At 34.9% G+C, this 57493-nt stretch carries 58 protein-coding genes and 1 pseudogene (2 of these 59 only partly in view); 23 read left to right on the top strand and 36 right to left on the bottom strand.

Features of this window, described 5'->3' with window-relative positions:
* The 8 genes from ADHAQ_RS0123470 to ADHAQ_RS0123425 form a co-directional block, all read right to left on the bottom strand.
* Positions 1-709: the 5' portion of a hypothetical protein gene (locus ADHAQ_RS0123470; protein ID WP_026465008.1), read on the bottom strand. 122 nt of this gene lie to the left of the window's left edge; the window shows 709 of its 831 coding nt (coding positions 1-709); the start codon lies at positions 707-709; its stop codon lies beyond the left edge, outside the window.
* Positions 706-1554, bottom strand: a complete 849-nt coding sequence (locus ADHAQ_RS0123465; protein ID WP_071781148.1) for an agmatine deiminase family protein — start codon at positions 1552-1554, stop codon at positions 706-708. Before ADHAQ_RS0123465 ends, ADHAQ_RS0123470 begins: the two co-directional genes overlap by 4 nt.
* 16 nt (positions 1555-1570) lie before the next feature.
* Positions 1571-2233, bottom strand: a complete 663-nt coding sequence (locus tag ADHAQ_RS0123455) for a hypothetical protein (protein WP_157433499.1) — start codon at positions 2231-2233, stop codon at positions 1571-1573.
* Between the two features lie 7 nt (positions 2234-2240).
* The gene (locus ADHAQ_RS27895; RefSeq protein ID WP_084523966.1) at positions 2241-3821 is read right to left on the bottom strand and encodes a GIY-YIG nuclease family protein; all 1581 of its coding nucleotides are present in this window, start codon (positions 3819-3821) and stop codon (positions 2241-2243) included.
* A 27-nt stretch (positions 3822-3848) separates the two neighbouring features.
* Positions 3849-5540: a DUF262 domain-containing protein gene (locus ADHAQ_RS0123445; protein WP_026465004.1), complete on the bottom strand. Its 1692-nt coding sequence runs from the start codon at positions 5538-5540 to the stop codon at positions 3849-3851.
* A gap of 70 nt (positions 5541-5610) precedes the next feature.
* Positions 5611-6264 carry an 8-oxoguanine DNA glycosylase OGG fold protein gene (locus tag ADHAQ_RS0123440; protein ID WP_026465003.1) on the bottom strand — a complete coding sequence of 218 codons (654 nt, stop codon included), beginning with the start codon at positions 6262-6264 and terminating at the stop codon, positions 5611-5613.
* Between the two features lie 33 nt (positions 6265-6297).
* Entirely contained in the window at positions 6298-6816 is a 519-nt protein-coding gene (locus tag ADHAQ_RS0123435) for a L,D-transpeptidase family protein (RefSeq protein ID WP_026465002.1), read from the bottom strand.
* Between the two features lie 673 nt (positions 6817-7489).
* Positions 7490-8041, bottom strand: a complete 552-nt coding sequence (locus ADHAQ_RS0123425; RefSeq protein ID WP_026465000.1) for a recombinase family protein — start codon at positions 8039-8041, stop codon at positions 7490-7492.
* A gap of 420 nt (positions 8042-8461) precedes the next feature.
* Between ADHAQ_RS0123425 and ADHAQ_RS0123420 the strand changes: the two genes are divergently transcribed.
* From ADHAQ_RS0123420 to ADHAQ_RS0123410, 3 genes are all read left to right on the top strand, one after another.
* Positions 8462-9070 (top strand): SLATT domain-containing protein, encoded by a 609-nt coding sequence (locus ADHAQ_RS0123420; protein WP_026464999.1) that lies wholly within the window; start codon positions 8462-8464, stop codon positions 9068-9070.
* Entirely contained in the window at positions 9033-10319 is a 1287-nt protein-coding gene (locus ADHAQ_RS0123415) for an SMODS domain-containing nucleotidyltransferase (protein WP_026464998.1), read from the top strand. The genes ADHAQ_RS0123420 and ADHAQ_RS0123415 overlap by 38 nt, the downstream gene beginning before the upstream one ends.
* Before the next feature lie 449 nt (positions 10320-10768).
* Positions 10769-11281 carry a hypothetical protein gene (locus tag ADHAQ_RS0123410; RefSeq protein ID WP_034257044.1) on the top strand — a complete coding sequence of 171 codons (513 nt, stop codon included), beginning with the start codon at positions 10769-10771 and terminating at the stop codon, positions 11279-11281.
* Positions 11282-11362: 81 nt separating this feature from the next.
* On the opposite strand, the gene ADHAQ_RS0123405 is transcribed toward ADHAQ_RS0123410, so the two are convergent.
* Positions 11363-11875 (bottom strand): hypothetical protein, encoded by a 513-nt coding sequence (locus tag ADHAQ_RS0123405; RefSeq protein ID WP_026464996.1) that lies wholly within the window; start codon positions 11873-11875, stop codon positions 11363-11365.
* Between the two features lie 362 nt (positions 11876-12237).
* Between ADHAQ_RS0123405 and ADHAQ_RS0123400 the strand changes: the two genes are divergently transcribed.
* The 3 genes from ADHAQ_RS0123400 to ADHAQ_RS27890 all read left to right on the top strand — a co-directional run bounded on the left by ADHAQ_RS0123400 (position 12238) and on the right by ADHAQ_RS27890 (position 15828).
* Positions 12238-12588: a hypothetical protein gene (locus ADHAQ_RS0123400; protein WP_026464995.1), complete on the top strand. Its 351-nt coding sequence runs from the start codon at positions 12238-12240 to the stop codon at positions 12586-12588.
* A gap of 167 nt (positions 12589-12755) precedes the next feature.
* Positions 12756-15305 carry a PAS domain-containing sensor histidine kinase gene (locus ADHAQ_RS0123395; RefSeq protein ID WP_026464994.1) on the top strand — a complete coding sequence of 850 codons (2550 nt, stop codon included), beginning with the start codon at positions 12756-12758 and terminating at the stop codon, positions 15303-15305.
* Positions 15306-15645: 340 nt separating this feature from the next.
* Positions 15646-15828 carry a hypothetical protein gene (locus tag ADHAQ_RS27890; protein WP_026464993.1) on the top strand — a complete coding sequence of 61 codons (183 nt, stop codon included), beginning with the start codon at positions 15646-15648 and terminating at the stop codon, positions 15826-15828.
* Between the two features lie 27 nt (positions 15829-15855).
* On the opposite strand, the gene ADHAQ_RS0123385 is transcribed toward ADHAQ_RS27890, so the two are convergent.
* From ADHAQ_RS0123385 to ADHAQ_RS0123375, 3 genes are all read right to left on the bottom strand, one after another.
* Positions 15856-17334, bottom strand: a complete 1479-nt coding sequence (locus ADHAQ_RS0123385) for a site-specific integrase (protein WP_026464992.1) — start codon at positions 17332-17334, stop codon at positions 15856-15858.
* A gap of 289 nt (positions 17335-17623) precedes the next feature.
* Positions 17624-18121, bottom strand: coding sequence for a DNA/RNA non-specific endonuclease (locus ADHAQ_RS26905; RefSeq protein ID WP_084523964.1), 498 nt, complete (start codon positions 18119-18121; stop codon positions 17624-17626).
* A gap of 196 nt (positions 18122-18317) precedes the next feature.
* Positions 18318-18740, bottom strand: coding sequence for a hypothetical protein (locus ADHAQ_RS0123375; RefSeq protein WP_026464991.1), 423 nt, complete (start codon positions 18738-18740; stop codon positions 18318-18320).
* 187 nt (positions 18741-18927) lie between these two features.
* Here ADHAQ_RS0123375 and ADHAQ_RS0123370 point away from each other — a divergent pair, with 187 nt between their 5' ends.
* Positions 18928-19383 (top strand): hypothetical protein, encoded by a 456-nt coding sequence (locus tag ADHAQ_RS0123370; RefSeq protein ID WP_026464990.1) that lies wholly within the window; start codon positions 18928-18930, stop codon positions 19381-19383.
* Between the two features lie 102 nt (positions 19384-19485).
* On the opposite strand, the gene ADHAQ_RS0123365 is transcribed toward ADHAQ_RS0123370, so the two are convergent.
* The 8 genes and pseudogenes from ADHAQ_RS0123365 to ADHAQ_RS28930 all read right to left on the bottom strand — a co-directional run.
* Entirely contained in the window at positions 19486-19848 is a 363-nt protein-coding gene (locus tag ADHAQ_RS0123365; RefSeq protein WP_026464989.1) for a DUF2200 domain-containing protein, read from the bottom strand.
* Between the two features lie 49 nt (positions 19849-19897).
* Positions 19898-20230, bottom strand: coding sequence for an iron chaperone (locus ADHAQ_RS0123360; protein WP_026464988.1), 333 nt, complete (start codon positions 20228-20230; stop codon positions 19898-19900).
* A gap of 48 nt (positions 20231-20278) precedes the next feature.
* Positions 20279-21400, bottom strand: a complete 1122-nt coding sequence (locus ADHAQ_RS0123355) for an alpha/beta hydrolase family protein (RefSeq protein ID WP_026464987.1) — start codon at positions 21398-21400, stop codon at positions 20279-20281.
* Positions 21401-21577: 177 nt separating this feature from the next.
* Positions 21578-21955, bottom strand: coding sequence for a hypothetical protein (locus ADHAQ_RS0123350; RefSeq protein ID WP_026464986.1), 378 nt, complete (start codon positions 21953-21955; stop codon positions 21578-21580).
* A gap of 337 nt (positions 21956-22292) precedes the next feature.
* Positions 22293-22592, bottom strand: coding sequence for a DUF2185 domain-containing protein (locus ADHAQ_RS26900; RefSeq protein WP_034257596.1), 300 nt, complete (start codon positions 22590-22592; stop codon positions 22293-22295).
* A 91-nt stretch (positions 22593-22683) separates the two neighbouring features.
* Entirely contained in the window at positions 22684-23205 is a 522-nt protein-coding gene (locus ADHAQ_RS0123335; protein ID WP_026464985.1) for a GNAT family N-acetyltransferase, read from the bottom strand.
* A gap of 185 nt (positions 23206-23390) precedes the next feature.
* A complete protein-coding gene (locus ADHAQ_RS0123330; RefSeq protein ID WP_026464984.1) occupies positions 23391-23813 on the bottom strand; it encodes a VOC family protein in 423 nt (140 codons plus the stop codon).
* A gap of 249 nt (positions 23814-24062) precedes the next feature.
* Positions 24063-24272, bottom strand: a pseudogene (locus tag ADHAQ_RS28930) (DNA/RNA non-specific endonuclease); the annotation flags it as partial.
* Positions 24273-24291: 19 nt separating this feature from the next.
* Between ADHAQ_RS28930 and ADHAQ_RS28925 the strand changes: the two are divergent.
* Positions 24292-24537, top strand: a complete 246-nt coding sequence (locus ADHAQ_RS28925; RefSeq protein WP_281172383.1) for a hypothetical protein — start codon at positions 24292-24294, stop codon at positions 24535-24537.
* Here the strand turns inward: ADHAQ_RS28925 and ADHAQ_RS27490 are convergent.
* From ADHAQ_RS27490 to ADHAQ_RS0123285, 5 genes are all read right to left on the bottom strand, one after another.
* On the bottom strand, positions 24529-24720 hold the full coding sequence (locus ADHAQ_RS27490; protein WP_026464982.1) for a hypothetical protein: 192 nt from the start codon (positions 24718-24720) through the stop codon (positions 24529-24531). The genes ADHAQ_RS28925 and ADHAQ_RS27490 overlap by 9 nt on opposite strands.
* 434 nt (positions 24721-25154) lie before the next feature.
* Positions 25155-27773 carry a S41 family peptidase gene (locus ADHAQ_RS0123305; protein WP_026464981.1) on the bottom strand — a complete coding sequence of 873 codons (2619 nt, stop codon included), beginning with the start codon at positions 27771-27773 and terminating at the stop codon, positions 25155-25157.
* 615 nt (positions 27774-28388) lie between these two features.
* The gene (locus tag ADHAQ_RS0123295) at positions 28389-28763 is read right to left on the bottom strand and encodes a hypothetical protein (RefSeq protein WP_026464980.1); all 375 of its coding nucleotides are present in this window, start codon (positions 28761-28763) and stop codon (positions 28389-28391) included.
* 188 nt (positions 28764-28951) lie between these two features.
* Positions 28952-29101 carry a hypothetical protein gene (locus ADHAQ_RS28255; RefSeq protein ID WP_157433498.1) on the bottom strand — a complete coding sequence of 50 codons (150 nt, stop codon included), beginning with the start codon at positions 29099-29101 and terminating at the stop codon, positions 28952-28954.
* Between the two features lie 29 nt (positions 29102-29130).
* Positions 29131-30291: a T9SS type A sorting domain-containing protein gene (locus ADHAQ_RS0123285; protein ID WP_026464979.1), complete on the bottom strand. Its 1161-nt coding sequence runs from the start codon at positions 30289-30291 to the stop codon at positions 29131-29133.
* Positions 30292-30728: 437 nt separating this feature from the next.
* Between ADHAQ_RS0123285 and ADHAQ_RS0123280 the strand changes: the two genes are divergently transcribed.
* The 4 genes from ADHAQ_RS0123280 (at position 30729) to ADHAQ_RS0123265 (ending at position 34527) form a co-directional block, all read left to right on the top strand.
* Positions 30729-31991, top strand: a complete 1263-nt coding sequence (locus tag ADHAQ_RS0123280) for a S8 family serine peptidase (protein ID WP_051360122.1) — start codon at positions 30729-30731, stop codon at positions 31989-31991.
* A gap of 576 nt (positions 31992-32567) precedes the next feature.
* Positions 32568-32798 (top strand): hypothetical protein, encoded by a 231-nt coding sequence (locus ADHAQ_RS0123275; protein ID WP_026464977.1) that lies wholly within the window; start codon positions 32568-32570, stop codon positions 32796-32798.
* 245 nt (positions 32799-33043) lie between these two features.
* On the top strand, positions 33044-33907 hold the full coding sequence (locus tag ADHAQ_RS0123270) for a chromate resistance protein ChrB domain-containing protein (protein WP_026464976.1): 864 nt from the start codon (positions 33044-33046) through the stop codon (positions 33905-33907).
* Positions 33908-33972: 65 nt separating this feature from the next.
* Positions 33973-34527, top strand: a complete 555-nt coding sequence (locus ADHAQ_RS0123265) for a hypothetical protein (protein ID WP_051360121.1) — start codon at positions 33973-33975, stop codon at positions 34525-34527.
* Between the two features lie 108 nt (positions 34528-34635).
* Here ADHAQ_RS0123265 and ADHAQ_RS0123260 read toward each other — a convergent pair whose 3' ends face one another.
* The gene (locus ADHAQ_RS0123260; protein ID WP_026464974.1) at positions 34636-34899 is read right to left on the bottom strand and encodes a hypothetical protein; all 264 of its coding nucleotides are present in this window, start codon (positions 34897-34899) and stop codon (positions 34636-34638) included.
* Positions 34900-35063: 164 nt separating this feature from the next.
* Here ADHAQ_RS0123260 and ADHAQ_RS0123255 point away from each other — a divergent pair, with 164 nt between their 5' ends.
* Positions 35064-35957 (top strand): dienelactone hydrolase family protein, encoded by an 894-nt coding sequence (locus tag ADHAQ_RS0123255; RefSeq protein ID WP_026464973.1) that lies wholly within the window; start codon positions 35064-35066, stop codon positions 35955-35957.
* 74 nt (positions 35958-36031) lie between these two features.
* Here the strand turns inward: ADHAQ_RS0123255 and ADHAQ_RS0123250 are convergent, their stop codons facing one another.
* Positions 36032-36412, bottom strand: coding sequence for a hypothetical protein (locus ADHAQ_RS0123250; protein ID WP_157433497.1), 381 nt, complete (start codon positions 36410-36412; stop codon positions 36032-36034).
* Between the two features lie 690 nt (positions 36413-37102).
* On the opposite strand from ADHAQ_RS0123250, the gene ADHAQ_RS0123245 reads away from it, so the two are divergent.
* A complete protein-coding gene (locus ADHAQ_RS0123245) occupies positions 37103-37366 on the top strand; it encodes a hypothetical protein (protein WP_026464971.1) in 264 nt (87 codons plus the stop codon).
* Between the two features lie 303 nt (positions 37367-37669).
* Here ADHAQ_RS0123245 and ADHAQ_RS28250 read toward each other — a convergent pair whose 3' ends face one another.
* Positions 37670-37837, bottom strand: a complete 168-nt coding sequence (locus ADHAQ_RS28250) for a hypothetical protein (RefSeq protein WP_157433496.1) — start codon at positions 37835-37837, stop codon at positions 37670-37672.
* A gap of 206 nt (positions 37838-38043) precedes the next feature.
* The gene (locus ADHAQ_RS0123235) at positions 38044-39651 is read right to left on the bottom strand and encodes an alpha-amylase family glycosyl hydrolase (protein ID WP_026464970.1); all 1608 of its coding nucleotides are present in this window, start codon (positions 39649-39651) and stop codon (positions 38044-38046) included.
* Positions 39652-40130: 479 nt separating this feature from the next.
* Between ADHAQ_RS0123235 and ADHAQ_RS28245 the strand changes: the two genes are divergently transcribed.
* Complete coding sequence (locus tag ADHAQ_RS28245) at positions 40131-40292, top strand: hypothetical protein (protein ID WP_157433495.1); 162 nt, start codon at positions 40131-40133, stop codon at positions 40290-40292.
* A 1304-nt stretch (positions 40293-41596) separates the two neighbouring features.
* A complete protein-coding gene (locus ADHAQ_RS0123225; protein WP_157433494.1) occupies positions 41597-41770 on the top strand; it encodes a hypothetical protein in 174 nt (57 codons plus the stop codon).
* An 80-nt stretch (positions 41771-41850) separates the two neighbouring features.
* Here ADHAQ_RS0123225 and ADHAQ_RS0123220 read toward each other — a convergent pair whose 3' ends face one another.
* On the bottom strand, positions 41851-42315 hold the full coding sequence (locus ADHAQ_RS0123220) for a hypothetical protein (protein ID WP_026464968.1): 465 nt from the start codon (positions 42313-42315) through the stop codon (positions 41851-41853).
* A gap of 553 nt (positions 42316-42868) precedes the next feature.
* Positions 42869-43996, bottom strand: a complete 1128-nt coding sequence (locus tag ADHAQ_RS27485; RefSeq protein WP_051360120.1) for a T9SS type A sorting domain-containing protein — start codon at positions 43994-43996, stop codon at positions 42869-42871.
* Between the two features lie 544 nt (positions 43997-44540).
* On the opposite strand from ADHAQ_RS27485, the gene ADHAQ_RS0123210 reads away from it, so the two are divergent.
* Positions 44541-44936, top strand: a complete 396-nt coding sequence (locus ADHAQ_RS0123210) for a response regulator (RefSeq protein ID WP_026464967.1) — start codon at positions 44541-44543, stop codon at positions 44934-44936.
* Between the two features lie 355 nt (positions 44937-45291).
* Complete coding sequence (locus tag ADHAQ_RS0123205; RefSeq protein WP_026464966.1) at positions 45292-45582, top strand: hypothetical protein; 291 nt, start codon at positions 45292-45294, stop codon at positions 45580-45582.
* 347 nt (positions 45583-45929) lie between these two features.
* On the opposite strand, the gene ADHAQ_RS0123195 is transcribed toward ADHAQ_RS0123205, so the two are convergent.
* The 5 genes from ADHAQ_RS0123195 to ADHAQ_RS26885 all read right to left on the bottom strand — a co-directional run bounded on the left by ADHAQ_RS0123195 (position 45930) and on the right by ADHAQ_RS26885 (position 50164).
* Positions 45930-46307, bottom strand: coding sequence for a hypothetical protein (locus ADHAQ_RS0123195; protein ID WP_026464964.1), 378 nt, complete (start codon positions 46305-46307; stop codon positions 45930-45932).
* Positions 46308-46707: 400 nt separating this feature from the next.
* Positions 46708-47922: a GAF domain-containing sensor histidine kinase gene (locus ADHAQ_RS0123190; protein ID WP_026464963.1), complete on the bottom strand. Its 1215-nt coding sequence runs from the start codon at positions 47920-47922 to the stop codon at positions 46708-46710.
* Positions 47923-48178: 256 nt separating this feature from the next.
* On the bottom strand, positions 48179-48745 hold the full coding sequence (locus ADHAQ_RS0123185) for a pseudouridine synthase (protein WP_026464962.1): 567 nt from the start codon (positions 48743-48745) through the stop codon (positions 48179-48181).
* A 249-nt stretch (positions 48746-48994) separates the two neighbouring features.
* Positions 48995-49591 (bottom strand): porin family protein, encoded by a 597-nt coding sequence (locus tag ADHAQ_RS0123180; RefSeq protein ID WP_026464961.1) that lies wholly within the window; start codon positions 49589-49591, stop codon positions 48995-48997.
* Between the two features lie 285 nt (positions 49592-49876).
* Positions 49877-50164: a hypothetical protein gene (locus ADHAQ_RS26885; protein WP_051360119.1), complete on the bottom strand. Its 288-nt coding sequence runs from the start codon at positions 50162-50164 to the stop codon at positions 49877-49879.
* Between the two features lie 329 nt (positions 50165-50493).
* On the opposite strand from ADHAQ_RS26885, the gene ADHAQ_RS0123165 reads away from it, so the two are divergent.
* From ADHAQ_RS0123165 to ADHAQ_RS0123145, 5 genes are all read left to right on the top strand, one after another.
* Complete coding sequence (locus ADHAQ_RS0123165) at positions 50494-52953, top strand: TonB-dependent receptor plug domain-containing protein (protein WP_026464960.1); 2460 nt, start codon at positions 50494-50496, stop codon at positions 52951-52953.
* 148 nt (positions 52954-53101) lie between these two features.
* On the top strand, positions 53102-53665 hold the full coding sequence (locus tag ADHAQ_RS0123160; RefSeq protein ID WP_026464959.1) for a hypothetical protein: 564 nt from the start codon (positions 53102-53104) through the stop codon (positions 53663-53665).
* Positions 53666-54085: 420 nt separating this feature from the next.
* On the top strand, positions 54086-54829 hold the full coding sequence (locus ADHAQ_RS0123155; RefSeq protein WP_084523958.1) for a fasciclin domain-containing protein: 744 nt from the start codon (positions 54086-54088) through the stop codon (positions 54827-54829).
* 513 nt (positions 54830-55342) lie between these two features.
* Positions 55343-57214 carry a PAS domain S-box protein gene (locus ADHAQ_RS26880; RefSeq protein ID WP_051360118.1) on the top strand — a complete coding sequence of 624 codons (1872 nt, stop codon included), beginning with the start codon at positions 55343-55345 and terminating at the stop codon, positions 57212-57214.
* Positions 57215-57232: 18 nt separating this feature from the next.
* On the top strand, positions 57233-57493 hold the 5' portion of the coding sequence (locus ADHAQ_RS0123145; protein WP_211240608.1) for a response regulator. 123 nt of this gene lie beyond the right edge of the window; 261 of the gene's 384 nt are visible here — the first part of the coding sequence; it begins with the start codon at positions 57233-57235; the stop codon falls past the right edge of the window.

Below are 57493 nucleotides of genomic sequence, written 5' to 3'. Positions count from 1 at the left end.
TCATTTCCAATAAATAATATTGGTTTTCCTCTTTAAATGAAAAATATAAAACCAGTATCTCCTTTTGGTGTGGTGTAAAGTGTGCCTTTTCCTTGTCTATTTTAAATAATGAATGAGTAATGGCATGTCTTACTTGAGTTATTACTTGGTACCATTCAGATATGTTATGCTTAACTGGCATTTCAGAAGCATTGAAGGATGGTGATAAACCTTTTATAAGTTTTAAGATTTCTTTGTTATTCCTACCCCTAAAGTTTTTCCTAAGGTATTCCTTAAAAAAATTAAGATTAATGTCGGGCGTAAAGTTGGATTTCTTAATTACCTGAGCGAAATCTTGAGGATTTTTAAAAGCATATATTGCTGAAATATCAAAAAGAAAGGATTCCAGTACTTCATAACAATTTGCTACACATCTCATCCCATCCCTTTTAACTAAAAGGTTGATACTTTCTTCTATTTCCTTAACCTTAATCTGTTGGTATTTACCAGTTGGGTAAATAAGCTTGTATCCATTATCGGTTGGGCCAGTTAAATCACCTATATTCAAGGCATAACCCATAATCATTTGCTCTGGGTTTTGACCTTGAAAATTTTTAATTAGATATTTTTTTTGATTATTAAGATGGGTTGAAGTTTGGTAAAACATTGAACTGGTTAAGGCAATATTTTCTAAAAAGATATCTAATTCTTCTTCTAATGGATTTGTCATAAAGGAGCAATTTTAACCAAATTCCAAGATACACAATTTAAAATGCCACCTTCATTGGCAATATCATTACAATCAATATTTGACACCTTATAATTTGGGAAAAGTTGTTTAAATTTACTTAATGTCTGAATATCTTTTTCTATTCCAAAAGATGGTATAATAACAACATTTTCCACCTGAAGGTAATTAATATAACTACCATTAGCCTGAATTAGCTTTTTATTACCATATGGATTGTATGGAATTTCTATCCAATCTAAACCCGCATTATGAAGTGCTAATCTGAATGTCCGCTGAAATTGTGGATTTTCTTTGGAGTAATTATTTATTAAAACAGTTTTATCATCCAAAAATCTAACCATGCCATCGGCATGGCCAATAGTGTCGGATGAATCAGTTGGAATAAAGATTAAATGTTCTACCTCAAGAAGTTCTTCTAAATCTTTTATCAATTGTTTTTCTGGTATCTGAGGGTTCTCTCTAAACACCTTGTCGCACATAATTATCTTATTAGCAGACCGAACTAAATTTCCACCATCAAATTTAATGTTTGATTTTAATGGCCTAATACCAATAGCTTCACAAATGGCATCTACATCAGAAATCGTTTTCTGCCACTTTTTGCTTTGCAGATAATCTGGATTATAAATAAACTGTACATACTTATCAGCATTTACCTGAATAGGCATATAATCCCGACACCATATATCTTTAGTGCCAAGAAGCGATGAAAAATGGATGTTATTATCAGTTAATATTTTTTCAAACCGTTGGTAAAAATCAGGATACTTTTTTGGTAAACTATCAGCAAGAAATAGGAAGTTTGTTTGGTTGTCTGTTACCAAAATATGATGTTGATATCTAATTTAAAAGCTGAAACTTGCTCTGGTAATAGTCAATTTTAAACTGCTTGACTGGCGTTTGAAACTGCTGATAGTATTCGATGTTATTAAGATAAGGTATAGAACGAGATATACCAATATTGGCTGCGTTTGATGGAGAATACAATACGATGCATCTTATTTCTCTTCCGAACTGATTCTCAGGAATAGTAAACTCATTTATAGCTGCATTATAATTTTCTAAGTAATTTATCCCAAAAGCTTGTGTAAACAGTTGAGCAGCATTATTTATACCAAAACCAGAGGTGAAGTATATAGTATTTATTTCTGTATTCTCAAGGGCGAGTTCAATTTGCTCTATGTTAAGAACTATATTATATAATAAGGCATCCTTCGTGATGGTTTCATTTTCTCTTTCACACTGTCTAATTATATCAGTAATCCATATATTATTTAATTCAAGCATTGCTAAGATATTACCCAGGACTAAATCATCATGTTGTAAAATACTATAATGGGGGAATGCATGATGAAGTATATTCCAAAAGCTACCAACATTGCCATAAAAGAAAGGAATGCGGAAGTTTTCGATTAAGTGTGGATGAATTGTTCCCACAATCATTTTTGTATCCGTTGTTTTAACAGGATAAAGGTCAAGGAATTGATGGTCTGTTATTGGCATAATCATTTTAATTTAATCCGTTGGCTCTTGTTCCAAGCTTTTGCATATACAGGTACTCAATAGCTACTATCTCTTTTTTTGTAATGTTACTTGGAAGTGATTGCAGGATGGAGAAGCGGAAGTTCTTATAATATTCAGATTCTTTTTGACAAAGCTCAATAAGTTTCTTATTGCCACCATGAAAGGTTTTTGCATAGTCGCTCCACCTTTGCCATATGCCATTTTCTCCGCAGGCTGAACCTATATACTGCTCACCTGTTCTGGAATCCAGTATGACATAAATGCCATTCACAGCAGAAAGATGGTTTTTCCAGTCTTGATTTGCATCAGGGTTCTGAACAAGTTTCACAAGCTCTTCAAAGTCCAACACGAAGTTTAGCAGACCAGGGAAAGAGCCTAAATAGCCTTTTGGGAGAATCTGCACGATTTCTTTTGGTTGTTTGTGATACCATTGGTGCCAAGCGATGGCGTTGTCTCCCCAGTCTATAACCACTCGGTCTACTAGAGAATCTATATCATGCACCTGCTCTAAATTATAGTAGAAGCTATCTTCGAGCTTTTCTACCCCATTAACTTTAAAGATGCCAAACAAGAGCGACTTGGTTCCTTCCTGACCTATGAATGAAATGATATAATCACAGTCTTTGAACACCTCCTTGCTCTGTTCACGTTGATATTCAAGCAGTTTTGCTTTATCTTTTATAAGTTCACGGTATTCTTTCCTGCTATCCTTATGCCGTACAAGCTTCACCTTAGCATTATTAAACAGGTTTGTCTTAAGGTTTAAAATTTCTTGAAGTGTAAGTATTTGCTCAGCATAAGAGGTTACAGCGGTATCTTTTGATAGTTGATTGAATGAAGTGGAAATCTGCTTACCACAGTAAATGATTTCAATTAGGTCAACTATAAAATTTAAGAGTCTTGGCTTTATTATATCTTTGTCAATTATATGAGTAATTGGCTCAGGTGCATTATGAAGATGCTTATTGCAAAGCGCAACCTGGTTCTGGCTCATGCCCATTTCTGGTAGCCAATCAATGTTGCCATTGTAATAGTGTTGGAATAATTTGACCAATAGGCTGTACAAATGTGTGTAGGACTGTTGAAACAGCATACCTTCTTCTGCATCCCGCTTTTCAAGTTTTCTTAAAATGCTTTGGTTCTCAAAATCTATTTTGAAGTTCTTGGACTGCCGTTTAAAAGGTAAGTATGAACCACCACCATACTTGAAATTAATGTATGTGATTGCTAGGTTTTCCAGACTTAATTTTAAATTAGGCTCAACCTCATTTAGTAGGTAGTTTTTAAAATCATCCAGTGAGTTAAAGAAAGATTCACTTGGCAAAATTGAATCACCCTCAGTCCGAGAAAGGACTGCACCGCAAATTTCGTCTGTGCCATAGATAGGAGTATCTTTAAACTTTCCTGTTCCTCGGAATTTTAATATGGCTGCATCAACTCCATAGCCTGCAAGTTGAAGGTTTGATTTTGGGCATTCCCAAAAATCATCCTTGTTGAGCATAAGCCTAACATCCTCATTGTTTAACTGACATTCTGGACAGTAGCCATCGTTTAGTACAATTGACATATATTAAAAGAAGCTTTTACTCAATAATTAAATATTCTCCAGTATAAAGTTTGTGATTTTATCCTTACGCTTTTCTATTAACTCTTTAGACCATATTAGATTATCTGCTGTCATTTTTTGTATTTCCCGCTGCTGAGCAAGGTGTTCGTATGTATTTCGTTTAACTACAAATGGCTCATTACCTACTGAACAGTTGTGGGATTTAGATAATAATAAATAGTTTCCTAAGCAGTCTATATATTGATTTTTAAATTCTTCATCGTAGGCACAATAACCAGCCGCAGGATTTTCAGTTTGTGGTGCAATATGCTCTAATTCTGGCTTTTCGATTGCGTCATATCGTTTAGGTGTATAACCATTTTTCCCCTGGCTCTCTAAGTGATTCTCGTATTTCCAGAGAAGGTATTTAGCAGATGAATGTGAGACTTTACCTTGAATAGCTTTCTTAAGCTCAGACTTGTTCCAGTATGCCCACCACCAAGAATCGTTAGGTGCGTTTTTCATCCCATCTATTCTATGTAGAATTGGGTTAATGTCAAAGTTCTCTTGGGTAAAATTTTTATAAACTTCATTCAAACGTGCAGTTATGTCTGCTCTTGTTCCTATTAGGCGGTGTCTTAATACAATGGTTTCAAGTGCAGTGCAAAGACTACAGATTTGTTTTGTACTCAATCCAAAGCTATAAGCTTTTATAATAAAAGGAATAGCTATAGCAATACCTCCAAGTGTTACAAGAGAGTGAATTTCAATATTTTCCCTTTCGTCTTTTCCAAAAAAACATTTTAAATGTCCAAAGCTTACAGCCAAAGAACGTGTAAAATCCTGGATAAACCTTATTGGATTTCCTTCTGATAATATATTGCTGATTTTATCAATGGCATTGGTTTCCCATAAAGAATTAAAATAAACTCTAAGCGTATATACTAAAACATCATCTTCATTAACTTTATACTCGATAGAAGAAATTGATTCATATATTTCTCTAAATCTATCTTTTATCTCTTCTATAATGTCATATTTCTCTTCACCACCATATAAGTGGACATTGAACATAAATTCAGCTTTTAATATTTCTAAATTAGATGGCTTTTTACCTCTATTGTTCTGGAAGATAAACATCTGAATAGCTTCAGCTTCATCTTTTACATTGTGGGTAGTGCAGGATGCATTCTGAATGGCATCAAGCATTTTAATAAGGTAATTTTCATCCTTTGTTTCAAGATGCTGAACAAAGTAATCATAGGCTGTTACAATACGTTTAGCAGATTCAGTTGCCAGCCCACTTTTGTTTACTCGATTATGGTCTATTACATAGTCCTTAAATACTTGCTTATCATAATCAACTGTAGTGAATCTGTAAGTTGACCTTCTTTTTATCATATCCTCATAACTTTCTTCTTCTGAATCAGTTAAATTCCTCAAGGCTTTTAGATGTGTAAAGAGTGCTGATAAGAAAATAGCAATAGTAGTTAATCTTTGCTGCCCATCAATTACACCATATTCCCCTTCCTGTTTTTCCTGAAACAGAAAATGACCAAAGTAATAAGGGGTAGTAGTTGAACTCCTAATATAGTCATCTAAGTCAGACACAAAATCATTTACTTGTTTTTTCTTTTCTGTTGGTTTTTTTTCTGTATCCCATGAATAAGCTCGCTGATATGAAGGAACGAAGATTTTATTACCTGCAAGAACTTTCTTAATAGTAGATGATGCTTCCATATAAATAAGAATTTATTTTTTAGACCAACTTGATGATATATTGTCGGTACTAATCTGTGAGTTGGTATTTTTAATTAATTTTTAAATTGTTTCCGAATATAAATAAAAACTGCTCAATACTCTCACCGCTTGTACCAAGCCTTGCAGCTAATTCGTTCATAGTTCGGATGTAGTTAAGATAATGCTTTCTGGTATTGTCGTATCGGATACATTCTAGTTCAACAAAATCGGCAAATTTGGCACATTGAAACACATCTATGAGCCTGAGGTCAAGAATCAGCGATGGGTTGCCATTAAACCTAATGCCCATGAAATATAAAATTTTGCTGAATGTGGACATACCTAAACCTTCAATGCCATCAAAAGCTTTAATTAAGGATTTATAGTCTGTTTGATTAAGGTTAGTTTTTATTTTGATGCTGTTGAGGGCATCTTCCAGTACCTCAATATTTTTCATAATATTGACAAAGTTGTTGCCACGCATGCCATTGGGGTATCCCCAATATATAATTTTAACAATTAGTTCTCGAATAGAGCCAATATAAGAAAAGAGGTCTTGTCTACTCAGTTCAAGGTAAGGTTGCTTTTGAAACAATTGGTTATTAAGCTCTTGTAACCAATCAATTTGTTTTTCAGCATAAATCCAGTTATTGCGCTTCGTGGTGAAGCTTTGTTGCATTACTGGCAAACTTTGTAAAAGAGATTGGTAAGCATCTAATGTCATACGGTTTATTTTCTTGGAATTGAATTCCTTAACCTAAGGTTTAATATTTATTGGAGTTCCTAATCTCACAGCTCCATAAAGTTCATCAATCTCAGAATTTGTTAAAGCAATGCAGCCTAATGTCCAATCTTTCCATCGGTGAAATTTACCTATATATCCTCTGCCATTTTTTAAACCATGTATTTTAATGGCTCCACCAACAGATTTACTCAATTTCTTGGCTTGTGCTATATCATCAGCATTAGGGTAGGAGATACCTAGATTCTTATGATACCCGCTGTTAGGGTTCTTATCATTTATGTAGTAGATACCTTCTGGCGTTTTTTTATCGCCCTCCACCTTTTTATCACCAATAGGATTTCTTCCTAAAGCTACCTTGTAAGTCTTAATCAGCTTTTTATTATCATATACTAATAATTTTCTTTCTGATTTTAGCACAACCAATTTGGTAATTCTTGTTTCATTTGGAAGTTTTCTATCAGGAAAAAAGTAGTAAATAGTAAGTCCAACAAAGAAAATGGCTGCAAATAGTTTTATAATCTTCTTGGTCATAAAGCCATTTTAAAAGGAAATTATAGGAGTTCTATTGTATTGAACATTTAATATATAATAATAAAGTTTTAAATAAAAGTTAGATTAGTATTTAAAATAAAATTCAATTTTCAGCTTTTTATTATTTAAAGACTAAAAAGGCTAAAAGAATCTAAGTAAAGCTTAAACAAGGACGAAAAATTTCTAAACTGGAAGGCAATTATAAGGTGGATTAATATGAGCAATATAATATTGTTCGTATTAATTCACCTTATAAAATCTAATAATCAAAATGGATAGTAAGCTTGTTTGTGATAGTCCTTCATTTAGGGTTCAAATCCCATTTTGTTTTTTTAATATTTGGAGGAAGGTAGAAAAGTAGAGTAGTTTTAAAAATTAGGAGGTGGTTATTTAATATATAAGTAAAATAATTGCTTAAAAAATGCGAAGTGTTAAAATAGCCGAGGATACTAATGTAACCATAGAAACTATACAGCTAATTCTGCTAAAACAATTAAGGAGAAAGATGACTAAGAACGACATTATAAAAACGTCCTTAAAATTGTTAACAGAAAAACTAGATTTGATAACAAACCCAAATTATAATAAATCTGAAAACTAACTAAACTGGATTTTAGTTAATGTTCGGATTTATTAAAGGTTAAGAAAAATGTAAGAAGGTTTAATTTTCAATTCATCTTTCTTTGACATAGCTATACAAGGTAGGTTTTGATATGCCCATCATTTGACAGATAGCATCAATTGAATGTTGTTTTTCCTTATATAACCTCACAGCCAGATTTCTTTTCTCATTGTTCATCTTTTTGGGGCGACCACCCTCACGACCTCTGGCTCTGGCAGCAGAAAGACCCGCCATGGTTCTTTCCTTTATCAGATTTTTTTCAAACTCTGCCATTGAAGCAAAAATATGAAAGATAAGTTTTCCTGTGGCAGTTGAGGTATCAATATTTTCCTGTAAGCTTTTTAGGGCTATCCCTTCTTGTTCAAAATAATACATCCAGTCAATTAGGTCTTTCAATGACCGCCCAAGCCTGTCTAAACGCCATATTAATAAAGTATCTCCACGCCTAAGTATCTCCTTAACTTTGGTTAGAGCAGGTCTTTCCGATACAGTTCCAGAAATTTTATCAGTATAGATTTTTTCACAACCTGCTTGGAGTAAAGCATCATTTTGTAAATCTAGGTTTTGGATTAATGTGGAGACTCTAGCGTACCCTATCTTCATAAAGTAAATTTGGTTAAATATCTCGTTATGTAAATATATTGTTTTACTTTGAATATTTAACTAAGTTTCTTTACTTTTTTAATGTTGTTTGTGATAAAATGAGGCGGACTTAAAAAGTGGTAGAAGAAAGTAAAGAAAACATTCGTTTTCTTTACTACTTTGTAACCTAGTAAAATTCTATAATTGATTTTATTAATGTTCTAATTTTCATTTTAAAATTAGAGAATTCACCGATTTGTATGATTTTACTGAAAATTTGGGAAAACACATTTGTTATCTATGTTTAAAATTTTGAAATATTCAATGTGTAGAAATAAACCTAGTTAAATTTTTTATTAATGAGAAGTAGTGCTAGTATCTACAATTTTAAATAATTTATTTCACTTAGAGGTTCTAACATTAAATTGTTAAATCAAGAATATGACAAAAGAGGTTTTTTTAAAAACACTAGCAACTAAAGGATATGATATTGGATTTGGTGCTAAAAAGAACTTTGCATCATTTGACATTATAAATAAATTGCCAAGTTGGATAGGATTTATCTCGCTAGCTATTGGTATTCTCCAAATAGCTTATGAAAATATAATCTATAATAAAGAATTATCAATTATTTTAATATTTGCGGGTATTGCGATAATTTATCTAGAAGTATATAAAAATAAAACTGATGATTACGAGAAAGAAGGTATCAGACTAACTCGTCTTTTTAATAATATGAGAGATTTATACTATAAGGCTAAATCAGATTCAAGCTTTAGGTTAGAGACCTATGAAAATGAATACCAAAATTTACTATATGAATTTTATTCCAAATCAATAAGTAAGCAGGTTTTTACTTCTCAGTGGTATGCTCATTTTAAATTTTTTTATGAAATGCAAATTGAATGGATAGATGAACAGTTGAAGTTCTCATTTATTAAAGATAAATTACCTAACTCATTAAAAATAATAATTTTAATCTTACTCTTAATTTTAATAATTCAATTTGTTAATGGATATAGCCAAAATCTTTGGTGGATTTGTAAATAATTTAGTCATTGAAAACCAAACTAATATTGAGTCCCGATTTGCAACTATAACAAAAAGGCTAAATTTAGATTTCTATGGCTTGAATTCGAATACAGAGAATGGAATTTATATCGGTAGCTATGGTAGAAATACCGCCATAAATGGGGTTAGTGATTTAGATATAATCTTTGAACTTCCTTCTGAGTTATATTATCAATACAATAATAGGGTTGGAAATAAGCAAAGTCAGCTATTACAAGATGTAAGAAATTCTATCTCAAAAACTTATTCTCAATCTAAGGTTAGGGGTGATGGGCAAGTAGTAGTGGTCGAATTTAAAAGTGATTTCATTGAGGTTTGCCCTGCATTTAAAGAAACTGATAATAGTTTTACCTATCCTGATTCCAATTATGGTGGTAGTTGGAAAAAGACAAATCCTCTTCCTGAAGCTAAGGCAATTTTAGAATTGGATAAAACATCTAAGAGTAATCTAGTAAATCTATGTAGGATAGCAAGAGCTTGGAAAAACAAAAATGGTGTAAAAATTAATGGGTTATTGATTGATACATTTGCCTACAACTTTATTAAACAAAATTCATACTATGCAACCTTGGGCTTTGATAAGTATGATGAATTTGTTCAAGGTTTTTTCTATTATTTAAAAGAGCTGGATAGTAATAGAAAGTTTTGGTTTGCTCCTGGAAGCAATCAAAAGGTGTATAAGAAAAAGTCGAACTTTAGTTCAAAAGCTAAGAAAGCATATAACCTAATATCTGAGGCAATAAAAAATAATGAAAGTAAAACAGTTTATGAAATTTGGCGAAGAGTTTTTGGTAGCCAGTTTCCTTATCCAAGAGAAATCAAAGAATTAAGCTTAAATTTCACTAATAAAGAAGAGTTTATAGAAGATAAATATCCGATTAATATAAAAAATTTCTTAAGTATAGATTGCGAGGTAACACAGGCAGGTTTTAGAGTTGGGCTTTTAAAAGAAATGGTACTGCTTAAGAAGAATAAAAACCTTCGGTTTTTTATTAAACAAACAGATGTATCCCAACCCTATGAAATTCTTTGGAAAGTTAAGAATGAAGGAAAGTTGGCATATGAAAGAGGTGTACATAGAGGTCAAATAATTAGTAGTAATCTAAATGGAACAGATAGAACGGAGAACTCTACCTTTGAAGGCTCTCATTTTGTGGAATGTTATTTAATTAAAGATGGCTTTTGTGTAGCCCGTGACAGAATTGATGTTCCAATATTAAATGGGTGATGGTTCGTTTGGGTTTAAATTATTAAGTAAAATATTGGTAATTCATCGTATATAAAGACTTTTGAGCAGGTTATATAAGAATCTATTCATTTTATCAATCTTCTTAAAGATTAATAAATTGTTATTCATATTAATTTGTAAATGCTTACTTTCTTAATGAGGTAAGCATTTTTGTTTTTAAAAAAAAACCAAATAATAGTCCTCCCAAATAATTAGCTATTCCAAAAATGTAGTCTAAATGCTTTTTGGACTAGGCAACCTCCCCTGTAATTTGGTATCAAACAACCGAACGATTATTTGTATAAAAAATTGATAATTAAGGATATTTAGAAAAGTTTTAATATATTTATTATAAACAATATTGTTTTTTAGTAACCACATTTAGAATAATAATATAAACGGTGTTAACTACAATTATTTAGTCTTTATCGTTAATTGAAATTAAGCCAATGGAAGAAGAAAGGTTATTTACTGAACGCCAACGATTCAATCAAATTTGGCTTTGGCTACTACTTTTGGGTATTAATATTCGTTTCCTTTTTAATTTATATCAACAATTGATATATGGACAACATGGAAGTAGTGAAGGTTTAAATACCAATGACTTATGCATTGCTGCGGGTATAAGCCTTTTGGTTACGGCAATATTTTTAAGTTCTCGTCTGGAAACTGTAATAACAAGTGATGGAATCAATGTGCGCTTTTTCCCTTTTCAATTAACCTTTAAAAACTATACCTGGGATAAAATATCAAAATCATTTGTAAGGCACTATCACCCACTTACTGAATATGGTGGTTGGGGATTAAGGTTTGGTGTATTTGGGAGCGGAAAAGCCTATAATGTTTCTGGGAACAAAGGAATACAAATTATTTTCACAAATGGTTCAAAGCTTCTGATTGGTACAAAAAAGCCGACTGAAGTTGAAGATACTTTAAAAATGATTAATCATTTAGATTATTAAAATGTAGACCGTAAATCACGAATAAGCTTCGAATAATCAGCCAGTTAGTTTTGGTTAGGCTTAATGCTTTCGCAGGAACAATTAAAGTAAATGATAAATTACCAGAAAGGTAATTATAGAAACTAAGGTAATGTTAATTAAAACCTCTGCTTGGGGATATTTAGAGTGACCACAGATTACTTGTTTAATAATTATTTTAAATATAGTTGTATGCATTCCTAACAATAAGATGTTCAGAAGTAACAAACATCCTGTGAAGACCTTCATATAAGGCAAAAAATCAAAAGCATTATTAACCAGAGCAATTCCAATTAGGATTGGCAGAGTTAATATTTTTCCTATTAATTTAGTTCGTGTGAAAAGTAATAGGGTTCCAGATACAAACTCAATAAGTCCTAATAGAATTGTAAACCAAGTTTTATAACCAAAAAATGCCCAGGTTAATGTAACTCCATCTAAAGAACCCAGTGGAATATCATAAACTAAAGGTGCAAGCCTAAATTGGATATCAATTATTTTAATTAACCCATAAGCAATCATTATTAATCCTAAGATATATCGGCCAACTAATTCTAAGGTTAATTTGATTTTCATAATTTATAACTGCAAAATAGAAGTTTCCTATTTAGATTCTGAAAAGAAGAGTTATATAGCCTAATCATAGCTATAAAAACATAGGGAGGGTAGGGGTTATTATATTGATCTAGTTTACTTAAACTCAAAATGAAGCTTTAAAAAGTAATAATCTTGCTACAAAATCGTGAAAATAAGGAACTGATATTAAATAGTTTGCAAAACCTAAGTAATATTTAGCCATAATATGTGAATAGATAAGTTTCTTTTATCTAAATTAACAAGTAGATTAACCGAAGTTGATTGTTAAAATAATAAAATTATTAATGAAATATATAATGTATCAAAGGATGATTGATACTAAACCATGAATATTTTATTTTATGCTTAAAAAATTTCAAAAAATACTCGGTTTTTCAAAAAAATGCAATCTTGATGAAGTTTCTAATTCTAAAGTAAAGTTTGTTATTAAAAAGTTAATTAGAACTATTAAGAACTATAAAGCTTATTATCAGGAACTTTCTATTTTAGAAGATGAATTAAAGTTTCTGATTTTTAGTTATAAAAATATCCCTCCTGTTAAAAGTTTAGAAAAGATTTGTTGGCATTTAAAAGAATATAGTTTGTATTCAGCTATTGTAAAACAATTATATAATTATGTTCAACAGGATTTAGAAGCTTTAAAGAATAAGAAGCCTTTACATATAGGGCCAGGAATATATTTAGCTGAATAACATAGCTGCTAATCATTGGGATCTTTAATTAGTTAGCCAGTAGAAACCTACCACTAAGCGTAATCTTTACTTTCAACTTCGGTGGACTTAACTACCATGTACCCGTAAATAATTAGATTCAGTGCTTTAATGAGATAGTCGTGCGTTAACCTTCATAATCTGTAAGTATGGAAATAGAGCAGAACACATCTATTTGGGTGAAATTTGCTAAAATTTCACTTGATATGTTATGTGCCATAGATGGAAATGGTACTTTCATCCATGTAAATGAAGCTAGCAAAAGTCTGTTAGGCTATGATCCAAAGGAATTAATTGGTCGTTCCTTTCGGGAATTTATCCACCCTGACTATATTCAGTTAACGGAGCAAATCATAGGGCAGATTCTACAAGGCTCTACACCAACAAATTTTGAAAATTGTTATTCCCACAAAAGTGGGGAAGCCATCCCAATTCTGTGGTCAGCAAAATGGTCGGAGGAAGAACAGCTCATGTTTTGTGTTGCTCGTTGTTTAAAAGAGCAAAAAAAAAGCAGAGCCAGATTAGAAGAAAGGGAAGAACGCTATAAAGCATTTTTTGACAATAGTCCTGATATTATATACCTGGAAAATGAGGCAGGCTTGGTTACGGAAGTAAACCAAAACTTTTATACTGAATTTAGGGTGGCAAAAGATGCAGTCATTAATCATCCAACCGATGCTTTCCTGCCACCAAATCTGAAAGCTATTTCAGAATGGTCTTTTCAGGAAGCCTTGCAGGGCAATACTTTGCGGTCTGATTTAGTTATAGATACAAAAGAAAAGGGATTAAGGACTTTCGATACCATTAAGTTCCCCATCAAAGTTAAAGGCAAGATTATCGCTGTTCAAACAATTCTGAAAGATATAACGCCTATGGTGCAGGCTTATCAAACTATTCAGCAGCAAGCTAATAAACTAAATACCATTTTTGAAAGTATTACGGATGCCTTTTTTACTTTAGATACCAACTGGAAGTTTACTTACATCAATGCTGAGTTTGATAATATATTAAAAACCGACCGCACAATGTTTATTGGCAAAAATATCTGGGATATTTTTAGTGATGAAGTTGGGAAAGTCTTTTACCAACAATATCATTTAGCTGCTGATACAGGCAAATCGGTTCATTTTGAAGCCTTTTATGCACAGCAAGATATTTGGCTAGAGGTAAAAGCCTTTCCTTCATCCGAAGGACTGTCGGTTTATTTTACGGATATAACCGAAAAGACGAGAATAAAAAAAGAAAATGAAAAGTTGTCCTTAGTGGCTAGCAGAACCACTAATAGTGTTGTAATTACAAATGCTCAAGGTTTTACCGAATGGGTAAATGATAGTTTTGTTAAAATGACAGGTTATTCTTTGCAAGAAGTAATTGGTAAGAAACCAGGGGCAGTTTTACAAGGACCAGAAACTAACCCAGTCACAGTAGCCAGAGTTAGCCAAAAGCTAAAAGCAAAAAAGCCATTTACTGATGAAATCTTAAACTACAAAAAATCAGGAGATACATTTTGGATCTATAAAGAGATAACACCTATTCTGAACGATCAGGGAGAAGTCATTCAATTTATTGCTATTCAAAGTGATATCACTAAAAGAAAAAAGGAAGAAGAGGAACTAGCAAAATTATCTCTAGTTGCCAGTAAAACCAATAATAGCGTCTTGATTGTAAATAAGGACTGGGAAATACAGTGGGTAAATGAAGGTTTTAGCAGGTTGTTTGGTTATGGTTTACCAGAGGTTTTAGGTAAGCGACCACATGATTTTTTGAGTAACTATAAAACAGATGAGTCAAAGTATCACACGCTTACGCCCAAGTTAATGCGGGGTGAGCCGATATCTTTTGAGATTCTAAATATTAAAAAAGATGGAGAAGAAATATGGGTGAATGTAGATGTTACCACTATATTTCAGGAAGATGGTACCATCAAAAATTTTATTATTGTTCATACAGATATCACCGCATTAAAGAATTCCCAAATAGAGTTATCTGCTTTAGCAAAAGACCTTTATCGTAAAAATAGCGACCTGCAACAATTTACTTATATTGTTTCCCATAATTTGCGGTCACCTGTAGCCAATGTCATGGGTATAGCGGATGCTTTAAATAAGCTTGAAAAGGATAATGAACTATATAATAGTTACTTATCTAATTTATCCACTTCCATAAAACAGTTAGATAACGTTTTATGGGATATGACTACTATTCTGGGTATTCGGGATAAGAGTGATACCTTAGAAAAAGAAAAAGTAGATGTTAAGACTATTATTGATCAGGTGGCTTCATTTTATCAGGATACGTTAACCCGAATAGATGCCAAATTAATAATAGATTTAAAAGAAGGCACAATGGTAATTGCCAATAAAGGCTACTTGTATTCTATCTTATATAATCTTTTTTCTAATGCTATTAAATACAAGTCAGAAGACCAAAAATTACAATTAAAAGTAGCCGTTCATAATAAAATAGAAGAAGGTCAGAAAATGGCGGAATTTACCATTGCGGATAATGGTTCTGGTTTTGACATGAAAAAGGCAAAGGGCCAGGTGTTCAATCTTTATAAAAGATTTCATACTAAGCAAGAAGGTAGAGGTATTGGTTTGTTTTTAACCAAAACCCATATAGAAGCAATGGGAGGTACTATAAATGTACATAGCCAAAAAGGGGAAGGTACAACCTTTACGTTTTATTTGCCGCATTAAGAGTTAAAATATGAAACAGATTGGGTGTTTAAAATTTTGGAATTTAAAAAAAATGGAGGAAGCATTTAGTGAATTACGTAAGATAAAGTTTTAATAATTTTTAACTTCTATTTTATTTTGAATGCTAAATAATTGTTTATTAACCATTTGGTAATTAGTAAATAGAATCTTCTATTTTATTAATTTTAAAATTATAAAAATGCATTTATTTTCAGTAAGTCAAATTTTTGAAGAAGAGCCACGCCAATGGGGGTTGCGGGGTGACCAATTTCTCTGAAAAGAGTTGAAAAGTTCTTTTTAAAAGTTTGAACTTCCCCTAACAGATGATCAATTTGAAAATTTGCTTAAAGAAGCTTCTACCAAATTGACTGGCGAAAGTTTGGTTCCTGGTAAAAAATTGTTCTTTGAAAAATATAGCCATGAAGGAATGTCAAGCGGGTATATCAGCACCGATTTTTGGATAGATGAAGCAGTACCCTTACTTAAGAAAAGATTAGATGATTTAACAGAAAATGATAATTGATTCAATGGAAGGTACTTTTCTGCTTGTTTATTTGGATTGTAAAATAGCTGTTTTTTCAACCTCATTTCTAATATGAATAGTTTTAACAGCTTTATATTTATTAAATTCAGACAAACTAGTGCTTCCCATCATTTCCATTAGTACTCTGTCTGAAATACCTCGAGTACTCATATTTGTTACCCAACTCCTTCTGCAACAATGGGAGGAAAATAGCTCATGTTTATACTTTAAATCATTGTCTTTAATAAGTTTCCCCCATCTATATTTTGGTTCCTTAATTTTTCGCTGGTTAATATTATATTTTATAAATAATGACTTTAATATAGTCTTTATTTGTTTATTAAAAGTTTGTTCAGTACAAAGGTTAAGATTCCATTCATACTTTTCACCTATTTCAATTATCCTACCATCTAATTTGGTATCAATTTTATAGTTTCCTTTAGTTTTTTGGGTACGTCCACGCAAAAAGCCATTATCATCTAAGACTACACCCTGGGTATTTTTGATATCGGAAATTCGAAGAGAGGTTAGGCAGCCAAAAACAGCCAAATCTCGGTATTTTTCTAGGTGAGGCTTAACCTCTTCTTTCCATAAAAGGTCAATTTCACTTGGAGAAAGATTTATAATTAGTTTCTCTTCACTTAATCTTTTCCAATGTTTCTTATATCGATTATCAATTTGAACATGTTTTTCATAGGTAACCCAATTAAAAAAAGTAATACAGTTTTTTACCTGTCCACCAAAGCTATTGTCTGTCATCTTATGCTTGCCCTGAGGGTTCATTAGATAATTGCCATAGGACTCATAAATGGTTTTATCCAACTGTTTGAAAGATAAAACCGTTTCTAAATTGGAGAAAAATCTGGATTTAGTCCAGCTTATTAAATTGTTGGCCCAACTACGCCAACCTTTTTTTGTGCCATCATTATGTAATCTCTTTTCTTCAGGTGTTGCATCAATCCAGCAGCCTGCTTTTTCAATTACAAATTCCTTTAATAAAAGCATAAAATAGGCAGTTTCTTCCGAATTTGAATTCTGAATTTCAAAACCATATTTTTCCGCTTCACGCCAAATTGTTTTTCTTTGGCTTAAAATATTTTGTTTTTGTAATTCTAATTCTTTTAAAGAGGATTCAACTTCATCTAGCTCATAATGTACTACTGCCTTTAAACCTCTTTTAAAATTATTTTTCTGTTTTCGACCGAGTAAAAATTTTTCGTATTCCTGAGTAACTATATCTGGGTAAGGTTCAATTCCATTTTCCATCAAAGAGCCAGCAACATATAAAAGGTCGGTTTCTAAATCTCTTTTCTTTTTGTTAATTTCCTTGGCTCTTTGATTAATTAGATTTACTGTTTCAGATTTATCATCCCATTCAGAAATTAAAACAGATTCTTTAAGTGGAAAAGGTTTCTTTTTTCTATCATAAACATATAGCACATTTAATGCTCCACCAGTCTTTGAAGGATTAAGTCGGATAAAAGTGGAGGTGCTTGGTTTTTTCATTTTATGTAAACATAAGTTGCTGATTACAAATATATAATTAAATATTACATGTAGAACAACGTGTAGAACAATTCTTTTAAAAAGTCCTTAGAATGCTATTTTAAGGGGTATTTTCATGTGTATTGTAATCCAAACGGGATCACTTGAATATCAGCCATTTATAAGGTAAAACTTATAAATGGCTTTTTTGTTTGCACACAATTTGCACACATTACTTTATGTTTTAGTTCATTAAGTTTTACCGATTAAATAAGTTTAATAAAATTTTTAGGTTAATGAAGATTGGGATCTAATTAGTTGGACCAGTATCTACCTTGCTCACTAATGCATCCTCAATATTATCCGGTAGTTCAGATAGGAGAATATAACCAGTAGCAGTTTCAATAGCATCCACTGTCGTCCGGTAGGTTTTCCAGGCTGAATTAATGGTGTTGATGTTGGGTGTATTCACAGCTATAACACGGGTGCTGGTAGTAACCTGGCTTACATCCTTATCTCCTTTCGGTAGCACAACGATTTCTCTCCAGATTTGCTTAGGTATTGTTACCCTTCCTTGATCTATAGTTTCAGCAGAACCATTGGAGCCTGTTCCTCCTTTCCTATAGCTACCCATAATGACATACCCTTCATTACCTGCCTGAATTAACCTGCGGGTGTAACTCTCCAGGTTCTTCCAAATTTCCAGGTTGTTGATAGGAGCCTGGGGAATCATATTGGTCATTAAATAGATAGCTGAATTATCTTCTTCTGTTTTGGTGCGATCAGCAGAAGGGGTATTATGTCGCAGATCAAACTCAGTTCCTGGCCAAGGTTACTTTTTACTTAATCCAGGTTTTACCAGTTATAAATTGGCTGCATTTACCCCACAAGTCGCTGCCTTGCGGAATGAGGCGATCCTTGTAAGTTTATACATCCAGGTGCTTATTTTGGATTGGTTGTAGAAAGTTAACTTGAAACAAGACAGCTTTTATAATTAATATTTTTTACTCCGGGAATAACCAGGTTAAAGCGGTAGGATAATCAATAAAGATTTCATTCTCTATATTACTACGTTCCTTATATTCAGTTATAATTCTGACTCTAAAGTCTAAATTGACCGCTAAAGCCGAAAAATAGTCCCTGGCCAAATAAGCAATTTTCTGAATGCCAGAACCGGAAATCCTTTGCATCCATTCTGATAATAACCACTCTTTTTCTTCAAATGAAATATAGCCATGGTACAAGTCGTCAATAATCCAGTAATTGATCTTATTTTCCTTTGAAATTGTTAAGGCTATTAAAAGTCCTTCTTTTCGTTCAGCAAAGTCAACATGCCGTCGCCATTCTAAAACTAACAGGAACTCTTCTACAACCAGACTTATGGTTGCAAAATCATTTTGGTACACCTGAAGCAAATTGTCTAACATGTAAAGACTTGGACAATTAAAGAGATAATATATACGTCAATTTACTATAATCATAGGATTTAAATTCACAAAGCCACTAATACTAAACTATTTCAAATTTTATTTATTATCTAATTTCTATATAATTTTTTATTATTATAAGATATATAGCTTACCTTAACCTTTAGAATTTTCTAAACAGTCCATTATGACTCCGGTGTTTCATTTAAAATTGGCTTTTGAAGATGATTTGGTTCGGATTCAAACAGATGACCTAAACGATTTTATTTCAGTCGAATGGTTACGCCACCCTTCAGGTAAGGAATTCCGAGAAATGTCCGTTACAATTGGAAGTGATCATTTATTATCAGGCTACCGCTACCATTTAAGTGATGTACGTGCCATTAACTACCTGGAGATAGCCGAACAGAATTGGTTATTAAAAAACAGGAAAATGTTTTATAGAGAATCCCAATTCCGTAAGATTGCCAGCATAACCAGTAGATTAACCTTGGAGTTAATGGATATGCTTCGTTTACGAGATGATCTTCAGGGACAGATAGAGCCGGTGGGTAAAACCAAAGTGGAAATCTTTACTTCAAAAGCGGAGGCTCTGGAATGGTTATTTTCTGATACCCGTAAGGCTTTTTATTTGTCCTTGTAAGAAGACAAACATGTACCTTGTAGAGCTAGTGCGGTAACAAAAGTGCCACTAATCACGGACTTACAATATTAAAAGTTTCTATTTATAGCCAAAATTAATTTTTTACTTTCTTAAAATCTTCTCCATCTTTTTCCCTTTCGCTAATTCATCCACCAACTTGTCAAGATACCGTACTTTTTTAGTTAAAGGATTTTTAACTTCTTCTATTCGATAGCCACATATTACTCCAGTTATCAGATGAGCGTTCGGGTTCAAATCTGCTTGACTGAAAAAAGTCTCAAATGTTGCATTGTTGTCGATCAGTTCTTTTATTTTAATGTCATTAAAACCTGTTAGCCATTTAATTACTAGATGCAACTCCTCTTTTGTTCTGCCTTTTTTCTCCACTTTTCTAATGTAATGCGGATAGACAGAAGCAAAAGTCATCTTTGCCATTCTTTGGTTATGTTCAAGTGTTACCTCCATTTCTTATCCTTAAAGTTTAAAATTTCCTCATTGTCTCTTGTAAATTTTGTTAATGTTTTGATTTTAGTTTTATGATGTTTTTAATCAATTCAATCGATAAGGGCCTGTCAAGCATAAAATGTAGACTGTCTTTTGTCTTTTTCGCTCTATATTCAGAAACTTTATCTTCTATTTCTGTCAAACCGTAAATCGGGTAAAAACCAATATGTTTTTTGTAAGCCGCATAGTAGAGATGACGTTTACCTACTTTAAAAGCCGGCATTTTGTAACGAATACTTTCTTCCGTGTCAGGTAACACCTCAAAAAAAATTTGCCGTAGTGCATTTAATTTTTCTTGAACGGCAGGTTGAAATTGTTGTATGTATTTTTCTACTTCTGTCATGGTTTACATTACTGTCGTTTAAAATAGCTCCACCGTTAGCCATTGTAATTATTCTACCTGTTCTGATACCCAATTTAATATTTCTCCTAATGCTGTTGGTGAAAAGGTTTGTTCAATGGTTGCATATTCATAAGGTGATCCAGTTTTTGATTCCTGAAAAAAATGATTAAGATTCGGCAACACTTTTATTGTTACATTTTTATTATTGCCATTTTTTAGAGCATTATTTATTGCCTCCAAATTCTCTTTAGGTAGCACTTGCAAATCTTTTTCCCCATTTAAAGCTAACACCGGACAACTTACTTTCTCTAATGTAAGTGCAGGCTCATAGTTCCAAATAAATTGATATGCAGGCAAGGAAATGAACTCTATTTGCTTAGCAATAAATTCTTCCTTTGTTATGCCTGTTGGTTTTATATAGGTTGGTATCTCCTTTATATTCTTTTGAATGAATTCGTTTAAATCGGCTTTTAAGACTTCTGTGGTTTGGTGCTTCGCAAATATTTCAGCTATTCCAGCATTTATCTCTTTAGTATTTTGTATTTCAGATTCGCTTGCGCCTGATGTTTTTAGGGTCAATTCCGATTGCTGTAATAATGCTTTTTTGCCTTGAATCCCAAGGCCCGCAAGTAAAACAATAAAACTTACATCTTTAGAGTTTGACGCTACAATGGGCGCAACTATCCCGCCTTCACTATGCCCTATTAAACCAATCTTATTTTTATTTATCTCTTTTCTTGTTTTCAGGTAAGAAATGGCACTTTCTACATCAGAAGCAAAATCCAGGGGGGTAGCTGAAATAAAATCCCCTGAGGATTGGCCAAACCCTCTATCATCATATCTTAAAACAGCAATCCCATGCTTAGTTAGATAGTCTGAAATAACAAGAAAAGGTTTATGCCCAAAGAATTCTGCATCCCTATTTTGAGCACCGCTTCCGGTAATTAATATCACGGCTGGATAATTCCCGGCCTTTGATGGTAAAGTTAATGTACCAGCTAATGTAATATTCGCTTTAGCGTTTTGGAATCTTACCTCTTCATTGTGGTAAGAAAAGGGTTTAGATGGCTCTTGAGGTCTTTGATTTAATGCTCTGCTATTCCATAATATAGCCCCAACAATTGAAGAAACTACCAAAAGAGCAAGTACGAATAGTGTCGTTTTCTTCATCTAATATTTTTTATATTGGCTAACGTCCATTTAATAAAGCAGATGCCCTGGACTGGTCTTTGCTGAAAATACGAAAAGCCACACTTCTTTTATAGATAATGGCTAAAACCTATTGGGGCATTTGCTTTATTCTGTTGTTGCCCTTAGGTTATTATTTTTAATTTAAGCAAATCCAGGTTATTGCTTAGCAGTTCTCAATTTAATATCAATATTTACTTGCATGAATCCGAGGGTAAAGTAGTCAGTGCCTAAGTATACATTAATGGGTTTTAGTTCGAAAGCAAAGCGACTTGTTTTAGGGCCTATACGAAAACCTGTTCCTACATTCACACCATAATACATTTTATAAAAATATTCTGAATCTGAATCACCATGTAGCTCACCTCCAGTTCCCAGTAAACCCCTCGAATAATTGGCAAAAGCACCCGTGCCAATAATTAATGATAAGGATTTATACTTTATAACATCCAAAAACCCATTGACACCTAAGGATGTCACTCTATAAAATTGGTCCCGCGTATCTGTTATACCAATGGATGTAAATCCGCCAATCATGAGATAAGGACTAACTCTAATTCTATTTTTCCAAAATTACCTTTGATATCCGAAGGAATATAAAGCCCCAAAACCAGTTTCTCTGTCACCACCATTAATCCCTAATCCAAAACCAGCTTTTAAGCTATTCCTCGAAAAGTTAATTTCTTGACCATAAGAATAGGATGGGAAGAACATCAACACTATTAGTATAGTGAGAAATATGAATTTCCGCACGTGTTTTAATTTTTGCATGATACGTTTGCTTAGTACTTAAGGGCAACGGCCGCGTGCATGCGGAGCCTGAAGCCTTCGCGAAGGTTGGGCATGCACTGGGTTGAGTATTGATGTTCTTTTTTTACGCTTCTATGAATTTAAACTTGTCTGTTCCTTCGTCTAATTCTAAATATGGAATAATGGCAGAGTCATAATTAGCAATCGTATTCACGTTATAGATTGTTAAGTTATCCGCATTGTCAATATACTCTTGTGTTTCTGTACCTGAGTAAAACCGCCAACCGCTGTCATGCTCTTCTCTATACATGTACACAACAGGGAATTCTTCTACCGTTATTTTATCAGATGCAATACAGCCGCCCGCGGGTTGTATCAGTTTCTTTATCTGACTAGCTACCAGTTTAAAAATCTTTGGCTTCATAATTACCATTTCCACTCAACGTCTAGTGCATGAGGCGTGCAAGGCCGTCGGTCGAAACGTGATTTCTACACAAAGTTAGTTGCTGCCACTTTTATTTCATTTGCAGTTTCATCATTATGTCTGTCTGCTCGTCATTTCCCAGTTTGAAAATGTGCCTATCAAATTCCACGAAACCATTTTTTTCATAAAATCGAAGTGCTCTTGGATTTTCTTCCCAGACCCCTAACCAAACATAATCTACGCCTTTGTGTTTAGATATTTCTATTGCCTTCTCATAAAGGAATTGCCCGACTCTTTTCCCGTGGAATTCCTTTAGAACATAAATGCGTTCGATTTCAAGGGTGTTTTCATCCTTTATTTCTGTTTGTGATTGTCCAAAGTTGACTTTCACATAACCAATTACTTTATTCGCTAAAAGGGCAAAATAAAACTCAGAGTTCTTGTTGGCCAATTCGGCTTCTAGCTTTTTTGTTGAAAACCCTTCTTCCAAATACTTTTTCATATTCTCCTCGCTATTTCCAGAAGAAAATGTTTCGGAAAATGTCTGTCTGCCGATTTTCTGTAGTTGGTCTAGTTCGTTTACCGTTACTCTTCTTAATTCAATATTTTCCATTCTCGCTTAAGTATTCTCTTTGTTATTTGGTTGCTGATACCGGTCTGGTATATGAGCCATAGTGGTTAACTGGCCTAAACATATCCATTTAGCACCGGCTATAAATATACAAATAAGCCATAGGTAGAGCCTAAACTCCACTATGGCTTATTTGTATATTGTTACCTGCTGGCTTTTACAGTTTATTAAGCATTTTCTAACGCCTGAATATCAAACTTTTTCATTTTCATATAAGCCTGGATTACATTTTGCGCCTTGTCAGGATTACTCAACAATGCTGGTAAAACTGTCGGTACAATTTGCCATGAAACGCCAAACTTGTCTTTTAACCAACCGCAATTTCCTTCACTTCCGCCGTCAGAGATTAGTGAGTTCCATAGATTGTCAATCTCTTCTTGAGTTTCGCATTCGACCACAAACGATACAGCTTCATTAAATTTAAATTCTTGCCCTCCATTGAGGCCCATAAATTTTTTCCCGTTTAGCTCAAATGTTACCACCATTTGATTGTCCGCAGTAATTTTTGAGTTCTCAAAGATTGAACAATAGAACTGTGCTGCTTCCTTGGCTTGACCGTCAAACCATAAGCAAGGATAAATTTGATTCATTTTATTCATTATTAAATAATCAAACAATTAATTTCATTACAAATGTAAAACGAGCTCAAGCGGGGAATAGAACGAAGCCGATAAATTCAATATTCTACCTATTTGCCTAAATTTAAATAGTCTTTAAGCTTTATGTTGGTATATTCTTTAAGCGTCCGAATATAGTGGCTTTGGTTTGCATATCCATTTTCAAATGCTTTGGTTGTTAAATTTTCAAAGTGCTTTTCCTTCAATTATTAGAAAGCGGCACTAAGTCCGGCTTATGTCATCATTATCTTCCGGAACAATAACTAAGAGTTTCCATAACTGTTTAGGAACGGTAATTTGGCCTTGATCTATAGTTTCAGCAGAACCATTAGAGCCTGTTCCTCTTTTACCATAACTACCCATAATGACATACCCTTCATTACCTGCCTGTACCAACCTGCGGGTATAGCTCTCTAGGTTCTCCCATGTATCTTGGTTGTTATTTGGGGATTTGGAGTATCATTTTAGTCATGAGAAAAGTAGCGGAGTTATCCTGTTCTATTTCGATCTGCCGACGGTGTATGGTGGCCCCGGTCAAAGCCAGTTCCGGTATAAGCGGTTGCCGGTACTCTATACCAACCAGCAGGTAAAGTATTATCAGCCAGGAAATCCTACTGCCATTGAGCATTACCTAACCAGTCTTTGTTTACATGTAAGCTCACCCAATTGGGAGTGCCCGATCTTTGCTTTAAGATAAAGCGTATTGTGGCCTTTCTATAAGATAATTATTGCTGTTACTTACATCAGTAGTCACATTGCTGGTATTACCTAAAGTAAGATGTAAACTTAAAGGCGTATCAGTTGTTTTATTTTGTGCTACTTCTGTTTCCTTACAAGCAACTACCAATAGTAAGATTATATACAGAAGTTTACTTCTCATTATGACTTAGGTAAAGAGTTTTTTATATAAAAGTCGGTACCCTTGATTTAAGTGTTTATATAAAAAAAGTGCCTCATTACTGAGAGGCTATAAGCAGGAGAAATTCAGAACGGGCGAAATAACCGGCTATAAGAAGTTGGGTAAGTGGTATACGATGCACTCGGATATTATCAAATATTTAAAAACAGAGTAACATATTCATACAGTATTACAAGTAATACAAATGTTTGCATTACTGTTTGCCTTGCGCACACCTACAATATTTTATAATCAAATTATCAGAAGAGAAGCTACCAAAAGTATAAATCAGAACACGAGGAAGAGAGTTTTTGAGATATTAGATTTTATGTAAATAGAAGTGGTTTTCTGGCTTTTGCTATATTTTATATATAGTAAAAGAGAGTCTTTTTATCTGATGTTTAAATTAAAGCCATTTATCTAGGCAAGCTAATTAAATCTATGGCCTTTTGAAGAGCAGTATCCTTTCTATTGGCAATATCCTCATTTAAAGAACTTATCGGATATTCAGGAATTACCCCTCTTCCTAACAACTCAGGGGAGATAGAATTGCTTATTTTAAAGAGCGGGATAGCTATTCTCAACTTTGACTGAGGCAAGGTTAGCACAATTTCACCGTTACTGGTATTTCCAGCAGCAGCGCCACCTGTTTCTTCCCCAATGAAAACCCCTTTGTTATTTTGTCTGGATACTGCCGCGAAGTCTGCTGCAGCTGAAAAGGTGCCGCCATTTATTAAAAAGAATACTTTACCATTAAATCCTGAAGTAGCTTTTTTATGAAGACCTAGGGTAGGATGAGAGTTTCGTAATAAAAACCTTCCTAAGGAGTCTTTATGTACGATTTGAGGTAAAAGGATATTTATGGAATTATCCTGATCTGTATATTGTAAAAAGGAAAGATGATCTGTGGCTGCTTCTAGAGATTGATGGTAAGAAAATGATTTATCGGCCAGGAATGAATACAGAAACATCGCATAATCATCCCGCCCGCCCGCATTATCTCTCAAATCAATGATTAAACTTTTTACATGGCTGCGATTCATGGTATTGAAGCTCTTGCTAACCCAAGGTTTAAAGTTTTTTCCTTTTAGATCAGTAAAGGTCTTTACCTGCAGCAAAGCAATTTGAGGGCTAAGCATTTTTAAGGTATTATCTTCTTTTTCCCTTGCTTTCTGAGCTTGATATTCGGAAAGAGATATTCCATTTAATTCTTTTTCTACCACCTCTCCTAAGAGGGTTTTTACCCTAATGCGAAAGGAGCTTTTTTCACCTATGTAATTGCGATAGAGATTAGAAAAATCTTTCCCGAAAAAATAGTCTTTATAAGTTGTTATATAACCATCAGCCGGTAAATGAGGATATACGCGGGCTTTAATCTGAGGAACTGTTTCTCCTTCTATTGAAATAATTTCTTCACCCGTAGCTAGTTGTTCATTGGAGGCAAAATTTTGTATTACGAAAAGCTTGTCTCCTGCGAGTTTTACCTTAACGGGGAAATAGGAGAGACGCTGGCTATTTTCCTTATAGAAGGTTTCTGATAAATTAGCTCCGGTATGGCCGCAACGGATCTTAGCTAAAATAGGGGTCAATAGTTGGTAAAACTGAATTTCATCTAAAGGATTATTTAGGGTAAGGAATGTACTATCTAACAGCCGGGAAAGTTCCGCCTTAGTGGTATATCGGTACAGGGAAGGATGGGCCTCTTCCAAACTAGTTCTAAACAACTGAAAGTCATCCTGCAGTTGCCTAATGGTGAAGGTTGGGCCTGGTGCAGGGGCCAGAGTAGTTTTATTGGTTGACAAGAATTGTTTAGATAAATCTTCCCGCTTTTCCAATTGATGAGTCACTTCTTGGAACAATCGGGTGTTTGTTACAGGGTACTTATCCCAGAAATCCTGTCGGTAAGGCTCCTGCATTTGATAAATATCTTTGTTCCAGGCTTTGCGGGCACTTTTCCCCTTCCCTAAAGTTACATCCTGAATGGTGAGTTCTTCGTTACGCTCGAAGCCGACAATTTTTTTATTCGTTTTTTCGTCGATTATTTCTCCCTTTAATAGCCAGGAAAAATAGTTGAGATACAATTTACTATTTATTTCCTTGTATTTCAGGATTAGTTGATCCTTAGATATTCGGGTGGTCGTATGGTCGGATTTAGCCCAGTTAGGCCGACCTATATTATAATCACGCTCGACCTGGATGATAGCTAAATCTTTTACGCGCACATAAAAAGTAGCATTATAATTTGCCCAACTATAAGCCGGATTTTTAGTAGCCGAAATGACGTATACTTCTTCCTGGTTCAGCATTGTATACCGCTCATGGGTATAGGTAAATCCTTTACTGAATCCATTCGGATGGCTCGCCCGGGTAGGCCGTTTAATTAGGTCTGGTTTAAGCAGTTCTTCCAGGGTCCTAGAATTCTGGTTATCCATCTCTGATTTATACGTTCTGAAATCTTTACTTTGCCGCAAGGCTAGGTAATTGACAACCCGGCTGTCCTTTTTTAGAAAGGCATCATCATATATGTCGACCGCTGCTTCTAATAGTCGGACATAATCATTATTTTCTTTATCCGTGATGCGGTAAAGTCCGGATAAGATATGGGGGTGTATTTCATAATTTAAGGACCGTTGGTTCATTGCCCTTTTTACTACCTCCACGGCAGAAGCTGCCTTTATCGTAATGGTTTCCAGGAAAATGGGATCTTCTTTTAAATAAAATAACTGATTAGGTTGCGTCAAAACATTTCGGGTGGAGAATTTTAACGTCTTAAAGCCAATAGCTGAGATACAGAGGGTATCAGTAGCAGGCTCCTTATTTAATTGCAGGCTGAATCTTCCCTCCGCATCCGAGCTGGTACCTTGCTTAGAGTTTTGATAAAAGATATTGGCGAAAGGAATGCCTTCCTTATTAGAGGAGTTTAAGATTTTTCCACCTAGGATTGTTTTGTCAGGTGTTATTTGAGCATTGGTTTTTAAAGAGCCAAAGGTGATTATAAACAATACAGACCATAATATTTTATTTATGGGTATCATTAGTATAAAAAGTTAGAAGGATCTTGCTAGTAATTCCTTAAATAATAACTAAAAGCAGGTTTATAACTTATATATAGGCTTTTTGGTATGCTAAAGGCAAGTAAATATTTTTTTAATGTACATTTTAGAACTAACAATCATCTCAAGTTAGCATCTCATAAAAAGAGATTCATAATTAAGTTTAGAAACTGTACTTGTGAAAAGTTAATTTTAAGAACCTTCATTCTAATGGATATTAAAAGCCAGATCGAGAAAAATTAAGTTATTTAATATAACCGTTAGCCCAATAATTTCAGTTAGAGAAACCAAGTACAGTATCGACCAGGTGGGCTTTATGAGCCGGGAAGAAATATTAAAAAGCACTTACCAAACGCTTTACCCGGATGAAGAATACAACGCTACCATCGAGCAAATTAAAGCCATTTTAGGTAAGTAAACCGGATAATTCGGGCACTATAAAAGCAAATTTTAATCTTTTCTTACTCTTTCTATTCGCGCAAATTAGGGCTATCTGTTAGGTAGCCTTTTTTGTTTTAATCCTCCAAAATAAAGCGATAAAAATAAAAGCCAGCTTTTTGCTGGCTTCAGGTAAAATAATGGTAGGTAAAGTAAATATTATTGAATAGCTATTAAGTTGGCTTGTGTAGCCGCTAAATAAGCAGAGAAGGCTTTCTTTTGCGAGTCGTTTAATAAAGCACTTACTTTTGCAGTATAAGCATCTTTAATTTGTTGTAATTGGATATGTAGCTCGGCAGCATCTGTATATGTTTGTTTAGCTGCTTGTAAATCTGCTAACTCAGCTGCGGTTAATTTCTTGATCTGGATGTATTCAAATTCGTTGAAACGAAGCAGCTCCTGTAACTGGCGAACTTCTACTCTTACCTGCTGATCTAAAGTAGCATCAAATCTTTTCTGATCCACAGTTCCATTAGCAAATCCTACTGTTGAAAGTACTAATGTGAAGGCTAATAGTAGTAAGTGCTTTTTCATATCCTTTATGCTTTTTATCTCTGTTGTCCTTGTTTGATATTCAAATGTACTTTATAGAATATAGCCTACGGCTATATTTAGCTTAACCTATACTAACTTTCGTTAAACACTTCTTTTTACTCGGTGAACAGTTTTTAGAAGTTAAACTATAGTCTATAAAGAGCGCTGGAATACCTAAACTTGAGGGTTCAATGGGGTTGTTTTTGCTGTTTACGTTTCCTTCCGTACATCATGGCTTTTTTTGCCTTGGCAGCTCTGATTTCTTTAATGCCTATAAATACAACGCCCCCAAGGGAAAGCACTATTAAAGCTATACTAATCAGGTCTAAAGATTCCATAATTAAGAGGTTATAATATTTACCAGATATTAGTTTTTCAAGAATCTGTTAGTTTGGTTAAAGTTTTCTCCTTCAACAATCAGCACATAAGCGCCATTAGTTAAGCTTTGCACATCCAAAGTAGCTACTTGCCCGGCCGAGATGGTTTGGTTTTTCAGGATAGCACCTGTTAAAGAGGCTATTTTTATAGAATAAGTACCGGCAACAAAAGCAGTCAGATCAATGTTTAAGCTGCTGGAAGCTGGGTTTGGATAAAGAGCAGCTTTTACCAGGTTGAAGTTATCTGCTTTTACAGCAACTATTTTGCTGTACTCGCTTTTACCATTAAAATCTACCTGTTTCAGACGGTAGTAGTAAGTGCCACTAGTTACGCTTCTATCAGTAAAGCTGTAAGTTTGCTTTTGATTAGTAGTACCATTTCCTTTTACTTTACCAATAGCTCTGAAAGTTTTCCCATCCTGGCTCTTTTCAACCTGGAAGTACTCGTTGTTTTCTTCTGTGGCCGTTACCCATTTTAAAGCTACACCTTGGTTTTGAGAAGAACCATCGAAAGAAACTAAAGTTACTGGTAGGGTTGTTGGTGTTGCTGAACCTAATAAGGTTAATTGCGAGTCCTCATCTGAACAATCAAAATCAAAACCTCCTAAAACATTAGTAGAACTTTCTACTGTAGTACCGGCTTTGGCTTCTATCGAAATAGAGGGCAGAACGGAAGCCAGGTATTCAGCAGGATTAGTGTTATTAGGAATCAAAATAGAATAAGAAAAGGTGTCAGGTTGGTCTTGCCCTTTTATACCATCTGCACTTGTAGTCTCAAACTTTACGCCATAGAATGGGTTAAATGTGCCATTCTCTACACTGTACTGTTTTCTAGAAGCAGAGGTATAGGTAGGATTATCTGCTTTTACACCTTTAGGCAAACCAAAAGACACGTGGCTTAAACCATGCGGACCAGTATTTTGAACAGTGAAAGTAAAGGTAGCGAAGGTTCCGGTTACTGTTCCTTTCTTATCTGTCTTATTGCTGATGGTATAAGATTTATAAATAAACTTAAATCTATGGCCTGAACTTTCACAATCTGCCTGACTAGCTAAAGGAGTAAGAGTAAGCAGAGCTAGTACTAAAACTAAAAAATACGCAAAAGAAGTACTTTTTATGGCTATTTGAGTAGATGGTAGAAGTTGGCTCATTTGATTTTGTACTGTTTGTAAACAGTACAAAATTGGGTAAGAAAAAACCCTATATAGAGTTTATTCGTTAAACACCTCTTTTTACCGGATGAACATGTCTAGTATTCGATGAAATGATTCTTTAGCGGGATAAAAAGATAATATTTCAGCCCTTACCAGAGCTTAAATAGGTACAGCACGACCATTCACAATAAAAAAGTTGAGTTTTTTTAAAAAAAATTTAAGCTCAATTTCCTTGGCCTTTTCATAATTTTTTCAGGTTAAATGCAAGCTTCTTAAGACTGCATGGTACAAGGCAAATATTAAATTACAATATTCCAATAGTCCTATATTTTAATAGCTTGTAATGATTTTCGAAGGACTTGTTTCAAAGCTTTTTTCTCTATTAATTGGTTAGAAACAAGTCGTTAATACTACTAAATTTTTAAGCTATTTATATGGGAAAATCTTTACATCAATCTAAATTTATGGGGAAAATCCACTTCAAAAAAGCCGTATCTTTTTTTGCCCTGGCTTCTGTTTTCTCATTGAGTGCTTGTCAGAAAGAAGACTTAGTAGAAGAACAAGCAGCAGTACCTGCTTTAAGTCAAGGTGTGCAGGCCAGCAATATTATTGAAGGGCAGTACATTGTTGTTTTCAAAAGTAAAACCGAAAGTGCTTCTGAAATCATTAATGATTTAGTTGCTTCCCGGGAAGTGGAGAAAACCGGCATCAAGGGTATTTACAATGGCCGAATTAAAGGCTTTTACGGCAGACTTTCTAAAAATCAGGTACAGTTGCTTTTACATGATCCGGAAGTGCTTTCCATTGAACCAGACCAGCTAATCTCTTTAGGCAAACCAACCAAAGGTGGTGGTGGTGGTGGTACAACTGAGCCTACTCCGACTCCTACTCCTACTCCTACAGACCCCACCTATGCTGGATTAACCGTGATGGCAGGCGAGACTATTCCTACTGGTGTGGCTATGGTAGGTTATGGCGATGGTGCGGGAAGGACCGCTTGGGTGATTGACAGTGGAGTGGATGCTACGCACCCAGATTTAAATGTGGATGCTACCCGCAGCGTATCTTTTGTTACTGGAGTTACCTCTGTACAGGATGGTTTTGGCCATGGTACCATGGTAGCTGGTGTTATTGGTGCTAAAAATAATGGCTCTGGTATTATTGGGGTAGCCGCTAACGCAACAATTGTAGCATTGCGGGTTTTAGACGATGCCGGTGCCGGAACTTTATCCAACCTGATCAGAGCCGTAGACTACGTAACTACAAATGGCCAAGCTAATGATGTGGTAAACATTAGCATAAGTGCTGGTGCCTCATCTACTTTAGATACATCTATTAAAAACTGTGCAGCTAAGGGTATATTCATATCTATTGCTGCTGGTAATAGTGCCGTAGATTGCAGCAACAATTCTCCACAGCGGGTAAATGCTACTAACGTTTATACCGTTTCGGGCATGGATTACAACAAGTACTTCTGGAGTAGCTCTAACTTTGGCGCTCCTGTAGATCGTTGCGCACCAGCCGTAGGTGTGCAAACAACCACAAAAGGTGGGGGCTATACTTCTTATGCCAATGGTACCTCATTCGCGGCTCCGCACGTAGCTGGTTTACTTTTATTAAAAGGAAACGCGATGGGCTCTGATGGCACCGTGATTGGGGATAAAGATAATACGCCTGACCCAGTGGCTAAACTGTAATAAGCAGGAAACTATAACCTATTGAATGTTTAGTAAGGGTCACTGATCCTCAATACTTAGTAGAAAGGCTACCATAATGGTGGCCTTTCTATTTTTCATTGAGCCCCTTACGCCTCATTACGACCTCTTCATCTCTTCTTACCCAAATTAAACACCGGTCATAACCTTCCGACCTGGTGGTAAATTTGATGTTATTGAATACCCGCCCTGCTTCTTCCTCGGTGAGTTGGTCGATTATGATTAAGGTTTATCAGAGTTTTCTTTCCGTACTTCTACCTTATAATTTTTTTTAATATTCATGAACAAAAATGAGCTTGCTTAAATAAGCACCTACCTGGTCTACCCTTAGCGGTTTAATTTAGTTAAGGCCCCGTCATTTATATACTAGGTGCACCGCTACCAAGCCGGCCGGCTTTAGCTCTTAATCCAATAGCGTTTGTTTCTGAAATTAGTCGCTTAACTGAAAGCCTCTGCTGAATGTTTACATCTGTTACCTCCGTTTACAAAATGTAAAGCAAATAAAGGGAAGGAGGGTACTGGTAATGTATTTTTGACCTATTAAAAACGTATGTATCGATGGCTTTAGACGCGAAAGAAAAGAAGAAACCAGGCCGGCCCACCAATGTACAACCCCTTCAACCAGCAGACCCTATTTACACCGATGAATACGCCGCCGCTAATATGTTGGGGTGTTACCTTCGCATACTCCAGGAGAAATTTAGGACCGGCGAAATAATCGGCTATAAGAAGTTGGGTAAGAGGTATACGATGCACTCCGATTCTTTCAAATATTTAAAAATAGAGTAACATATTAATACAGTATTACAAGTTATACAACTGTTTGCATTACTGGGTGTCTTGTACGCACCTACCATATTTTATAATCAAATTATCAGAAGAGAAGCTACCTAAAAGTATAGATTAGAACACTAGGAAGAAAGTTTTTGAGATATAAGGTATTATGTAAATAGGAGTGGTTTTCTGGCTTTTGCTATACTTAAAGCAGTATAGCTGTTATTAACTTATTTACAAGAATATAGTAACTTTCCCGTATGAAATGGATTACCCGTGAACGTCCTAAGATTGACCGGCTGGCTTGCCCTTGGTTAATCAAAAAGTTTATTGATGCGCAAGCCGAGATCATTTACGTACCAGAAAAACAAGTAAGAGAGCAATCGGAAAAGTTAGGTGCCATTCCTTTTGATATACCGAACGTAGAATTCAGCCATTATGAAGACCGTTGTACGTTTGATTATTTCCTCCAGAAATATGACTTGAAAGACCCAGCACTCCAGACTATGGCGCTGGTAATTAGAGGTGCTGATACCGATGATCATAACATTTCCAGCCAGTCGGCCGGTTTATGGGCCATATCGGCAGGCCTGGCTTTTAATATTAAAGATGATTATGAATTGCTTGACAAGGGTATGCTGATTTATGATGCCTTGTACAGTTGGGCCAAATACCTGCAAAAAGAGAAGCATACGACCAGCCCTACCGAAAACTTATTATTACAAGTCTTTCACCGCTACCTGGCCGAGGAAAAAGAAAATAATAAAAAAGTGCCCGATTGGGCTTCCAACCTGAAAGAAATCATTCAGGACCAAATTGATACCAACCTAACGCTTAATTTATCCGAAATTTCTGAGGAATTAAATGTGCATCCGGCTTACTTATCCCGGCAATTCTCTAAATATTTTGATAACCTTACTTTTGGCGAATATATCCGGAAATTAAGGATTGACAAAGCCCTTCATCTATTAACCCATACCGGCCATACCCTTTCTGAAATCGCCTACTTAACCGGCTTCTCTGACCAGAGCCATTTTTCCCGAATCTTTAGAAAACATACTGGGCAAACTCCCTCCAATTATAAAAAAGAATTATCAAAAAGTAAAAAGTATCCTAAAGGTTAAAAACATTCTATTTTTCTAATGAGTTGTTATCTAGCATTGTGATTTACAACTTATATTTAAAGTCTATGCTTTACTTCCAAACTACCTCTAAGTATGTCTTGGCAAACGGAACTAAGCTGATTATTCTTGTCTTCTTCTGCTTATTAAGCAGACCTATAACTAGTTTAGGTCAGGCTCCTGCTCCCATTACATATCCGAAAGTAGCCGGGTATATGGGTATCCTTCATCCGCTGGTAACTTTCAGTAAAGAAGGAACTACCACTAACTTCGATAGCTATTATGTCGTGGGTATGCCAACGGGCATCAATATCTGGAAGAGTGCCAAAATAGGCTTTTCGTTCGAGTTTGTTCCTTTTATCAGAGCCGAACAGGGAATAAGTAGAATGAGTAATTTTTTATTTCATCCTGGTATTTTAGTTGCTTTGGGTCATGGCTTCACCTTTGCTGGACGGGCTGCTTTTGAGACTTCGGGCCGTTATGGAATTACACCGGTATTAAATAAAGCAGTTGTAAAAAATAAGAACAGTAATTTTTTTGTTGCTGTCCCTTTGCCATTTCGCTTTGGAAATAACCATCCTCCTTCTTTCACCCTTGGCTTACAGGCAGGTATTGCTTTTTAGGATATTTATTTTTCAATTATAAAATTTAATCCATGCCTATAAGTAATTTTTTATTAAGTCAGTAAGATTCTCAACAGAGGGCTCATAAAATTTATAGTAATTCTTAATTTATTCAAGCACATATTCCATTTCCTTCAAATTCCCAGCTAATGCAATAGCTAAAGTGTCTTTTATAATATATACTTTCTGCTGTAAAGCAGCTTGTAAATCCTTAACATCATTCCCTAAAACTTCTGTTATACCATCAAAAAATGTAGGTAAGGTTAAATTTTCTTTTTCATGGTCGGAACTCATTAAAATGTCTCCAATTATCATTGGTCTTATTTTATTTTCCTTGTTATTGTTATTTAATGTAATCGAAATCAAGGTCATAGCGGTTTTGGGATTGGTGAATAGTATGTGACAATAAAAAAACACCTGTTTTTTTAATTTAAGATTTAATACAGCCTTTTTATTTGTATAATTTCAGATTATTATCAAACCTTTTTAAAGTAATTATATTACTTTAAATATAGTAAATCTATATCCACCCTAACATGAACGAAATCAACAAAGAAGACATCAAACAGGAAGTATTTGACCTTTACGATGACTATGCCCACAACAGGGTCGATAGACGGGAGTTTATTCAGAAGCTTTCTGCTTATGCGGTGGGAGGACTAACTGTAGCCTCCTTGATGAGTTTCCTCATGCCCGACTACCAGGGAGCTATACAGGTAAAACCAGATGATGCGCGCTTAAAATCAGAATATGTAAATTATCCATCTCCCAAAGGTGGCGGTACTATTAAAGCTTTAGTAAGCATGCCGTCCGGTACAAATAAAAAATTGGGAGGTATTGTAGTAGTGCATGAGAACCGTGGTTTAAATCCGCATATTGCCGATGTGGCTAGAAGAGCGGCTTTAGCTGGGTTTATTACCATTGCTCCGGATGCTTTAACTCCGCTGGGTGGCTATCCGGGTAATGATGATGCCGGCCGGGAATTGCAGAGCAAACGAAACAGAGATGAAATGCTGGAAGATTTTATTGCAGCAGCAGATTTTCTGAAAGGACACAAAAACTGTAATGGGAAAGTGGGGGTAGTTGGTTTTTGTTTTGGTGGGTGGATTGCCAATATGATGGCCGTGCGCATTCCAGGTTTGGCCGCCGCAGTTCCCTTTTATGGAGGTCAGCCGCCGGTTGAGGAGGTTGCGAAGATTAAGGCGCCCTTATTATTGCATTATGCAGAACTGGATACCCGGGTTAATGAAGGCTGGCCAGCTTATGAAGCAGCTTTAAAGAACAATAATAAAGAATTCAAGGCTTATATGTACGCTAATGCTAACCACGGTTTTCATAACGATACCACACCGCGTTTTGATAAGGCAGCCGCAGAACTCGCCTGGAAACGTACAGTTGATTTTTTTAAGGAAAAATTAAAACAAGGGTAATTATAATTTTACCCGCATCATTAAAATAAAAAGCCGGACTTATACCGGCTTTTTATTTTAATGAAAGAAATTACCTAATGGGCAGATAGAACTTCAGGGTTATTTCTAGAAAACGCATAGGCAGCATAAACTTTTGATTGGGATATATTTATTATACCCATTACGGCTGCGGTATAAGTATCCTCTATTTGGTGCATTTCGGCTATTAATTCTGAAGAACCCGCTTCATAATTTTTCTCTGCTGTTTGGATGTCAGCTAGTTGCTTCTCCGTTAATTTCTTAATCTGGATATATTCAAACTCGTTAAAATGTAAATATTGCTGCATTAGGCGAACTTGCGTTCTGGCAATCTGGTCAATATTACCTTCCATCTTTTTGGGGTCCGGCGTGCCATTAGCAAAGCCAGTTGTAAATAATAATACTCCTAAAACCAATAACAGAGAATTTTTTTTCATATCCATTCTTATAACTTAATAATCAAAGATATATCGTTAAATATAGCTGAAATATATATTTCGTTTAATCCTACTTTTAAGCTGATGAAGCCTTTATTTTACCCGCTAAATAGTGATTTGAGAAGCAATAATTTTTGGATATTTACTTTTATAGAAAGGTAGTATTTATACCAATTAGCATGTTTTTGGTAACGCAGTATTTAGACAAGAAAGCAAGCTGTTTAATCCTTTTTAGGTGTAATTAAAGGCTCCTTTTTTAACTTGGTTTAGAATCATTATTTGATAGCAGGTAGACTTTGTGATTTCGCCTCTAATGTAACTTTTATTTTAAAAGCCTCCGCCATTTAGCCTGTGATCATTTTGTTTCAGTGTAGCCTAGCAATGTTATTTAATCCTTAGGAATAAAAGGATTAAATAACATTTCTTCCCTTTTAAGGGTATTTAACTTTATAAAGGAGGAAAAATTCAGGAAAGTACAATATTGGGTTGAGTATTAAAGAATTGCTACACACCCTGCATACTATAAGTGGAGTTAATACAGGGCAGTGGGAGGATCAACTAAAATATTGACACTACTTATTATCCTTCAAGCGAAATCAAATACAAATTTAAGCTTGTCAAGTTTTTAAAGGATTTCTGGAAACTGGAATAAATAACTTTAAGAACCGCCAAGATAAAAGTAAGAAGGCTATGTTATATATTCAGGATTATATAGAGTTAGATAAAATAACTAAATTTCAATTATTGTTAGAAAAAGGGACTGCTTTGGGTTCTCGATCAGAAGGTGGTTATGTTAAATCCCTTTTTCAGTTGGGTAATTTTTTTGTAGAGCTTTGGCGTTCAGCTAAATTTGCCCATGTTCGGCACTTACTTGTGACCGAGGATGCTGCTATTTTAGATAATTACCTGGAACAGATTAATATAAATAGCTTGTATGGCGGAGAGCTGTTATAACCTGTTTATTAGATTATTTTATAACAAAATAATCTTTACTACATAAACTTGAATAGGAATGGAGCTGTTTTCTTCAGTACTACTTTTATTTAATCATTTAGGAAAAGTAAAGTAATAGGAACAAGAAAGTTATTTTAACCTAAAAAAAGGAAAAATAAAGGGCTGTTAATACAGCCCTTTATTTTTCCTTTTTTTAGGTTGTTTCTTTTACAGGTAAGGTGCCTTGGGTAGAAAAATGAAACAAGTTTCTGCACCAAAGGTGGTAATAATATAACCAAATATGTGCCGGGTAAAAAACAACCGCTAATATATATGTTTACTTATTATAGGAACTTGTTTTAAAGTTTGTTTAGCCCTTTGTTCTTGCGCAAAAACAATAAAATCCATCAATTTAAAAACCATAAATACAAGAAGTGCATGAATGGCTAAAACAGCTACTAATATTACCCAGTATTTTTCTATAGTTACCATAATCTTTAAATTGTTTGGTGGTTTTGGTAATTGTTATTGTAAGCTAATTTTTTTCCTTTTCAATATTTAATTTTATCGTTGAATTGCCGGTTTTTATCGTTTAACAATATAAATGTTCAGATAAGAAAGGCCGTTTTATCAGTATTTTTATTTGAATTCCATTTTAGCAGGAAAAATTAGTATAGAATTATTTAAAATCCAACCTTTTAATTATCTATTCTGATAATTACGCCTTCGTCTCCTCCTAAATTGATATAATCTTTTACCGGGAGGTTTTCCAGTTCGGGGTAGGTTGCAATCTCTACCACACCACTAAACGTAAAATGTTGGGGTTTAAAATAAGCAGGCCGGTGGCTTAAATTTAAAACAATCAGAAAACTTGTTCCTGCTGCTGCTCTGGTGTAGGAAATTATCTGTTTATCTGAAAATATAGGCGTGTAGTTGCCTGCTTTTAAGGCCAACTCCTGCTGCCGAAGCTTAATAAGGCGCTTGTATAAATTTAGAATAGAAAAGGGATTTTGCAGCTGGGATTTTACATTTATACGTTTAAAATCCGGAGGCAACCTTAACCAGGGCTTCGCTGGGGAAAAACCGGCATTAGTAGAGTCATCCCACTGCATAGGGGTGCGGGCTGGGTCTCGGGTAAGATTCAGATCAGGCATGTTTAATCCTTGTGGGTCTTGTACTTCTTCGGCCGGAATAGGTACATCCCGCATGCCGATTTCATCGCCATAGTAGATGGTAGGAGTACCCCGCAACGTTAAAAGGAGCATGGCAGCAATTCTGGCCTGAGCTTTCCCTACGCGACTTGAAATTCTGGATTGGTCGTGGTTGCTTAAGACCCAGTTAGGCCAACCATCAGCGGGTAAAGAGCCTTCATACTGATCTATAACAATGGCAATTTGTTGGGAATCCCAGGGTGAAACCAATAACTGAAAGTTAAATGGTAAGTGTACGCCTGACTGATTTACGCCATAATAGGTAACTAATTTATGGAGGGGTAAATAGATTTCACCAATTAAAACCCGCTCCTGATAGTCATCCGCTACCTGGCGCATCATCGCCACTATATCATGCACCTCTGGTTGGTCGGTAGAATATATGGGTAATAACTGGTCGTATTTATTCATGTGTGGCTGGTAATCCGGGTTTTGTGGGTTATTACGGAACTGATCATCTTTAATCATATGAAAAATGACATCAATCCGGAAGCCATCTATTCCTTTATCCAACCAAAACCGCATAACGTTCATCATGGCTTCCTGTACTTCGGGATTTCGCCAGTTCAGATCTGGTTGTTCTTTAAGGAAACCATGATAATAAAATTGTTGCGTTTTCTCGTCCCATTCCCAACCAGTTCCACCAAACATACTAAGCCAATTATTGGGTTCGGAGCCATCTGGTTTAGGATCTTTCCAAATATACCAATCCCGCTTGGGGTTGTTTCGGGAAGAACGGCTTTCCAGGAACCAAGGGTGCTGATCGGAGGTGTGATTAGGAACCAAATCCAGCAAAAGTTTCATGCCCCGTTTATGTACTTCAGCTAACAGTTCATCAAAATCTTCCATTGTGCCAAAAAGTGGATGAATTCCAGTATAATTTGAAATGTCGTATCCGAAATCAGCCATCGGCGATTCAAATATTGGGGATATCCAGATTGCTTTTATACCTAATTCCTGTAAATAATCCAGCCGCTGGATAATCCCTCTTAAATCGCCAACCCCATCTCCGTTGCTATCCTGAAACGATCGCGGGTAAATCTGATAAATAATTTCTTCCTGCCACCAGAGGTTTTTTTGTTGTTCAGTCTGCATATACAAATTGAGAATGGTTTAAATGCTTTAAAAGTATATTTAAACTATAATTTTTAAGTTTAGTTGATTTGCATATGCTTACAAGGATGACTGTATGCTTAAATAAGCATTTACAGAAGTGTATGAATAAGTGGAAAAATAGTATGATGAAGGAAGAATGGTAAATGGTTGGAGGTGTTATATAATCCTTTTTAAGAAAATATTTTTGCAAAAGCAGGTTCTGGGTAAATTTTGTAGGTGTTTAGAAATAATTTTTTCCTGTAACAAAAACAAGATCTAAAATTTTAACCGGAGAAGTTAATTATTTTTAATTCATCAAATTGTGAGAAAAAACCTTAAATTACATTAATAATGAATGAAGTTTAACAAAAAACATAAACTTATTACAACTGCTTCAAATTAGATTGTTTTACTTAAAACCTTCTGGTTCATAAGCCGTTAAAATTCCAATTTAAGCCATTAAAGAAGAGAAACTACTTATGATAAAACTTCTCCTTTTAATCGTTTTGTTTCTGCCGATTATTTTGAGCATTGTCTTTCATTATCCTTTGATTTTACTGGATATGCCTGTTTCTATGATATTAGTGGGTCTAGCCATAAGGTTTGAAGAAACAGAGCCGGTACCTTACGATTTGCAATAAGTTTCTTCAAAATATTTATTTTCTTTAATTTATTTCTTTCTTAACAAGCACTTTTTGTTGAGCTTGATGGCATGCCCTGTATTATAACAGCCTAAAACAACAAAGTTAAGTCTAACTGACCTTTCTTTAAGTTAACTCCTATAAAAGAACTGCATCTGAATATTCTTTTATACTGGAGTCTAATTAGGATAGATTAAATATATAAAACCCTCAGTTCAGGTAGAACAAAAGCTTTTATGTTGTCCTAAGGATTGTTGCCATATTAATGCAATAAAGCTCTATTGTTAGTAATTGCACGGGAGAATTAAAAGCTACAATTCATAAAATTATATCCCTCTCTATATAACTTTTAAATATAGTGTTTAAACTTATAGAGAGGGAGTATATGGGATCATTAGAATTTAATTGCTATAGATAGCTTTAACTAAAGCAGAGAAATATTCTTTAAGCTATCAAGTTCTAGCCTATATGTATAGTATACGTAAGATTGTTATAAATTATTTATTGTACTGTTTCTAAGGTAAAAGGAAACTTAAATAATTCACACCAATATAGTTTCTACGTTATCCTAGCTCATCTAACTTGGCTTTATACCAGGTCTATCACGGGTTATAAAAAAATAAGCTCCTTGCAGGAGCTTGTATTTTAGAAGGATAAACGGCGTCTGCGTTTTCTGCCGTACATTAGTATTCTTCTTTCGTTTGTACTTTTTATGTGTTTAGCTACGATAGACCCTAAAGAAAAAAGGCAAAGTAAAATAACTAAAAAACACAAAATGTCTGCTGTAGAGAAATCTTCCATATATGCTATAAATATTTGTTTAACTATTATAATGCAAATATAGGTACTTGAAAAGTTATAAAAAATGTAACTTTTAAGGAATCTGTTTAATTGTTTAGTGATATTTATGTTAGTTTAAAAATAAGAAAAATAGTATATTAAATAATTGGAATGAATTATATTATTATAATATTAGATGTATGGATAAGGAAGAAAAAATTTTCCTTGTCGCTTTAGAAATAATACGTTGATGTGGTTTTGCAAAGATTTTACCAAACAAAGTTACTAGCAGAACTTAATAAAATTGAAAGATTTAATTTATTAAACAATTGTAAATCAGTATTATATTACATCTCAAGGACGTTTAATTTTGGCTATTTTTAAGCCTATATTAGAAAAAGTATATTTTAAATTATGTTAGAAGCCTTCAATATTTATTCACTTTAACCACTTTGGTCTTATTTTTGCCAAACTAATGTATTGGGTTTTAACTGTTTTTTTTAGTTATGGGTGGAATGGGCTTCTTGGAAAGTATCTTAGGTGAATCTGAAATTAGTGATATCAACGATAAAAAAGTAATTGCGGAGGCAGTAGTATTTGTTGATTTTAGACTCGATACGGATGGAGAGCTGAAAGAGGTGGTTAAATACCTGAGTCTTAAAGAAAAATTATTAACCAGATTAAAGGAATTAGAATAAGCGCATATAAAATAGCCTAACGGCAATGTTTATCCAATTTGTTTGCAATGCTACTGTACATTTATTTTAAAGAGCCAATGCTATGGTTTATCCGGTGATAGCCAGTTTAAGGCTGTTATGTAATCGGTAAAAACCTCATGTTGAATTTTAGTTCTTGATTGAAACTGGCTTCCTATAGAATTGGTAAATTCAGTATTAGCAATTAAGGCTGGGTAATAATCCGATGAAACTACTCCTACTTTTAAAAGAGAAGAATTAGATGCAGTTTCAATCCATTCGGTTGCAAGCCATTCCATTTCCTCAAGTCCTATAAAAAATAATTGTAAATCATCAACAAGCCAGAAAGTAATATTATTTTTGGCGGTAATGGAGAGGGCTAGGGTGTACCCTTCTTTCCGTTCATTTAATGTTATTTGCCGCTTCCAAATTAAAATCAACAAAGACTTTTTAGAAATTACTTGGATAGATAAAAACTCATTATCAAAAACCTGCTGGGTTTTATCTTTTAAGTTTATTTGAATTTCCCCGGCCCATGCTTTTGTCATATTTCAGATGGCAAAAAGTATTATGTTCTACAGTTTAAAAATTGAAGAAAGATAGAGCATGTTTATGTATTAGCCAATACCCAATATTAGGTATTTTGAGGCTGAAACTAAAGGTTATAAAGTAAAGAAGGTAGCTAGGCGAAGAGTATTATCGCTTGTTTTCATTAATCAGGTAACTTACTTTGGAATACACTTCATTTTATTATAATAATGGAATAGTAATGCTTGTTCGTAAAGGAAATTCTCCTGAACATCTTTAATAAGTTAAAAGAAAGTTTTTGTTATAATTTAAGCTAGTAAGAAAAATAAATGATCTGTCCATAAGTGGCTCTTTATTCCTGCAATTGCCCAAATTATAAGTTTAATATATAGGGTTATGGTGTGCGCTGTATTTGTAAATAATGTATTTTGTAATGCTAGTATTCTTTAGATAAAGGAAACCGGGAGGTCCTAAAAGTATAAAAGCACCTTTGCAGGTGCTTTTATACTTTTACTGTATTGAGTGAGAATTTAATATATTAGTTGAATTTTAATAGTAACGATTCGATTGCTTTTAATTTTTTAGAAATCGTTTGGTCTGATTCAGGTCCTGGCCTTGTACAAGTACCAGGTAAGCACCGGAGGTTAAAGCCTGTATATCTAAGGTAGTTACCTGACCAGCTTCTACTGCTTGCTGACTTAGGATGGTACCCGTTAAAGAAGCTATTTTAACCTGATAGCTGCCAGAAGCAAAAGCAGAAAGATCTACCTGTAAAGCGGCTGAAGCCGGATTAGGATATACTTTAACTAAACCAGTAACGGATGAATTTGTTTTCACGGCTATTACTTTGCTGTATTCAGCAGCACCGTTAAAATCTACCTGACGTAAGCGGTAGTAGTAAGTAGCCGAAGCTATAGCTTTATCGGTAAAGCTGTAAGTCTGCTGCAGTTTAGTTGTGCCTTTACCTACTACTTGTCCTATCTGGCTAAAGGTTTTGCCATCGGTGCTGCGCTCTACCTGGAAATAGCTGTTGTTCTCTTCTGTAGCGGTAACCCACTTTAGCTCTACTGCCTGTCCCTGGTTAGCACCTGTAAAAGAAGCTAAGGTTACTGGTAAAGCAGTTATAGGGCCATCCAATTCTTCTTCGCAGCCTCCTATTGATTTAAAAATAAAATTTTTGGTAATAATGGAAGTAGTGCCCGCTTTAGCTTCTACAGATATAAAAGGATATACATTGGTCAGATACGTGCTGGCATTGGTGTTGGCTGGAAGTGGAATAGTATAAGAAAACACATCCATTTCTCCATTTTTAGGTCCCTCACCAAATGTTTCGAACTTGAAACCGTAAAAAGGAGAACTAGTTGGGTTTTCTATTCTATATCTAAAGTTTTTGTTTGTATTTAATGGGTTTTGGGCAGTTGTGTTAGAGGGTAGAGAAAAAGTCAGGTGACTTAAAGCTCTGTTGCCGGTATTCTGAACTTTGAAGGTAAAAGTGATAGTGTTGCCTTTCGAACTCGTATTAGTGGTATAGCCGTCGTAGTTGATGTTAAAGCCTTCGCCGCTTTTTAGGCAACCTTGAGCTGAAGCTGAATTAGCAGAAATAATAAAAACAGATAAAAGTAAAACAAATAATCTTTGTAAAGTTTTAAGAGAAAACTGTTCTGTGGAAAAGCGGCAAAAAGCAAATGGTAAAAGGGTCATCGGATATCTGTAACTAAATTTCTTCCGAAAGGTATTCTCTATCCTGTTGCCATATTTTTTTATTCGGTTAACCTGCCTTTTCTACCGATGAACATCCAGATAAGGGGGATGAAAATTTTCCTAGTTTGCTGGAAATACCTTTAGTTTAGAAAATATTTATTAAAGAATAGGTGCTGATGAAATTAATAAAGAAGAAACTAGATTTGATTAAATATTTAAAAATTAAAGCTTGCTATGAGGTTATAAGAGAGCACTGGCTGGTAACAACGTAAGAGGGGTTGTGAGATGAATTGGCTATATGGCTTGGAGAATATTTAATAGGGAACGCAGAAAAGTTTTTTAAGGAAAGAATAAAACAAGGACACAGAATAAAATTAGGCTAAAACATTTTTATTATAAATTAGTTGAGTACTTTATAAGTAATTTCTAAAAACTAATTTGTTTTTTTATATTTTGTTTCTGCTTACTATTTATATTTACACCTGAAAAAGGACGTAAAAGTACTTCTCTAAAAAACTTTAATGTTGAAAATACTTTCATAATTATGAAAACAATTGAGACCGTTTGGATAATTGATGATGATCCGGCAAGTACCTATGTGGCTACCAGAACATTAAAGAAAGAAGGAGAATTACAAAATGTAGTAAGCTTTAATCAAGTTACGGAAGCCTACCAGGCAATAAAAGAACATGCCCAGGGAAATACATTGCCAGATGTGGTTTTATTGGACATAAATATGCCGGTATTAAATGGGTTTGAGCTGCTTCAGGAGCTTGAAAAAGAGAATATTAGTTTTGGAAGAACAAAAATATATATGTTAACTTCCTCTTCCCATCCCGTAGATAGGGCAAAGGCTATAACCTCTTCCACCCCCATAGCCGGATATATTACAAAGCCCTTAACAAAAGAAAAAATTGATCAGCTAATTTCTAAACAATAACGCTTTATCTTTAAAGCTAATCTTCCAGTTTAAACGCTTTACTGTGGTTTAATCTTTTAATCAGAAAGGCCTGAGCAGGAAGTTATTGTGAATTGGCAGGTTTAATAATTACCTAACCACCCGGTAATATTTAAGTAATATCTAAGATTCATCTTTGTGGTATAGAAACATTAAACAAGTAGCTTGTTACTATTGACGTATCCCTTATTTGTTAAATTTTAAAATCAAGCCAGCGTTAGTTGGCTTTATTTTTAAGCTGAGGTTAGAAAAGCAGTAATACTCCTGTAAGGGGTTAGGGCTGGAGCCTGAGTAATAAAATAAGGATGGTCATAGCTGATAAGTGAATTACCACCATATGATTAAGCAATTATTACCGCAGCAGATTGTTGAAAAAGTAAGTAACCTTTCCTTTTCAAATGTAAGCAGTTACGAACTGATGAGTTTTGCCAATGGCGCTTGCACCTCATTTCCTACTATATCCGACAAAAATTCACAGCTGAAGGCTCAGATTATTCAGATCAGGGATACACAAATAAGGCCTTTATTAGAAGAGGATCTATTAAAAGAAGATAGAAAAATCAAGTTTTATAATGCCAAGGAAAGCCTGGTGTTGGTTATGAAAGAGTACCTGGCCACCAATAACTAAGGTTAGAAATTAAAATGAATGCAGTAATACTTTAACAAACTTGTATGTTAGGCATTTTGCTTTTTATAGAACTTACTTTTCAATTTTTTCTGTTCTTTCTCTTCTTTCTTATTACAGTTGTTTTTGTTTTGTTAGCTATTCTGGAAAAGGCTAACCGAAAGAAATATAAAGAACTGAAGAAATTAACCCATACCAGCTCCAATGTAAATAATTCTTACAAGGAAGAGTCCTACCATAAGGGTTGAAAAGTCCTCATAGAATAGCGTATTAATCAAAACAAGGAATTTTGCTTTAAAAGCATAGGCGCATTTTTAATAATGTTCCTATGCTTTTAAGATATAAATCTTCTAAATGCCCAATTGAGGGTCTTCAGCGACAGGGGCAGTAGGTTCAACGGCTTTCCGGCGAACGGGAGCTTTTCTGGTAGTAGGTTTTTTAGATGTTACCGCTGCTTTTACGGTTTTAGCAACTGCTCTGGTAGTGGCTGCTACTGTGTTTGCAACAGAAGGTTCCTCACCTTCTCCAACGGCTGCAGCTTTATTTTTTTTCGATTTCTTAGCAGGTTTAACTTTTTCTTCAACCAATTTGGTTACAATACCTGTTACAAATCCTAAAGCAAGATCCGTTCCATGCAATTTGATAACCTTTTTTAGTTGCTTTGTGAGCTGCTTGGTTAACTTTTTCTTATTTTTACCCTTGCCTTTCCCTTTTTTCTTTTTAGACATAATAGTTATAGATTAATTGTTTATGCGGTTTAATTTATAAAATTATAACAGCTTTAAAAGCCTGAAATTAAATATTTAATAAGGCTATATAGTTTTTTATTAACTACTTGTAAACCCAGATTAAGTTACATAAGGTTTATTTGATACCTGGGTTCCGTATATCGTTATGTTCTCGCAAAACATAACCAACTTATCTTATATAAAACAAAAAGAGATTAAATAGAAGAAAAAGCTTTTATAGGGTGAGGCAAGCTTAAACTTCTTTATTATTTGTAACAGCTGAATTTAGAAGGTTTGCAATTATCTGCCCATGCTATTCGGCTTTTACTTTTTAAAAATTACAGGTAAATAAGTCCTTTTAATATTAAATAGAAAAACTCATTTACCTGTAAAAATTATTTTATTTAATAGGAAGCGTAATTCTGAAACTGGTACCTGCTCCCGGAGAAGAAGTAATGGACATTGAACCATCAAAACTATCAATCAGGAATTTAACTAATGGTAAGCCAAAACCATAACCTTGCTCACCCTTAGTGCCATTGGCAGAAGAAGAGGAACTTCCGCTTAAAATATCCTCAATGCCCTTACTTGTAAGGCCAACACCCGAATCGCTGACTTCAATAAATAATGTTTTAGTTTCTTTGCCTAATTCTATATCCAGGTGAGTTGAGACTCTTCCGTGGGGCGGAGTAAATTTTATAGCGTTTGAAATTAAGTTTCCGGTAATTTGCAACAGTTTGTTTTTAGGAAAAGGAACTATGCCATTGGCTGGGTTTAATGTTACTGTAAAGTCTATTTCTTTATTTTTGGCTTGTGGTAAGTAGAGCTTTTCTAATTTATCTTTAAAGAGTTGCAGGTTCAATTCATGATCTTTCAATTCCGGATTTTTTTGCGAGGCTTTTACCTCCGAATTCAAAATTTCATCAGCTAATTCCAGAAGTGAATTTCCACTTTTTTGTATTAAATTTATAAATTCCAATACCTCTGATAACGTATTTTTATCACCTTTTTCACTAATAATTTGAGCCAATCCTATAATGCCTCCAATGGGACCCCGAATATCGTGCGCCAATCTTTTATTCACCTCTTTGGTTTCGGTAACATTGTGCGTTAAGGTTTGAATAGCTTTTAATGCCATTAGCCGATTTACTATTTCATCGGCTATAACTTTAAGCATCTCTATTTTTTCAGGGGTAAGTACCTTTACATTGGTGTCTAAAACACATAATGCCCCAATATTATTCCCATTCTTGGTTTTAAGTGGAACGCCAAAATAATAACGAACCTGAGGATGGTCAACAACATAAGGTTTGTCTTTAAATCTGTCGTCCAGCGTTAAGTTCTGAACTTCAAACTTGTCATCCTCCATGATGGTGTACTGACAAACAGATTCTTCGCGGGGCATTTGTTCTATGGGTAACCCATAGTTCGAAATGGTCCATTGGGTAAAAGAGTCAATTAAATTAAGTAACGAAATATCGGTGCCAGCCACCCAAGCAGCTAGTTTTGTTAAATCTTTAAAATTTTTTTCCAGGTTGGTGTAATCTAAATCGAGTTCAGAAAGATCTAAAATCCGATTAAATTCATTTTCTGGAATAGGTGGTTCACTAATCATGTATGGTAGATCTGGGTTTGCTTTCAAATTTAAGTAGCAAAAGCAAATATTCAATTTATTTAAATCATATCCTTACTTAATAAGTAATGTTTAACATATAGATAATAATAAATTTGAAAACGTTCTTATTACATTAATGAAATTAATCTTTGAATAATTTTATCCTTACTAAGAATCAATTCAGATTTAGACCTACCCTAAAATCAAAAAATGTCTTGCTATTTCCCTAGGTAGTTTAAACACGGCTGTAAGGGAATTATAATTCAAAAGCAGGCACTTCAATTACTTCCCCTGGTTTCATATGGCTTAAATGTATATTGCCTATCCTAACCCGAATCAATCGTAAAGTGGGAAAGCCCACGGCAGCAGTCATTTTTCTTACCTGGCGGTTTTTTCCTTCGGTAAGGGTTATTGCTACCCAACTGGTGGGGCCATGCCTGTCGTCCCGAATTTTACGGGGACGGGGAGCAAATTCCGGCTCATTTTCAAGTTTATAAGCCGAACAGGATTTGGTTACATATTTAATGTTGCGCAAGCCTATTTCCAAGCCATTTTGTAAATGGGCGATGGCTTCCGGAGTAATATCACCATCTACCTGGGCAAAGTATTCTTTTTCTATTTTAGAACTGGTAATAAAATTACTGGCTTTCCCATCGGTAGTCAGTAGTAATAACCCTTCGCTATCTTGATCTAAGCGGCCCACGGCCATTGTGCCTTCCGGAAACGGATATAATTCGCCTAGCAATAGCTTTTTTTTAGCATCCGTTTTAAACTGGCTGATATAACCAAAGGGCTTATGTAAAATAAAATGACGATGTGACATGAAACGATCAGCGCCTGAAAGAGTAGCGTTAAGTTTAGAAAAGGTAAAATTACAAATTACCTGGCAACTACAGCTAATTTATATATTTAGCAGGTGGTAATTAAGTTAAAGCATAATTGGCCAGGAAAGAAAAAGCTGCTACTAAGTTTAAGTTGGTAGCAGCTTTTAAAATTTTTCGAATTTTAAACTCTTTATTTATAGAACCTATTTCATGTCGTTGATTAGGTACATGTAGAAATTACCAGTGCGTTAATGATGGTTTCCTGGTCCGTAGTTTAACATATAAAATAGTCCAAATTGCCCTACACTGTTACGGGTATCTGGTAAGCGATTGCCCACACTATTAATATTGGTAATGCCAAAAGTCCAGCGGGCATCTACGCCTAAGCCAGAGGAATGTAAATAGCTTACACCTACAGGTATTGAAAAATCTGTGGACTTAAAATTCTGAATCCGGTTGGCTTTAATGTCATTTACTTCGTGGTTAGCACTTAACAGAAAGCCAACTTGTGGCCCAGCCTGTAATCGGAAACCGTTATTAAACATATATTGTACCAGCACTGGTACATTCAGATAATTTAAATTGGTTTTGTTTTCAGCATTATGGGATACATGTTTGGCGCCCTGGGCAGAGTAAATAATTTCAGGCTGGAGAGCAAAGTGGTCAAACAGATGAATATGAGCTAATAAACCTCCGTGTACCCCAGGTTTAAATTCTGCTTCCCCCTGGTTTTTGTAAATAAGGTTGGCGGCATTAACGCCTGCTTTTAAGCCAAAATGAACATCTTGTGCTTTAGCGGCCTGTACGCAAATAAACAAGCTAAAAATAAATAAAATCTTTTTCATAGTTATTAGGGTTAGTTTTTTTAAAGGCGAACAGGTAATACTTTTCCTGCTCAATTATAATTTGCCTTATAAACGTTAAATAAATTAGAGAGGTTAAATAATGTAATTATTTTAATATAATCCGCTGGGCAAGAGCTTAAATATAATTTTTCTTTTTAATCAGGAGGTAAAGGATAGGATAAATAATTGGCTAGATTCTTCTTTTTATAATTTACTGCTGCCCATAAAAAAAGCCGGAAATTCATTTTCCGGCTTTGGGTAGGTTCCTTTTAATGAATTTTTGTTTTAACCAGCATTTTGTTGGTTATTCTTGAATTCTTTATCTGAGCTGTCGGCACCGCGCGTAGTGTTCGATGGGTTTGCATGGGTGCCTTGTGGATAATCTGAGTCAGGACGAGATTTTCCTTTTTTTGCTCCTTCGCCACTTCCTTCCCGGCTGGGTTTGTTTTCGCCGCGGGTGTTATCTGCGCCACCTGCTACTGGTCCTTCTATGGGCCCTGGTTGCTGGCCACTAACACCCACTCCTTTACTTGAACTGTCGTTTAAATTCTCGGCATCTCCGTTATTTCTCATTATTCTATCTCCTTAATTTAATATTAAACAATGTTCATTTTTTCTCCAGATAAATCCGGAGCTTTAATTGTACGGGTAAAGTATTTAATAAGGTTAAGAAATTTAAAGTGCCTGCCATTGCGCATTGTTTTAAGCTTCTGCTATATAAATAACGGGAGGATTAAATAGGATTAATTGTGTTCCGTAGGCTACTTGTTTTAATTTATAAAAATTTAAAAAATTATATAAAATAATAAAATTAAAACTTACTTAGGAATGATTGTTGTACGTATAATGGTACTTGTAGAGAGGAAGATAAGCCTTGGGCTTATTGATATAATAGGAGAGGTATGAATAAAAATAAAATAAAACAATTCAGATATATATTGCCAGTTTTATTGCTGGCTATTTTAGCATTTGCCAACCCGCCCGCCAATTTGCTAAAAGAGATAAAAGCTAATCTGGAAACATTCCGGAACCAGTATTCGCCCGAAAAGGTGTACCTGCAACTAGATAAGCCTTATTATGCTCCCGGTCAATCTATTTGGATGAAAGGTTATGTAGTGGATGCGACCAATCTCAGACCCTCCACCAAAAGTGGTGTGTTGTATGTAGATTTAATGAATGGTAAAAATCAGGCAGTAGAGCGACTAACCTTAAAAGCTGAAAATGGGAAAGCAAAAGGTGATGTTCAATTGCCAATGGATTTGCCAGCCGGCGAGTATCGGTTAGTAGCCTATACCCAATGGATGCGGAATTTAGGAGAAGAAAGCTTCTTTAATAAGGAGATAAAAATAGTGGGGGCAAATGATGAAAAGGCAATAGCGGCCCTTGCTTCAGGAGCGATAGATTTGCAGTTTTTTCCGGAAGGCGGTGATTTGGTAGCAGGATTAAAGAGCCAGGTGGCCTTTAAAGCTACTGCGGCAAACGGAGCAGGAGTACCTGTTGCAGGCGCTGTTTTCGATGAACAGGGAAACAAGCAGGCGGATTTTTCGGATGCTCACCTTGGTATGGGTGCTTTCACCTTGCAGCCACAAGTTGGTAAGCGATATATAGCCAAAGTAAAAACTAAAGAAGGTAAAACAACCACGTATCCGTTGCCAGCGGCTAAACCATCAGGTTATGTTTTAAGTTTAAACGAAACACCAGATGCCAGGACGCTAGCAATTACTATAGCAGCAAATACTACTAATTCAGAGCCTTTAGTATTAACTGGAATTAGTCGGGATGCCATTGTTTATGCTGAAAATATAAATATAAAATCTGGGGAAGTACTCCGGAAAAATATTGACACGGAGAAATTTCCGGGTGGTATTATCCGGTTTAATTTAGCCCGGGCTACCGGCGAGCCGCTGGCAGAAAGACTGGCTTTTGTTTATAATCAGGAGGATTTGACAGTAACCCTAACAGCAGATAAAACAGCTTATAACAATAGGGAAAAAGTAACCATGTTGGTGGCTGCAAACGATAGAAGGGGAAATCCTGTTTCTGCTGATTTATCGTTGGCGGTTATCGATGCCGATTTGGTAAAGTATGGTAAAAATAGTCAGAATATTAAATCTTATTTGTTGCTGACTTCTGATTTAAAAGGATATGTAGAACAGCCGGGATATTATTTTGAAAAAAGTAGTCAGGAGCGAAGAACTGCTTTAAACTACCTGCTAATGACGCAGGGATGGCGGCGGTTTGGCTGGAAAGAAATAGCTAACGGTGCCTTTCCGGTTCTTAAGTTTCCTAATGAAGAAGGTTTATCTATTAAGGGTAAATTAGTAACCAACAAAGGAAAGGCGGTAGAAGGAGGCGAGGCTTTGTTGTATTTGCAAGGCCAGACAACTTCCTTTATTACAACCGAAACAGATAAACAAGGCCAGTTTGCTTTTAATGGTTTTGATTTTACCGGTAATGTAGATATGGTTGTTCAGGGAACAGATGCCCGCGGCCGCCGCCATAACCTATTAGTTAAAATGGACGACAATAATTTTGTGCCGCAGGCTTCAGGTTTTAATGAGCCCTGGTACAATAACCTGCTGGCTAATATAGATAATAATTTCATTAAGGCCAGTAACCACCAGTTAGCCAGTGTTGCAGAAGCCAATACCAATTATACCCTTCGAAGTATTCTATTGCCTAATGTAGAAATAAAAGGTGAAAAGGATATGTATGTTCCTTTTACCTTGCATCAGAAAGCAGATGTGGTTTTAAATAGAAGAGAATTGGCTATTGCACCTTCCGGAAATATTTTAGAAAGTTTACAGGGGCGGGTAGCTGGTTTGCAGGTTTTCCGGACTGGTCAAAATCAATTTCGAGCTAGTATTCGGGGGCAGCAAAATTCTCCCTTGTATTTACTGGATGGTATGCCTATTTCGGAAAGTACACTTAATAGTTTAAATCAATTTGATATTAGCCGAATAGAAATTTTGAAGAATATGTCTAGTGCCGCTATTTATGGTGGACGGGCTTCAGGAGGCGTGATAGCGCTATTTACCCAACGTACTAACGAAGACCAAGGAGAGGTTAAGCCAGGAACATATATTATTGTGCATAATGCTCGTGGTTACAGCAAAGTGAGGGAGTTTTATAGCCCGCAATACGAAGGACAGGCACCAGCCGGGAATGAGCCAGATTTGCGTTCTACAATTTATTGGAACCCAAGTGTGAAAACAGATGCTCAAGGCAAAGCTACTGTTACTTTTTACACCGCAGATCGGACTACTAGGTATCAGGCAATTGCCGAAGGTATTTCGGATGATGGTAAGCCAGGAAGTGGTGAAGCTACTTTTGCTGTAACAAATAAAAAACGTAATCTTTAGTTTAAGTATAAAAGCCAGCTAACTTAAAACAGCTGGCTTTTTTTATTCTTCCTGTAATAGTAATTCATTACTTTATTTTTAATTTTTATTGATAGTGGGACTGCTCCTATATTTGAGGTAGTTTTAGTTAATTCTGGTGCTTTTGCTTATGCTTAAAAATGTATTTTTTGTCTTTCTGTTATTTTTTGCCTTGAACACGTATGGACAGGAAAAACTGGAATGGCAGGAAAATTATAAACTTACGGTATTAGATTTTAAAGCAGAGCCACCTGTAAATGAACCCGGATTAACTTACCATTTAGTAGCAAAGCTTACTTTTCACCCTGCGTTATCTGGTGCTACCGCCAAGAAGCTTTCGGATGTAAATTCTGCGGTTACAGTAGTCTTTGTTCCGGAGCACTCCTGGTTGCACGAAGGGGAGGGAACTGAAATTTTGTTAAAATATGCGCAAATGGAGCTTGATTTATTGGAATTGTATGCCCGGAAATACCGGCAGCAGCTTTATAATTCCAGTTTAAAACCCCTTAGTTTACCTTTTGTAAAGCAAACCCAGCAAGCCTTATTAGCCGAGTTGGAAACCAGGCGGGTACAAATGCAGCAAGCTGGTGCAGAGTCAGATATTTCAGCTGATAAATACCACCAACAAATTTTGCGGGAAATTGCATCGCTGGCTTTATTTTGCAAAGCGTGCAGACTATCTTCAGCGGGATAGACTTACCTTCCTATTTACTTTAACCAAAATTTCTATTAGCTGAAGCGCTTCTTTGGGTAAGAAATCTTTTGCTCCACATTTAGGAGTGCTAAGGCATTTCCTGGTGGAGGTTTTTTTTAACCTTTTTCTTTGGGGTAAAATTTTATTTAAAATATAATTGGTTTTATATAATATTTATAGTTTTATTTTAATGCTATTATATATAAATTATACAATTTTAATTATGTCTAATATTTAGAAAATTAATAAATATGATTTGCTGAATTTATAGCTATATTTTTAAAAACAGCAGATAATTAATGGTTTAATAAAATTTTAGGCTCATAAAATTAAACTTATATTTTTTAAATCAGTAAAATATAACTTGAAAGATAAAGGGTATATCTTGGTAAAGTTTAATTTTAATTGATTTTATTAACTATGAAAAAGATAATTTATAAACCAATGGCAGCTTTGGCAGTAGCGGCGCTGACTATGTTTAGCTGCTCCAGTTCCAACAATATGGCTGCTAGTACTGGCACCGATATGCAAAGTTCTGTAAGAAGCGGAGGTATGACGGACACTGGCACCTCCTCTTATAATGCTACAGGAGTAAGTTCTAATGCTGGCACTTATTCTACTACAGCATCTGTTGCTGGTTCTTCTGAATTATTAGACATGATTTATACTAATACAGAAGATAAAGTGCTTAATAAAGATTTATTCGATGATATTGCAAAAACAAAGAAATATGATGCGCTTTCTTTGTTGAGAAAAAGCCCTAACCATACCACCTTTGTTACGCTTTTAGAAAAAGCTGACTTAGTAAATGCTATCGATCAACAGGAAAGAGTAACTATTTTTGCGCCAACAAATGCTGCTTTTGCCCGGGTACCAAGAGAAAAAATGATGGCTATGTTAGAACCGGAAGGAAAAGCAGCTTTAGCTAGTATGCTGCAAGCGCACGTTGTTTCTGGTCGGATTTTTACTAACCAATTTGGTAGAAGTAATTTAGTATCATTAAGTAATGATCCTAGCCGATATTTGCCTGTTGGTACTACACCAGCCGGTACCACAAATATTGGCGGAGCTATTATATTAAATGCTAATGTGAAAGCCTCTGACGGGGTGGTGCATATTGTAGATAATATTATAAATCCTGTTCCGGCCCGCACCAATCCTTAATTAGTGGGTGTACAATCCTATTATTATTGAAAAGCCCTGCCATATATTGGTAAGGGCTTTTTTATTTTAAGAAACCCGAACCAATAATTTGGATCATTTACTCCTTCAAATATGTGTTAAGTAAGGTGAAAATTATGCTTATAAAGTAAATGGTTGTACCCGTTGAAATTATTTAATCACATGAGGTATTGGCCCTTATTTAATTCTTCTTTAAAAGTAAAAATGGGTTGTTTATACCTGATAGTATAGGTGCCTGTGGAGCAGTTATAATTAGAAGTAGTAGAACAAAGAATAAGATTTTAGAAAATTAAATATTTTAAAGGTTCGTTAAATTAACTAATAATTATAAATTGTAAAGTATGTTAAGTTAGAAGTTGATATTTATAAAAATGGTATATTTCCTATACTGTTCAATAATTTTCAAATAATTTTAATGCTATAGGTGATATAATATAGATTAATCAAAAATAATTGACTTATTTTAAATAATAATTAAATTAATAGGAGTTTCAGTTGTCCACGGATAATATTTTTTTTAAGACAGTTTTTGATACAATTGCTGAAGGCGTAATCATTAGGAATGCTCAAGGTGAAATTGTAGAATTCAATGAACAGGTAACAAAAATATCAAGGCTTTCTAAAGAGCAGATAAAAGGCGAAGTTCCATTGCCGAGTGGTTGGAGGAGAATTACGACAGATGGTGATACTTTTCAGGAAGATGACTTACCAGGTATTATTACGCTAAGAACAGGAATTCCTCAGAATAATGTTATAATGGGAATAGATTTAGGCGAAGGAGAACTAATATGGATTCGCCTTAACTCCCGTCCATTTAAGATAAACGACGAATTATTTGTTATATCTACTTTTTTAGATATTACCGAAAAACATAAGCTCGATCAGGACCTGAAGAAAAGTGAAGAACGTTGGCACTTAGCCCTGGAAGGTAGTGAACTGGGCGTTTGGGATTGGGATACCCAAAGCCAGGATCTTTATTTTTCGGATTACTGGAAAGGTTTATTAGGTTATAGCCCCGGTGAAGTTGAAAATAAGTTGGAAGCCTGGCAGAATGCCATTCATCCCGATGATCGTCCGCGCGTATTTGCAGAAATTGAAAAACACCTAAACGGTACTACTCCCGGATACCATATAGAACACCGTTTGCTTTGCAAAGATGGTAATTACCGATGGCTCCTGACATCCGGTAAGGCCTTAGTCCGGTCGCCGGAAGGAATTCCGTTACGGCTCGTGGGTACCATTCGGGATATACATGCTACTAAAGTTTTTCAGGAAGCCCTCCGCATCACCGAAAGTACTTTCTCCAGTGCTTTTCATTTCTCCACTATTGGTATTGCTTTAGTTGATCCGAGCGGCTCCTGGCAAGATGTAAATCCGGCTTTACTGCAAATGCTTGGCTATTCAAGAGCAGAATTGCTTTCCCTGACTTTTCAGGATATTACTCATCCAGACGATCTGGCAGCTGATATGGGCTTTGTGCAGCAAATGCTTAATAAGGAAATTGATAATTACCAGCTGGAGAAACGGTATATTCTTAAGAACGGACATTATATCTGGGCTTTATTATCGGTGTCTCTGGTATGGGAAAATAATGAGCCGCAATATTTTATTTCTCAGATTGTAGATATTTCTAAAACCAAAGAACTTATATCTGAACTGGAGTGGAAAAACGATTCGCTTAACACGCTATCTCTGGACCTGGAACATAAGATAGGGCAATTAGAAGAATTTAACCGAATTGTAGCCCATAACTTACGTGGTCCGGCAGGAAATATTAAAATGCTGCTAGATGTTTTGCCTGATAGCTGCCCTGATGTTGCACATGTACCTTATTATGACATGCTGCGGGATACGAGTAGCAATCTGCTTTCTACCCTGGATGAACTGATGAAGATTGTGGAGGTCCGCCTAAATAAAAATATTCAGTTTGAGAATTGCAATGTGCAGGATATTATTAACAGCCACTATGTGAATTTTAAGGCTCAGATAAAGGAAAGAAATATAATAGTGGAGGAGGACCTGGAAGAGCCGGAAATAAGCTACCCTAAGGTATACCTGGAAAGTATTTTGTATAATCTGATTAGTAATGCTATTAAATACAGCCGTACCGATGTACAGCCCCATATTCAGATAAAAACCCGCCGGGAAAAAGGCAGAATGGTTTTACAGGTCAAAGACAATGGTTTGGGTATTGACCTGGAAAAATACGGGAACCAGGTTTTCAAACTGAAAAAGATATTCCACAAAGGCTACGATAGTAAAGGGGTTGGTTTATTTATCATAAAAAATCAAATAGAAACTTTTGGCGGACAAATAACCTTGATAAGTAAACCATTCGTTGGTAGTGAATTTACAGTTACTTTTTAATCCTTGTATATGAATAAAATGGCTATCATAAGCTTAATTGATGACGATGTAGTTTATCAGTTTTTAACCAAAAAAATAATTGAGGAAACAGGGAAGGTAGAAACAATTCTACAATTTACCGAGGCTCAGGATGCCATTGATTATTTGTGCCTGCACCACCAGGACATTGAAAAATTACCCGATCTGATATTACTGGATTTAGAAATGCCTTTTATGGATGGATGGCAGTTTCTACAGGAGTACAATCAAATAACTTTTGCTAAAGATATTACCATTTAT

The sequence above is a fragment of the Adhaeribacter aquaticus DSM 16391 genome (assembly GCF_000473365.1).
In the GTDB taxonomy this organism is placed as follows: Bacteria; Bacteroidota; Bacteroidia; order Cytophagales; family Hymenobacteraceae; genus Adhaeribacter; species Adhaeribacter aquaticus.
Note: the sequence above shows the minus strand (reverse complement) of the source record. Positions and strands in the feature narration are given on the sequence as shown.

Excerpts from the sequence above, each read along its gene's own strand:
- ADHAQ_RS26885 (WP_051360119.1), bottom strand. The coding sequence starts at position 50,164 with ATGAGAAATAACGGAGATGCCGAGAATTTAAACGACAGTTCAAGTAAA.
- ADHAQ_RS0123205 (WP_026464966.1), top strand. The coding sequence starts at position 45,292 with ATGATTAAGCAATTATTACCGCAGCAGATTGTTGAAAAAGTAAGTAAC.
- ADHAQ_RS0123360 (WP_026464988.1), bottom strand. The coding sequence starts at position 20,230 with ATGACAGAAGTAGAAAAATACATACAACAATTTCAACCTGCCGTTCAA.
- ADHAQ_RS0123335 (WP_026464985.1), bottom strand. The coding sequence starts at position 23,205 with ATGGAAAATATTGAATTAAGAAGAGTAACGGTAAACGAACTAGACCAA.
- ADHAQ_RS0123260 (WP_026464974.1), bottom strand. The coding sequence starts at position 34,899 with ATGACCTTGATTTCGATTACATTAAATAACAATAACAAGGAAAATAAA.
- ADHAQ_RS26900 (WP_034257596.1), bottom strand. The coding sequence starts at position 22,592 with ATGAAGCCAAAGATTTTTAAACTGGTAGCTAGTCAGATAAAGAAACTG.
- ADHAQ_RS0123410 (WP_034257044.1), top strand. The coding sequence starts at position 10,769 with ATGGAAGAAGAAAGGTTATTTACTGAACGCCAACGATTCAATCAAATT.
- ADHAQ_RS0123210 (WP_026464967.1), top strand. The coding sequence starts at position 44,541 with ATGAAAACAATTGAGACCGTTTGGATAATTGATGATGATCCGGCAAGT.
- ADHAQ_RS0123350 (WP_026464986.1), bottom strand. The coding sequence starts at position 21,955 with ATGATTGGCGGATTTACATCCATTGGTATAACAGATACGCGGGACCAA.
- ADHAQ_RS0123245 (WP_026464971.1), top strand. The coding sequence starts at position 37,103 with ATGTTATATATTCAGGATTATATAGAGTTAGATAAAATAACTAAATTT.
- ADHAQ_RS0123415 (WP_026464998.1), top strand. The coding sequence starts at position 9,033 with ATGGATATAGCCAAAATCTTTGGTGGATTTGTAAATAATTTAGTCATT.
- ADHAQ_RS0123395 (WP_026464994.1), top strand. The coding sequence starts at position 12,756 with ATGGAAATAGAGCAGAACACATCTATTTGGGTGAAATTTGCTAAAATT.
- ADHAQ_RS0123405 (WP_026464996.1), bottom strand. The coding sequence starts at position 11,875 with ATGAAAATCAAATTAACCTTAGAATTAGTTGGCCGATATATCTTAGGA.
- ADHAQ_RS0123440 (WP_026465003.1), bottom strand. The coding sequence starts at position 6,264 with ATGACATTAGATGCTTACCAATCTCTTTTACAAAGTTTGCCAGTAATG.
- ADHAQ_RS0123270 (WP_026464976.1), top strand. The coding sequence starts at position 33,044 with ATGAAATGGATTACCCGTGAACGTCCTAAGATTGACCGGCTGGCTTGC.
- ADHAQ_RS0123165 (WP_026464960.1), top strand. The coding sequence starts at position 50,494 with ATGAATAAAAATAAAATAAAACAATTCAGATATATATTGCCAGTTTTA.
- ADHAQ_RS0123365 (WP_026464989.1), bottom strand. The coding sequence starts at position 19,848 with ATGGAGGTAACACTTGAACATAACCAAAGAATGGCAAAGATGACTTTT.
- ADHAQ_RS0123185 (WP_026464962.1), bottom strand. The coding sequence starts at position 48,745 with ATGTCACATCGTCATTTTATTTTACATAAGCCCTTTGGTTATATCAGC.
- ADHAQ_RS0123435 (WP_026465002.1), bottom strand. The coding sequence starts at position 6,816 with ATGACCAAGAAGATTATAAAACTATTTGCAGCCATTTTCTTTGTTGGA.
- ADHAQ_RS28245 (WP_157433495.1), top strand. The coding sequence starts at position 40,131 with ATGATAAAACTTCTCCTTTTAATCGTTTTGTTTCTGCCGATTATTTTG.
- ADHAQ_RS0123250 (WP_157433497.1), bottom strand. The coding sequence starts at position 36,412 with ATGAAAAAAAATTCTCTGTTATTGGTTTTAGGAGTATTATTATTTACA.
- ADHAQ_RS0123455 (WP_157433499.1), bottom strand. The coding sequence starts at position 2,233 with ATGCCAATAACAGACCATCAATTCCTTGACCTTTATCCTGTTAAAACA.
- ADHAQ_RS0123160 (WP_026464959.1), top strand. The coding sequence starts at position 53,102 with ATGCTTAAAAATGTATTTTTTGTCTTTCTGTTATTTTTTGCCTTGAAC.
- ADHAQ_RS0123155 (WP_084523958.1), top strand. The coding sequence starts at position 54,086 with ATGAAAAAGATAATTTATAAACCAATGGCAGCTTTGGCAGTAGCGGCG.
- ADHAQ_RS0123285 (WP_026464979.1), bottom strand. The coding sequence starts at position 30,291 with ATGAGCCAACTTCTACCATCTACTCAAATAGCCATAAAAAGTACTTCT.
- ADHAQ_RS0123355 (WP_026464987.1), bottom strand. The coding sequence starts at position 21,400 with ATGAAGAAAACGACACTATTCGTACTTGCTCTTTTGGTAGTTTCTTCA.
- ADHAQ_RS0123190 (WP_026464963.1), bottom strand. The coding sequence starts at position 47,922 with ATGATTAGTGAACCACCTATTCCAGAAAATGAATTTAATCGGATTTTA.
- ADHAQ_RS0123280 (WP_051360122.1), top strand. The coding sequence starts at position 30,729 with ATGGGAAAATCTTTACATCAATCTAAATTTATGGGGAAAATCCACTTC.
- ADHAQ_RS0123235 (WP_026464970.1), bottom strand. The coding sequence starts at position 39,651 with ATGCAGACTGAACAACAAAAAAACCTCTGGTGGCAGGAAGAAATTATT.
- ADHAQ_RS0123370 (WP_026464990.1), top strand. The coding sequence starts at position 18,928 with ATGACTCCGGTGTTTCATTTAAAATTGGCTTTTGAAGATGATTTGGTT.
- ADHAQ_RS0123330 (WP_026464984.1), bottom strand. The coding sequence starts at position 23,813 with ATGAATCAAATTTATCCTTGCTTATGGTTTGACGGTCAAGCCAAGGAA.
- ADHAQ_RS0123445 (WP_026465004.1), bottom strand. The coding sequence starts at position 5,540 with ATGGAAGCATCATCTACTATTAAGAAAGTTCTTGCAGGTAATAAAATC.
- ADHAQ_RS0123425 (WP_026465000.1), bottom strand. The coding sequence starts at position 8,041 with ATGAAGATAGGGTACGCTAGAGTCTCCACATTAATCCAAAACCTAGAT.
- ADHAQ_RS0123265 (WP_051360121.1), top strand. The coding sequence starts at position 33,973 with ATGCTTTACTTCCAAACTACCTCTAAGTATGTCTTGGCAAACGGAACT.
- ADHAQ_RS0123375 (WP_026464991.1), bottom strand. The coding sequence starts at position 18,740 with ATGTTAGACAATTTGCTTCAGGTGTACCAAAATGATTTTGCAACCATA.
- ADHAQ_RS0123305 (WP_026464981.1), bottom strand. The coding sequence starts at position 27,773 with ATGATACCCATAAATAAAATATTATGGTCTGTATTGTTTATAATCACC.
- ADHAQ_RS0123255 (WP_026464973.1), top strand. The coding sequence starts at position 35,064 with ATGAACGAAATCAACAAAGAAGACATCAAACAGGAAGTATTTGACCTT.
- ADHAQ_RS0123420 (WP_026464999.1), top strand. The coding sequence starts at position 8,462 with ATGACAAAAGAGGTTTTTTTAAAAACACTAGCAACTAAAGGATATGAT.
- ADHAQ_RS0123400 (WP_026464995.1), top strand. The coding sequence starts at position 12,238 with ATGCTTAAAAAATTTCAAAAAATACTCGGTTTTTCAAAAAAATGCAAT.
- ADHAQ_RS0123195 (WP_026464964.1), bottom strand. The coding sequence starts at position 46,307 with ATGTCTAAAAAGAAAAAAGGGAAAGGCAAGGGTAAAAATAAGAAAAAG.
- ADHAQ_RS27490 (WP_026464982.1), bottom strand. The coding sequence starts at position 24,720 with ATGAGAAGTAAACTTCTGTATATAATCTTACTATTGGTAGTTGCTTGT.
- ADHAQ_RS0123275 (WP_026464977.1), top strand. The coding sequence starts at position 32,568 with ATGGCTTTAGACGCGAAAGAAAAGAAGAAACCAGGCCGGCCCACCAAT.
- ADHAQ_RS28255 (WP_157433498.1), bottom strand. The coding sequence starts at position 29,101 with ATGGAATCTTTAGACCTGATTAGTATAGCTTTAATAGTGCTTTCCCTT.
- ADHAQ_RS27485 (WP_051360120.1), bottom strand. The coding sequence starts at position 43,996 with ATGACCCTTTTACCATTTGCTTTTTGCCGCTTTTCCACAGAACAGTTT.
- ADHAQ_RS28250 (WP_157433496.1), bottom strand. The coding sequence starts at position 37,837 with ATGGTAACTATAGAAAAATACTGGGTAATATTAGTAGCTGTTTTAGCC.
- ADHAQ_RS0123385 (WP_026464992.1), bottom strand. The coding sequence starts at position 17,334 with ATGAAAAAACCAAGCACCTCCACTTTTATCCGACTTAATCCTTCAAAG.
- ADHAQ_RS0123220 (WP_026464968.1), bottom strand. The coding sequence starts at position 42,315 with ATGACAAAAGCATGGGCCGGGGAAATTCAAATAAACTTAAAAGATAAA.
- ADHAQ_RS27895 (WP_084523966.1), bottom strand. The coding sequence starts at position 3,821 with ATGTCAATTGTACTAAACGATGGCTACTGTCCAGAATGTCAGTTAAAC.
- ADHAQ_RS0123180 (WP_026464961.1), bottom strand. The coding sequence starts at position 49,591 with ATGAAAAAGATTTTATTTATTTTTAGCTTGTTTATTTGCGTACAGGCC.
- ADHAQ_RS0123295 (WP_026464980.1), bottom strand. The coding sequence starts at position 28,763 with ATGAAAAAGCACTTACTACTATTAGCCTTCACATTAGTACTTTCAACA.